Raw genomic sequence first — 55,610 nt, 5'->3', positions numbered from 1 at the left:
TTCTCAGTTGCCGAGACCAGAGCAGATGTAATCCAGGTAAACGCCCATTTCCTTGCCAGCATCTGCACCGACGAGTGTGGCAACAACTTCCTTCATGGCCTGGATGGCCTGAACGGTTGCGCCGATGGGAACACCCAGGGAGTTGTAAGTCTCCTTCAGACCGTTGAGAACACGCTCATCAAGGATGGAGGTGTCACCGGCCAGCATGGCGTAGGTGGAGTAGCGCAGGTAGTAATCCAGATCGCGGATGCACGCTGCGTAGCGGCGGGTGGTGTACATGTTGCCGCCTGGACGGGTGATGTCCGAGTACAGCAGTGCCTTGGCGACGGCATCACGGATGATGCCGGAAGCGTTAGAGCTGATGGTGGCTGCGGCACGAACGCGTAGCTCACCACTGGAGAAATAGGACTCAAGGCTGGTCATCGAAGCCGTGTCCAGGTAGAGGCCCTGGACGTCGGACTTATTGATGACGTTGGTGATGGCGTCTTGCATGGATCCGTAGGAAGAGCGTTGTCAGTAGGAGGGACAGGGGATCAGGCGAGGGCGCCCACCACGTAGTCGAAGTAGAAACCGGCTTCCTCTGCGTCTGCGCCGGTCAGCAGGCCCATGGCGACGGTCTTCATTTCACGCACGGAATCTGCGAGGGCTTCGAGGGGGGTGCCTAGGGATCGATAGAGCTCCTTGGCGCCAATCACGCCAATCTCTTCGATTGGGGTGATGTCACCAGCGACGATGCCGTATGTCACCAAGCGGAGGTAGTAATCCATGTCCCGCAGGCAGGTCGCGGTCATTTCCTGACCGTAAGCATTGCCGCCAGGGGAGATGACATCTGGGCGCTTCTGGAAAAGCTGACCACCAGCCTGCTTGACGATGCGCTCTCGGCTCTCACAGAGAACCTGGGCAACACGCAGGCGTCGTTCGCCGCCGTTAACGAAAGCCTTGATCTGGTCGAGTTCGCCAGGGCTCAGATAGCGGGCTTCGGCGTCCGCGTTGATGATCGAGTTGGAGACGATGCTCATGCAGTTCTGCCTCGAAACAAGCGACCGCCCGTAGGAGGCCGAGATCCGGTGAAAGGTTTACGCGATCATTTTGGCTGACCGCCCAATCATTGTGCGGCTAGCGGCTTGCACTTATTAGGACTCGTTAACAGTTCTTCATGGGCGGTGCGGGCCCAAATCGGTTGCAGCGCAGCGTTTCTGCTGTTTCGCGTTTGTTATTTTCTGCTATTGAAAGGTCCGCCTCTTTTTGTCACATTGTGTTTAACAGCCAAAGAAAACAAGCCCGCGTATTGCGGGCTAATGTTTTTAGAGGTCTTTGTTTTGGAGACTGTTGTTAATCTAGATCGCTGAATCTTTTGGGGGATTGAGTGCTGAATTGCCTCGATACAGTGATGCTGTGCGAATCACTGTTGATTGCGATTGGCCTGGAGTTGTCTCCATCCCTTGGACGCGAGGGACTTCATTTGTGGAGAGGGACTCTGCAGCCATCAGAAGCGAGCGGACCGCTTCTGGTTGTCCAGACCCAGCGCGAATCTTTAAGAACTCGGCGACTTCCGCAGGGGTGGCTGCTCGTCCTAGCAGGGCTAGTGCGGCTGCTGATGCGGCGCGAAGGGGCGCCATGCTCGAGAGGCGTTGTTGGAAGAGATCGCTCATGGCGACTGCTTCAACAAAGCCTGAAATGTCCAGATCTTGATTGCGAAGCAGTGATTCAGCGCTCGTCAATCGCTCGTTATCTAATGGGATGCGGTTGATGAGTTGGCGATAGGTCGCATCAATGGCAACGCTTAATTCATCCTCGCTAAAGGGAGGACTGAGAAGGATCGGTGTTGGGATCCCTGCTTTGCGTTGGAATCCTGTGGTGTCTTTGCTCTCAAGTGCTCTGGCTAAGGGAGGCAGAGGTGCTGCAGTCGCTTGAATGGCCTGGGTCTTGACCGCATTGAAGCGGGCGGTTGTTTTGGCTTCACCATCTTCCTCGAAGATGGGCGGTGTCACCGGAGCAATCGGTCTTGGCAGGCTGTCTTGCCTGGTGGTTTGCAGCTCTCTGAAGCTTTGCCGCCCATCCGTGGAAGGAAGTTTGATTTGGAGGAGGCGGTTGGCATCATCGGCCTCGCGCCGTTCGAAGACCTTGCGAATGGCTGCGGGTTGGCCATTGGCTGCTCTGGTCTGAACGAATTCAGCCGCTTCTCCAGGAGTTGAAGCGCGACCAAGAATGGCGAGGCTGACTGCAGCAGCGGCTCTTAATGGAGCCATTGCGCTCAGACGATTCTGGAACGTGTCACTCAGGGCAACAGCTTCAATAAAACCAACAAGGGGGATTGTCTGGTTTCTGAGTTGAGACTCTGCTTCAACTAAGCGTTCGTCATCGAATGGGATGCGATTGAGGAGTTGTCTATAGGTTTCATCGATGACGGAGGAAAGAGCTTCCTCCGTAAATGGTGGCTTTAATTCAATCGAAGTTTGCAGACCAACGCGTGCTGCAAAGCCATTGATGTCATTACGCCTTAGGGCCTGAAGAATTTTTTCTCCAGGAATCTCGGGATTAACGATTCCTCTGAACTCAACCTTGGCTTGCCAGGATGGAGTTTTTGCTTTAGTCGTTTTGTTGAATTGCTTGGTGAGAGCAAACGACGTTAGTTGCTCGTTATTCCGATTGTTAATGGATGAGGATTGTTCCCATTTGATCGGACCTCCGGCCCCCTGGATGTTTCGCTGTGTGAGATCGCCGCTGGTCTTGAGCCTCTCGACGATTTGGGCCTCAGGCCTCTCTGACTTTGTACCAGAAGCAAGAGCTTCGAGATTGATGGCTTGCTTCCATGTTGGAACCCGCCGCGTATTGAGATCGGCTGGGGTGATGAAGCGTTCATAGGGAGCGGTGTCTTCCCCGAAGCAATCGCAGTATTCCTTGCTGTTGATAAAGGCATCAATCAGACCGTAGAAGCCTTGGCGAGCCGCGACATCAAACAGAGCATCGATCTCCCAACGACCAAATGTTGGTCGGCCCAGGAGGCGACGATGCATGACCTCGATGGCCTTGGCGATGTAGAGGCCGCTCCAGTAGCGACGCCGGAAGGCATCAGAACGGGCAACACTCCGCACAAAGTCGCGCAGGGAAATGTCGCCGTTCTCTAGACGTGCTTCGTCTGATGAGACCCGTTCACCCGCATAGCCGGCATTGCCGAGAACCTGCACATAGACAGCGTTGATCACCGATTGCGTACTGGCTTCCGTATTTCGAACGCTGGGCAAACCACCCCGCCGAGGACGCGCTGCTCCGCCGGTAGCGATCTGCTGAAGTCGGACCACACGGGGACCGACTTTGCGGGGACGGCTGCTTCGGAACTGAGCGCTGTCCATCTGGCCTGGAGAGGCCAGCCCGTTGCTGACTAGCAGCCGTCGGCTGTCGTAGCCATAGGGCGCTGGGCGTGTGGCTACGGAAGCAGTGCCACTCGGGAAAATCGCACCGTACTGATTGCCAATCGGATCATTCCCACCTCCGTAGACGTGTTGATCAGCGAAAGGCTGTCGATAAGAGGCGTAAAGGGTGACGTATTGGGGAGCTCCCTCGAAAGGTGCGCTGAAGCGGAAAAGCTTCCGGTTCGAGCCCCACCCAGCACTTTCTTGGGCCTCTTCGCCAAGGTCACGCAGGAATGGAACTGTCTCTTCTCCAAAGGTCTGTGCGTACTCACGGGAGTTCACAAGCACATCAATCAGACCATTGAGGCCTTGGTCGCTGAGGATGGCAAATGAGGTTTTGAATTCCTCGAGGGAGCTAACCCCTCGGCCCAGGAAGTGACGATAAGCGAGTTCAACAACTCGGCTGTTCACAAACCTGTCGTGGAATTGCTGACGGTATTCCTTGCATCGCCCAAGGGCGCGAATGAATTCGCGCATAGAGATTTTGCCCTGGACTAACTGAGAGGCTTCTTGGCCACAAGGTGCCTGGGAATAACCCTTGGCGATATCGCGTTCAAAAACCTGGCGGTAAGCGGCACGTACGATTTCCTGACGCTCAGCCCCACTCATCCCCAGCTTGATGCTGTAACGAGGGGATTTGCCCTGTGAAGCGAGGGCATAGATCGCTGGTAATTGAAGACCTTGACGTTCTGAACTGCCTAGTTTCTGTCGGCTTGAGGGCGTCGCGATGGCGAGCTCTTGGAGCAGCACGTTGAAACACTGAACGGCCATCGCACGTGCTTCTGGCCGATCGCGCAGCAAGCTGGCGGCTGCAGCACGCATCTCCTGGAGCGCCACATTGGTGGCAGCAAGCGAACATCCCCTCTCAAGAACGTCGCGAAGTCCGCGGGTATTGACCGAAAGAATGCTTGGGTCTCCTGCCACGAGGGCATAGCCCACATAACGGAGGAACCAGCCGAGGTCACGCACCGATTTGCGCATGCGTTCGGGGCCATATTTGGCCACGCTGATCGGAGCGAAACCGGTCGGGAGAACGACTCGAACGTCAGCATCTTCGCTACTTCCCCGCAGAAGGCGGGTAAAGGCATTGCCACCGCCTGTTGCCGCACTGGCTCCTGTAAAAGTCTCGATTGACGCTTGGAACGCTGCTTGGTCGGATGCAAGCACCGTGCCGTCTCGGAGCTGTACTTCCCCTCTGCTGAGCGGTGCTTCCAGAAAGGAGAGAGGCGTCCCTCCGGCAAAGATCTTATTGGCTGCCCTGGCCACGATGGCTTCGGCGTTGTCAGCTAGAACCCTTGATGCCTCAATCCGATCCTGACCACTCCGGAAAAAGGTAATCAGGTTGTTGAGCTCGCCACCATCAGGAAAGCGGTCCTGCTGTTCGGCCTGACGCACGCTGGACAGCGGCAGTGTGTCGAAGAGCTGGGGCGTCACCCTTGGGCTGCCGCTGCTGGCGGTCACGGTCATGAACGAAAGCAAGCCAGATCGAGCCAGATTACGGCTCGCTTCATGGCCTTCCCGGCCTGCATGAACAAATGTTTGCAGGGGGTCGGTGCTGGTCGCTTTGGTGGCCATCGCCCGTGAAATGCTCGGCCCGTCGACCCTGCACTTCACCGCCCAGCACCCAAGCCGATGCCTGAGCACTCAACAGACGCCGCCACCCCTGTCGTCAGCGCCTTCTATGACCGTTTCCCCTATCCGGGTGATCCTGTGCAGGATGGTCCTCCGCCCGGATACAACTGGCGCTGGTGCCTACGCAGCGTGCATGCAGCTGTGCATGGTGAACTTCAGCCCGAGCCGACTGGGGGAAGGCCCTGGCACATTCTCGATGCCGGTTGCGGCACCGGAGTCAGCACTGATTACCTCTGCCATCTCAATCCAGGTGCTGATGTGCTTGCTGTGGATATCAGTGCAGGTGCTCTCGAGGTTGCCCGTGAACGCCTCCGTCGTTCTGGTGGGGCAGATCAGGTCACCTCATTAAGGCAGGAACAACGGAGCCTGCTGGATCTTCAGGGCGAAGGGCCTTTTGATTACATCAATTCCGTGGGTGTCCTTCATCATCTCGATGCCCCTGAGGCCGGGTTGACGTCCTTGGCTCAGTTGCTCGCGCCCCAAGGGCTTTTGCATCTGTTCCTTTATGCGGATGCCGGACGTTGGGAAATTCATCGAACCCAGAGAGCACTGAATCTCCTGGAGGTGGGCACAGGAGCTGAGGGCTTGCGTCTGGGACGTGAATTGTTCGAGACGCTTCCTCAGAACAATCGCCTGCGGCGCCACCATGAACAGCGCTGGTCAGTTGATTGTGCTGCTGACGCGAATTTCGCTGATATGTATCTCCATCCTCAGGAGACCAGCTACGACCTCGAGCGACTGATGGGTTTCATCGAAGCCTCCGGGCTTCACTTCGCAGGATTTTCCAATCCTGCTGTCTGGGATCCAGCTCGTTTGCTGGATGGCGAACTGCTTCAGAGGGCTTGCTCCCTCCCATTGCCCCAGCAATGGGCATTGATCGAGCAACTCGATCCAGACATCAGTCATTTCGAATTCTTTGTCAGCGCCCAGCCTGTGCAGGTCGAGACCTGGGGGGATGACCAGGCATTGCTTGATGCCTATGGAGAGCTTCAGCCCTGTCTCTGGGGCTGGCCTTCGGCGAGTCTGCTCGGCACAGATCTCGAGCCGATCAGTCTCGATGAGCCGTCTCTCGCGCTGCTACAAGCCGTCGAGCAGCACCCAGGGATATCGCTGAAATCTCTCGGGATCGGAGCTGAAGTCGTTGAAGTCGCGCGAGACCTTTGCAGGCGGCGCCTGCTGCTGTTGAAGCCTGGTTCAGGCTGAGTTGGGCGTCTCGCGTGATAGATTCCGCGCGCTTTCTCAAGTGTTGTTTGCAGGCTGCGACTTCCACTCATTCGGACGAGGCGAACGCCCCTTCCGATAACGGTATGGAGGACTACGCACGCCTGCAGCGACGCCTGATGCTGGCCACCTTGATGGTGTCTCTTGTTGCGACTCTTGTCGCAGCTTGGCGATTCGATCTCTTGGTGGCCCGCAGCCTGTTGGTCGGAGCCTGCGCAGGAGTTCTCTACTTGCGCCTGCTCTCCCGCAGCGTGGCCCGGCTCGGCGGAGGGTCCCGTCAAGTTGGTCGTTTTCAGTTGGTCGTGCCGATTGTTCTGATCGTCTCTGCCGCTCGATTCCCCCAGCTTGATCTCCTCCCAGCCTTTGTGGGTTTTCTCCTCTACAAGCCCGCCCTGATTCTTCAGACCGTCATTGACGGCTGAGTCCGCGCACCCCCTCCTGCATTCATGGCTTTGCTGCCTTTATCACTGCCGTTCGCCGAACTGGAGGTTGGCCATCATCTGTATTGGCAGATCGGCAACCTCAATCTTCATGGCCAGGTTTTCCTTAGTTCCTGGATCCTGATCGGTGCCTTGCTCGCTCTTGTGGTGGTCGGCACCCGAAAGCTAGATCGTGATCCCCGGGGTGTGCAAAACCTCCTCGAGTTCATGTGGGATTACTTGCGTGATCTTGCACGTGATCAGATTGGTGAGAAGTACTATCGCGATTGGCTTCCGTTCATCGGAACCCTTTTCCTCTTTATCTTCGTCAGCAATTGGGGTGGTGCACTGATCCCTTGGAAGATTATTGAGCTTCCTGAGGGTGAACTCGGGGCTCCAACAGCTGATATCAACACGACTGTGGCGATGGCCTTGCTCGTGTCCCTTGCATATTTCTATGCGGGTCTCAGCCGTAAAGGACTGCGGTTCTTCGAGCTTTACGTGGAGCCGACTCCGATCATGCTCCCGTTCAAAATTATCGAGGAATTCACGAAGCCTCTTTCTCTCTCCTTCCGTCTTTTCGGGAACATCTTGGCCGATGAACTTGCCGTTGGAGTGCTTGTTTATCTCGTTCCGTTGATTGTTCCTCTCCCTGTGATGCTGCTGGGACTCTTTACCAGTGCAATCCAGGCTCTGATTTTTGCAACTCTTGCCGCCTTCTATATCGGAGAAGGTCTGCACGAGTCGCACTAGTCACACATTCGCTATTCGCCTTTTCAAGGCGATCTGCTATACACATCTGCGCGTAGGTCCGGCGCTTATACCCGGGCCCGCTCTCTCTTGAGGGAGTGTCCCTGCGCAGGGGGAACCAATCCCCACGCCTTACTGCTCTGCGCTTCACGGCGCTCCCCCAAACGCACTCAACATGGATTCCATCACTTCCGCAGCTTCTGTCGTTGCCGCTGGTCTTGCTGTCGGCCTGGCTGCCATCGGCCCTGGTATCGGTCAGGGCAGCGCTTCCCAAGGTGCTGTTGAAGGTATTGCCCGTCAGCCCGAAGCTGAAGGCAAGATCCGCGGCACCCTGCTGCTTTCACTGGCATTCATGGAGTCGCTGACGATTTACGGCCTGGTGGTGGCTCTGGTGCTTCTGTTCGCCAACCCCTTCGCCGGTTGATGCAGGTGCGAGGAGCGATGTCTCTTGAAGCATCGCTCCTCCCTCTTTGAAACCTGCTCTGCATTCTTTCGCTTTTTCCTAGCGCTCCTCTTCCATGACCTGGCTTCTGCTCGCTGAAGCGGCGGTTCCGGAGGGAGGTCTTTTCGACCTCGATGCCACCTTGCCTCTTATGGCAGTTCAGGTGGTTCTCCTTACCTTCCTGCTTAATTCCCTCTTCTTCCGTCCGGTCGGCAAGGTCGTTGAAGAACGTGAGGGCTACATTTCCACCAGTCTTGCTGATGCCAAGCAGAAGCTTGCGCAAGTTGAGCGTCTGGAAGCTGATCTCACTGAACAACTGCGTGGTGCTCGCCAGTCTGCTCAAACTGCGATTGTCGAAGCTGAGCAGGAAGTCGATAAGCTTTATCGCGATGCGATAACCACGGCTGAGACCGAGGCGAACCGCACTCGTGAGAAGGCTCGCCGTGAGATTGAAGAGCAACGAGAAGCAGCTCAGTCCAAGCTGATGGCCAAGGTTGATCAGCTCAGCTCTCAGATCATTCAACGTCTGCTGGCCGTTTCATGATGTCTTTCCTCACCGTGCTCGCCACTGAGGGTGGCTTCTCGATCAACCTCAATCCTCTTGAGACGAATCTGATCAACCTCGTGATCGTGATCGGGGTTCTTGTCTATTTCCTCAAGGGATTTCTTGGCGACATGCTTGATCGCCGTCGTCAGTCCATTCTTAAGGAACTGGATGACGCTGAAGCTCGCTTAAAGGCCGCCACTACTGAGCTGAGCAAAGCTCAGGGTGAGCTTGCTTCGGCCCAGCAAAAAGCAGAAAAAATTCGCGCTGATGGTAAAGCCCGAGCTGAGGCCATTCGTTCTGATGGTGAAAAGCGCACCATCGAGGCCATGGCGGCACTCAAACAAGATGCCCTTGCTGATCTCAACGCTGAGGGTGCTCGCCTGACCGAAGAGCTTCGTCGTCAGGCTGCTCTTGCCGCGATTGACAAGGTCTTGGCCGACCTGCCCGGACGGCTCGATGAGAAGACGCAGTCTCAACTGATCGATGCCTCCATCTCGAACCTGGAGGATGCCTGATGCCCTTACTGAATTCACTGGCCACCCCTTACGCGCAAGCTTTGCTTCAGGTCACCGATGCCCGCAAGGAGTCGGATGATGTGGCTGATCAGTGCAAGCAGCTGCTTTCGATCTGGTCAACTTCCTCTGATTTCAGGGAAGCAATGACCTCACCAGTGCTTGAGCCTGATGCAAAGAAGCAGGTGCTCTCCACTCTGCTTTCAGAACAGATCCAGCCTTCTTTGCTGAATCTGCTCAAGGTTCTCGCTGATCGCCAGCGTCTTGTTGCCTTTGACGCGGTTCTCAATCGGTACCTCGATCTCTATCGGCAGTCCCGCCAGATCTCCTTGGCCAAGGTGGCCACGGCCCAAGCGCTTTCCGAAACCCAGCAGGCAGCCCTGACCCAAAAGGTTCAGGCGATGCTCGGCAAAGGATCTGTCGAGATGGATCTGAGCGTTGATCCTTCTTTGATTGGCGGCTTTGTTGTCAACCTGGGTTCCCAGGTCATTGATGCCAGCCTCGCTGGTCAGGTTCGCCGCCTCGGTCTGGCACTTGCCAAGACGAGCTGAGTTCTCCTCCACCCCTTCCTGCTCCTCTACTCACCACCCTTCCTAGGGATTACCCGCCATGGTTTCCATCCGTCCTGACGAGATCAGCGCCATCCTCAAACAGCAGATCGAGGACTATGACAAGTCCGTTTCTGTCAGCAACGTCGGTTCTGTCCTGCAAGTGGGCGACGGTATCGCTCGTGTGTACGGCCTTCAGCAGGCTATGGCCGGCGAACTGCTTGAGTTCGAAGACGGCACTGAGGGCATCGCCCTGAACCTTGAGGACGACAATGTCGGCGCCGTTCTGATGGGCGAGGGCAACGGCATTCAGGAAGGGAGCACCGTTCGTGCGACCGGAAAGATTGCATCCGTCCCTGTTGGTGACGCCATGCTTGGCCGCGTGGTCAACCCACTGGGGCAACCAATGGACGGTAAGGGCGATATCGCGACGACCGAGTCTCGTTTGATTGAGTCCCCCGCTCCGGGCATTATTCAGAGGAAGTCGGTGCATGAACCCATGCAGACCGGCATTACGGCGATTGACGCGATGATTCCGATCGGTCGCGGTCAGCGTGAGCTGATCATTGGTGACCGCCAGACCGGTAAGACCGCCATTGCGATCGACACGATCCTCAACCAGGCCGATCAGGATGTGGTTTGTGTCTATGTGGCCGTTGGCCAGAAGGCTGCATCGGTTGCCCAGGTGACTGAAGTGCTGCGCGAGCGTGGTGCTCTCGATTACACCGTGGTTGTTGCCGCGAACGCCTCCGAGGCCGCGGCTCTGCAGTACCTGGCTCCTTATACCGGTGCCTCGATTGCTGAGTACTTCATGTACAAAGGCAAGGCCACCTTGGTCATCTACGACGACCTCACCAAGCAGGCACAGGCGTATCGCCAGATGTCACTGCTTCTCCGCCGTCCACCCGGACGTGAGGCTTACCCCGGAGATGTCTTCTATTGCCACAGTCGTCTGCTTGAGCGTGCAGCCAAGCTGTCTGATGCCATGGGCAAAGGTTCGATGACTGCTCTGCCAATCATTGAGACCCAGGCTGGTGACGTTTCTGCTTACATTCCGACCAACGTGATTTCGATCACCGATGGTCAGGTCTTCCTTAGCTCTGATCTGTTCAACTCTGGTTTGCGTCCTGCCATTAACGTCGGCATCTCCGTGAGCCGAGTGGGCGGTGCTGCTCAAACCAAGGCGATTAAGAAGATCGCTGGCACCCTCAAGTTGGAGTTGGCTCAGTTTGACGAGTTGGCCGCCTTCTCTCAGTTCGCATCTGATCTTGATGCCGCCACACAGAAGCAGCTCGGCCGCGGTAAGCGTCTGCGTGAACTTCTCAAGCAGCCTCAGTTCAGCCCGTTGATTCTTGCTGAGCAGGTGGCCATCGTTTACGCCGGTGTGAAAGGTTTGATTGATGATGTTCCTGTGGATCAGGTGGTTCAGTTCTCCCGCGAGCTGCGTGAGTATCTGAAGAGCAACAAGCCTGAGTTCATCCAGAAAATTCAGACCGAGAAGGTGCTCAGTCCTGACGCTGAATCCATGCTCAAGGAGGCCATCTCAGAAGTCACGTCCACAATGCTGGCCACGGCCAACTGAGAGGTTTTCACTCATGGCGAATCTCAAGGAGATCAGAGACCGGATCAAATCGGTCAAAAACACACGCAAGATCACTGAGGCCATGCGTCTCGTGGCGGCGGCAAAGGTCCGTCGAGCCCAGGAACAGGTGTTGCGAAGTCGTCCTTTCGCGGATCGACTCGCTCGTCTGCTGGAAAATCTGCAGTCACGAATGCGCTTTGAGGACGCTGACGCTCCTCTGCTGGAGCAGCGAGCTGTCGACACCATCACTCTTGTGGCTGTCACCGGCGATCGTGGTCTCTGCGGTGGCTACAACACCAACATCATCAAGCGCACCGAACAGCGTTTTAATGAACTTAAGGCCAAGGGTTTTAAGGTTGATGTGGTTCTGATTGGCCGCAAGGCGATCACCTATTTCACGAACCGCAACTATCCAACTCAGGCCACATTTACTGGTCTTGAGCAGGTCCCAACCGCTGAAGAAGCCGGCTCAATCGCGAATGAGTTGTTTGCTGAGTTCCTCTCGGGGAGCACCGATCGTGTGGAGATTATCTACACCAAGTTCATCAACCTGGTGAGCTGCAAGCCGGTTGTGCAGACACTCCTTCCGCTTGACCCTCAAGACATTGCCGATCCGGACGATGAGATTTTCCGTCTCACGACGAAAGAGGGGCGCCTCACTGTTGAATCTGGTGCCGCACCAGCCAACACTGAACCGAAGATTCCTTCGGACATTGTGTTTGAGCAAACTCCTGATCAGTTGCTGAATGCCTTGCTGCCCCTTTACCTCCAGAACCAGCTTCTGCGCTCTCTGCAGGAATCGGCAGCGTCTGAATTGGCCAGTCGAATGACGGCGATGAACAACGCCAGTGACAACGCCAAGGCACTCGCCAAGGAACTGACTCTGGATTACAACAAAGCGCGTCAGGCAGCCATTACTCAGGAAATTCTTGAAGTGGTTGGTGGTGCCGCAGCAGCCGGCTAATCGCTGATTGCTTCTCACCTCTTCTTCAGCCGGTTCCTGACGGGACCGGCTTTTTTTGTCGAATTCCAGTTTCGGAGACTGGCGCCTGTCTCGATCATCAATTTGGAGTCTTGTGTTTTGCAGGAGATGGTCTTGCCCCGAGGGGCTTTCAAGGATTGGTCTCCAGCACACTCAGGCGTGATCGCAGCTGAGATCACGGCCTGCGGATCACCACAGTTGGCTGCCCTCTGTGGGGGAGACTCGGCTGAGTCGGCTGACTGTTCTCGTCATCCCAATGCGCATCTCTCACGGCTCTGATGCAAGAGAAGGGGCGAAATCGTCCCTTGCCCTGAGAGGATGAACTTTCTGGTGCGTTCCTGGAAGGATGAGCAACACGACTGGCACGAGCTATGCCATCAGCATTGATCTGGATGGTCAGCAGCATGTTTTCCAGTGTGCTGAAGATCAGACCGTGCTATCAGCGGCAGAGCATGCCGGGGTGATGATTCCCAGCTCTTGCTGTGCTGGTGTCTGCACCACCTGCGCTGCGCGCATCACGCAGGGTGAAGTGCATCAGCCCGATGCCATGGGGGTGAAGGAGGAGCTGCGCAACGACGGTTTTGCCCTCCTCTGTGTTTCGTTCCCTCGCTCAGACCTCAAAATTGTGGCGGGCCAAGAGGACGCTCTCTATGAAGCGCAATTTGGTCAATATCAGAAGTGAAACTCGCCTCTCGGCGATTACTGCTGGCCTGCCCTGCAGACCTTCCACCTTCCGGTTTGCATGCTTGGGTTCTGGGCCAGCTCCACGATGAGGGGGAGCCCTTGCGTTGGGCTATCACCAGTGTTCACCGCACTGCTGGCACGACTGCTGGCACGACTGATGCCAGTGCTGTACTGGCCTTGCAAGTCGAGGCTGTCTTGATCCAATGAGCGGGCCTGACCGATGTGCCGCACCGTTCCCCACACTGCTGCTGGTGCCCACTGGCATCGGCTGTCAGATCGGTGGTTTCGCCGGGGATGCGCTTCCTAGTGCACGGCTGTTGGCCGCTGCTAGTGGTTGCCTGATCACCCATCCCAATGTGATGAACGGCGCGGCGCTGTACTGGAGCGATCCCCGCATCCACTATGTGGAGGGCTATGCGATCGACCGATTCACTGTTGGGGACTGGCGGTTGCGGCCGGTTCGGGGGCAGCGGATTGGCTTGTTGCTGGATGCGGCCATTGAACCTGAGTTGCGGCATCGGCACCTCCAGGTGGCCGATGCTTGTCGCGCCAGTCTTGGTCTGGAGATTGGACCGGTGGTGACGAGTGATGTGTCCCTGGGGGTGCACCTGGAGCTTGGGGACAGCGGCATCAGCTCGGGCACGCCGGAACGTCCCGATGCCTTGCTGCGTGCCGGCGATCAGCTCAAGGCGGCTGGTGCCACGGCTATTGCCGTTGTGACACGTTTCCCTGAGGACCCTGATAGTGAGGCACTGGCGGCCTATCGGCACGGCAGTGGTGTGGATGCTCTTGCCGGTGCGGAGGCGGTGATCAGCCATCTTCTGGTGCGTCACCTTCAGATTCCCTGTGCCCATGCTCCTGCCTTGTCACCACTGCCTCTCGAGCCTGAGCTTGATCCAAGAGCCGCTGCTGAAGAGCTGGGTTACACCTTTTTGGCCTGCGTCTTGGTGGGGCTGAGCCGGGCCCCAACTCTGCTCTCTGCGGAGGCCTCGGCCCACCATTCGGATCTGAGCGTTGAGCATCTGGGTGCTCTTGTGGTGCCTGCAGATGCGCTTGGGGGAGAACCGGTGCTCGCTTGCCTAGAGCAGAACATCCCTTTGATCACGGTGGTCAATCCCTCGTTGTTGACGGTGACGGCGCAAGCTCTCGGCCTGCAGTCTTACGCCCCATTGCTACCTGCAGTTTCCTATGCAGAGGCGGCAGGACTGGTGCTGGCGCTGCGGGAAGGGGTCAGCCCAGCCTCTCTCCAGCGCCCTCTGCCTGGGTTGCAGGAGCTGCTCTAGGTGGGACGAGGATTCTTAGTTGCTGAAGACAGCGCTGTTCCATGCCCCTGTGGCAGTGGTCAGCACTATGCCGTTTGTTGCGCACCCTTGCATCAGGGTTTGGTGATGGCGGATACGGCTGAGCAGTTGATGCGTTCTCGCTACAGCGCCTTTGCGAGAGGGGAGGTGGATTACTTGATCAAGACCCATCTCGACCGCGAGAATTCACCGGTGCGACAGCGGCGAGACCTTCGCTTGAATTGCCGCCAGATACGATGGGTGGAACTTCGCATCCAAGCGGTGCAGGGAGGGGGAAGTGGCGATCTGACCGGTTCGGTTTGCTTTGAAGCGGATTTCAAAGAAGCTGGGCAACGTAGAACCCTCAAGGAAACATCATTGTTTGAGCGCCATGACAGGCTCCCCGAGGGGGCATGGCTCTATGTTCGTCCCCTTTCTTTTGAAGTGTTTTAGGTCTAATTGTTTGTTCTATTGATGGCCAAACCCGAGGGCGCACCGGCGTGTGTCGCATTGGTCGTTTAGGGCTGGAAATCTATTTTTTTGAAGCTAAATTTCTGGAAAGTTACAGGCGACTGATAAAAGCAGTTCGAACTTCGCAGCTGGGAGCTGTTGCCATTCTGGTGAGCGCTGTCGTCATCGCTCCTTTCGGTGCTGGCGCAGCACAGCAGGTCCCGGTTATGCCTGAACGCGTATCTGGAGGTAGTGCTCGTTCACATGAGGCAGTCCTGGTCAGTCCTGATCAGCTTGTCAAGGAGTTGGAGCGTCTTCAGGAGGCCATCCGTGCGAATGGGGTGGCGGTGACGCTTGAACAGGTCATCGCTGAAGGAGTTCGGCTCAATCCACAGTTGGAGATGGCGTTCACGGCGATCCAAGATCAGGAGTGGGCGTTGATCGCTGCCCAACGTCAGTGGTATCCCAAGCTCCAGCTCAATGGTAGCCCTTTCGCGAATTACGAATGGGACACATATGTGAAAAATAGATATGCACGTTCTGTTGATGATGAGGTGTATGAAGATGTTCCAATGGCTGGTGAATTGTCAAGATCTACGTCGAGGAAAATTGCTCTTACAAGTCAGAGGTTTCAGGTTTACCCCGCTGTCTCTGCTAGCTGGAGCTTCATTGATCCTAAGCGACAGCCTGTTATTAATTCTGCTTCAGCATCATTGGACGAGCAAAAATATTTGTTCTCGGTGAGTGCCAGAGGTTTGGTGCTAGACCTTCAGAAGGCCTATTTTGCGATTCAAAGTAGTGAGCAGCTGATGGATAGCTTCCAGCAAATTTATGCTATTAATCGACGTCAGTTGGAGGTTCTCGAAGCTAAAAAAGGGATCGGTATGGTGACGGTATTGGATGTGGAGAAAACTCGCTCGCAGTTATTCTTGCTGTTGAGTGATTTGATCTCCTATACGCGTAACTATATTGATCAAACAGCCAAGTTGGCGGATCTGATGGCTCTGCCCCCCGACACACTTGCGCTTCCTAGTGAGAAGGCGGCTCCTCAAGGGGGCTGGGAGAAACCACTGGATGTCACCATCCGTGATGCCCTGCGTAAGCGCGAAGAAATCCTTGCCAATCTTGCTGCTTCAGAATCAGCCCAATGGAACGGTGTTTCGGAGCTGCGTAGTTATCTTCCTGTATTCCAGTTCGTTGGTTCGGGCTCTTTGCAGGGGCTGAATGGATATTCTGTTCCGACCTCGAAAGATCCTGGCCTCGGTTACGAAACGACGCGTCTCTGGAACGCGGGTGCTGGCATAGGCTTTACTTGGCAGGTTTTTGATGGTGGCATTAAAGCTGCTAACGCACAGTCTTCGTTCTCTCGAAGTCGTGGCTACATGGCCCAAAAGTTCAAAACGGAAAACCAGATCGTGGCTGAAGTCCGTTCGAGTTACGGTCAAATGCAGACTTCAAAAGTAGCCATTGCGAGTGCAAGCCAGGGCTATAAAAGTGCACAAATTTCTCAAGAAGCTTCTCGGGTACGCTTCTCTGTTGGAGTCGGTGATATCACCAGTGTTGTCCAAACGATTTCCCAGCTCTCAACTGCTGCAAAGCAGGTCTCTGCGTCTGTGCTGGCGTATAACAATTCCATTGCTGAGCTGTATCGCTACTCAGCAACATGGCCTAGTGGAGTGGAGGAGCATCTTGATCAACGCGTCGATGCGATTCGCCAGAACCCTTCGCCATGACAAAACTCTTCAGTCAACGAGCTCTTCAGAAGCGACATCACGTCGGTGACCGTGATGGGCCCGTCACACTATTGACCCCTCCATTGCGTGCAACCCTGGCGCTCGGCGCTTTGATTGCGATTTCAGGCAGTCTGTGGGCCACGTTGGCGCGCATCCCTGTGAGTGTGCAGGGAACTGGGGTGTTGCTTCCTGTGAGCACGATTAATTCCAGCCTGAGTGCCACGGATGGAGCCGCTGTCTACATGTTCAACAAGCCACACAGGGCTTGGCATGATAAGGCTCGACGTTTCATGCATTCACCCGATCAGTTCAGCGATCAGGATGTGGCCAGTCTGGCACGTGAGATTTATCAGGCTAGCCAGTCTGGTATGTCAGTTTCAGCTGACGGTGCCCGTATGACTTCATCACGTAGATTTGCCAGGATTCTAGAGCAGAAATTTAAGGGTCTAGCTGTTCCTAAAGGCCGTTTGTTGATCTGGGTGCACTCGTCGGCAGAGTTAGAGCGCTTGAGTAGCGCGATTGATCAGTTGCAGCGGGTGATTAGCAATTCTGAGCAGGAGGAAGCAAATATTTCCTCCAAGCAAGACATCCTGAAGAGGGAGTATGAAAGCCGTTTTTCTTATCTTGAAAACATGAAGGAGTTGGCTTCTCAAGGTTATGTGAATCGGCAAACTATTCTTAATCAGCAATCGCAAGTGGCTAATACTATGTCTCAAATCCATAGTAATGACACTGAATTGATTCGGATCTCGTCTCGGCGAGATCAGGCCTATCAGAAGCTCAAGGGTGAGTTGGCCAATGTGATTAGTCAGCAGTTGATCTATGCCCCAAAGGATGTCTATCTTTCGAGTCTTATCCCTAACGATGGTGAAAGCGTTGTACGTGGAAAAGTGTTGATGGAGCTGAGTGATAATCAGCTGGACCAGCCGGTGATGGTGCCTGTGTTCCTCAGTAGTAAGCAGAGGGCCCAGGTCTTCCCTGGGATGGAAGCACTGGCCACTCCCTCTGGTTACAAACGATCGGAAGTGGGCGGAATTAAAGGTCGTGTGGTGTCGATGGCCAATTTGCCCAGTGGTGTTGATGAGGTCACTGCTCGTATTGGTGTGAAGGCGATGGCCCAAATCATTGTCTCAAGGCATCCCTCCCCCACGCTTGCCATCCTTGCGCTTCAGCGCTCCGGGGCGAGTGATGTGACCAACAGTGGGGGCTACCAGTGGAGTTCGAATTCCGAACTCCCCTTCCCTCCCTCGCCTGGAGATCGCCTCAACGTGGAAATCACAACCCGACGTGTGGCGCCGATTGCTCTGGTTCTACCTGCAATTCGCAGCTTTTTTGGAATCGCTCCACCTGATCAGCCTGATCCAGGCTCCTCTCCAGGAACACCATCCTCTCGGCAGCCGAATGCAGGCAGATCATGACGAGAAAACTTGAGCGTCATCGAGTCAAAGCCCGAACGCGTCTTCAATACGAGGCTGCTGAATGTGGTGCTGCTTCCCTGGCCACCATTCTTGGCTATTTCGGTCGAATGGTTGACCTCAGTGAGCTTCGCTTGGCTTGTGGTGTGAACCGAGATGGTTCCAATGCCAAGCAGCTGTTGATTGCGGCTAGGCGTTATGGCCTCAAGACCAGGGCCTATCGCTGTTCTGGTGAGCAGTTGCGAGACAACGGCCGGTTCCCTTGTGTTGTGTTCTGGGGATTTAATCACTTCCTTGTGGTTGAGGGCTTTAAAGGCCATCACGTCTTCCTGAGTGATCCGGCAGAGGGCCAAGTACGGGTCTTGATGGAGGAGTTTCTCGATAGCTTCACCGGCGTGGTTCTGGAGTTCGAGCCAGGTCCTGATTTTTCCGCTGGAGGTGATGAACGTTCTCCTCTGCTCGGGTTGTTCAGCACGCTTTGGCCCTACCGAGCCTCTTTGGTTCAGTTGTTGATCGTGGCCACTGCTCAGGCTGTGATTGCTCTACTTGTCGCTGGATTAACGTCGACTTTTATTGATAGCTTCCTCCAGAATCAACGCCTTTATTTTGGGGTTCCAATTGTCTGGCTTTTGTTGTTGTCAGTCCTTGGTTGGTTGGCGCTGCTAAGTATCCAGTTTGTGATTCTAAGGCGCATGGAATTGTTGTTGTCGAAGCGGCTTGCTGCTGATCTCTTTCGAAAGCTTTTTCAGGTTACTTATGGTTTCTATCAGGCACGCTTTCAAGGGGAAATTGCAGGAAGAATGCTCCTTGGGATGGAGACCACGCAAGTCGTTGTGTCGCGTCTATTGCGCTTTCTTGTTGAGCTTTGGATTGGGCTCCTAGTGCTGTTGATTGCTTTTGCTGTTTCGGCTTGGCTTGCATTGATGGTGTTGGTGGTCATGCTTTCTAATTTGCTTCTGAACTGGTTCCTTACCGAGCAGCGCTATGATGCAAATCGCAAGCTTGCGATTGAGCAAGGGAAGGCAGAAGGTAAAGGCCTTCAAGGAATTAATAATATTGAAACGCTAAAGGCATCTGGCCTGGAGTTTGATTTTCTGAGCCAGTGGCAGGGGAGCTTTGGCAATGTTGTGATTCAGAATCAGATGCTTGGCATTCAGACGACGCTTTCTTCGATAGCGGCTAGTGGTAGCACCTTCCTGCTGAACGTACTGATTATTGCTGCCGGTGGTTTTTTGATTATTGCAGGCAAAATATCTCTGGGTACTCTTGTGGCATTTCAGTTCCTTCAGGCACAACTGACTGCTCCAATTTCGTCGCTTCCTCAGCTCAATTCTGTGCTTCAGCGTCTGATCGGTAATCTTGGCCGTCTTGAAGATCTGCATAAAAATGAAGATGATCCTCTTGTCAATAGCTTCCAAATTAGTTCTCCAGATTTGGCTTTAGGTGTTGATTCGGCGTCTACCTTGGCTCAGCCCGAGTCTGATCGCTCTCCTTTGCGACTAAGCGGTTTGATCGAGCTGCGTGGCTTGACCTTTGCCTTTGACCGCGTTTCGGAGCCATTTATCCGGGACCTGGATCTAACGGTTCCGGCTGGCACGCAACTGGCCATTGTTGGTGGTAGTGGATCTGGCAAGACCACGTTGATTCGTCTCCTTGCCGGTTTATATCAGCCCTCGGCAGGTGAGCTATTTTTTGATGGCATGCCATGGCTTGACCACGGCAATGGGGTGATGCGGAAAAGTCTTGCTTATGTGCCTCAGCAGGTCTTCGTTTTTAATGCCACTGTTCGTGACAACATCACGCTCTGGCGTCCTGGTTACGCTCTCAACCAGTTGGAAAATGCTGCCAAGGATTCGCAAATTCTCGACACAATTAATAGCCACCCTGAAGCATTTCAGCGTCGACTTCACGACAATGGTAGTGACCTCAGTGGGGGTGAGCGGCAACGTCTTGAAATCTGCCGAGCCTTAGTGCGTCAACCATCAATTCTCTTGTTTGATGAGGCTACCAGTGCCCTCGATAACGTTACTCAGTCCAAGGTGCTCGATGCGATCAAAATGCGTGGAATTACGGTCGTGAATGTTGCCCATCGCCTTGATGCGGCTCTTCGCAGTGATCAAGTTCTTGTGATGAAGAATGGTGCTGTGCTGGAGCATGGTTCACCTGATCAGTTGCTGGCAAAACGCGGTGCTTTTCATGCTCTTGTTGATCAGGAGCGGTTCCAGTCAGAGGCGCTTGACGGTTAGGTATGAATGAATCGCATCAGGCTTTAATCGCCGCCCGTGCTTTAGAGGAGGAGCTTCTATTCAGTTCCCCATCTGAGCAGGATCAATACCCAGAACTGCGCTTGTTGGGATTCTGCATGGCACGGCTGGGCCGTCGAGACCAGCACTTGGAGCCTCTGCCTGGGGGTGGGTTGGTGCAGCTTTTGGACTACAACGATATTCACCACCGTCGTATCACAGCACCACGTGATCTGAGCACCAATCATTGGGATCTTGATGCCACAAACGACAATGAATTTCCTTTGATGATCGTGTTTGGAGCTGATCATCATCAGCCCATGGCTTTGTATAGGAAGGGGGGTGAGAACTGGATTTACAGCGCCCATCAGCAGGCGCATTTTCCTGCTGATCAGGGAGTCATTCTGATGGATGAGGCCTATGAGATTTATCCATCTTTACCCCCGGTTGTGAGCGGACCCTTGTCTGTGCTCGGCTTTGCCTTTTCACCAGACCTGGCTGCTGTTTTAGCGCTGGTGATCACCTCGGGAGTTGTGATGTTGTTTAATCTCTCTATTCCCATGCTTACCAATACCTTGGTGAGCCAGATTCTGCCTCAAAATGATCAGCAGTTGCTCGTCGAGGGTGTCGTAGTTGTGGTGTTGATTGTTATTGGTTCGATTGCTACTTCATTTCTTCAGAACCTGATGATGTTGCGGCTGGAGAGCGTCGCTGATCTTCGCCTCCAGTCTGCTGTCTGGGACAGGCTGATGCGTCTGCCGATGAGTTTTATTAGCCGATACTCAACAGGTGATCTCGCTTCTAGGGTGAATTCAATTAGTCAGCTTCGTCAGTTGCTTGGTAGTGGTGTGCTGGCGACATTGATCTCATCCCTGTTTTCTTCTAGTTATTTTGTGCTGATGTTTGTTTACGATAGAGAGCTTGCGCTATGGGCCTCGTTGTTCACGCTTGTTGCTTTGGCTTGTATTCTGCTGATCACTTTTCGGTCGATTCGTTTGCAATTGCCTTTGCTTGAGGCTGGTGCCGAGATCACTAATTTTTCTCTTCAGTCGGTGATGGGGATGCCTCAGATTCGTAGTGCTGGAGCTGAGCCATTTCTTTTGCTTCGCTGGCTGCGTGAGGTGAGCCGCTACGCCCTTTTGCAGTTGAGAAACAACGTTTATGGAGATGCGATTGAGCAGTATGGCACTCTTGTGGGCCCGATTGCGTCGCTGTTTTTGTTTGCGGTGATTGCTTGTCGAATTCTTTCCTCGCCTGGGGGACTTGATGTAAATCAGACTGTTGTTGATTTTATTTCATTTAACGCAGCTTTTGTGAGTTTTAATGGATCTATCACCAATGCTGTGAATCTTCTCGCTAATACTGCAGGGAGGGCGGCTGTGCTCTGGAAGAGGGCGGAGCCTGTGATGTATGCCGATGTGGAGCAAGGGTTTCAGCCGGATGCCTTGCATCATCAGTTGCGTGGTGAGTTTCGACTTCAGCGCATTGCTTATGAATTCCCGGGTAGTGTTGGTCTTCTATTTGATAATCTCTCGTTTGAGATTCCCTCTGGTCTGCATACTGCGATTACGGGGCCTAGTGGGTGTGGAAAGACAACGCTCGTTCGTATGTTGCTTGGTTTCACTTTGCCTCAGGGCGGTGAGGTTCTTGTTGATGGCATCCCTATAACTCAGCTCGCAATTCGTACCTATCGGCGTCAGCTGGGGGTCGTGATGCAGACCGCGCGCTTGAATGCGGGTTCGATCTATGACGTGGTATCTGGAGGTATTCAATATAGTGAGGAGCGGATATGGGAGGTGCTTGAACGTGCTGCTGTTGCTGATGAGATTCGGGCCATGCCGATGCAGTTGGAAACTCTCTTGAGTGATTCTGGCGGCAATGTCTCTGGAGGTCAGGTGCAGCGTATCGCTATCGCCAGAGCGCTGATCACTAACCCCAAAGTCTTGATTCTTGATGAGGCCACCAGTGCGCTTGATAATCGCTCCCAGCAGCACATTACTGAGGTGGTCAATTCTCTTGGAATCACCCGTATCAGTATTGCCCACAGGCTCTCCACTATTCGAGGTGCCGATCAGATCGTGATCCTCGAAAAGGGAAAGCAGGCTGAGGCGGGTAGCTGGAATGTGCTCAAAGACCACGGCTATCTGAAGCGCATGTTGGCCAGTCACTAATGTTTCAAGCCATGGATGGTTGTTTGAATTATGTCAATTGAGTGGTTGTGTTTATTCTTTTCTGGAATTCGCTCAAAGTTTCCTTCTGAGTTGCGTGAATGCAGTGTGCTTACCAGTGCAGTGTGCTTCTGGGATTGGTCGCCGAGTTTGGATTTTTTGTCTAACTGGAAGTGAAAGATCGAGTTTTAGATTCTCGGCCTCTCAAGTTCATTCTCAGCGCAGGCATGCCATCGGGTGACGTGGCTGCACTCCCAGGGCCTTCGCCACGCTGGGATGACAGACCGCCCCCTGCACAGTATTCAGGCCTGACAGAAGCTCAGGTCGTTCCGTCACAGCTTCTTCAAGGCCGCGTCCGGCGATTCCAATGATGTAAGGCAGAGTGACGCTCACTAGGGCTTCCGTGGACGTAAACGGCACGGCTCCAGGCATGTTGCCGACGGCATAGTGCTGCACTCCATGGATTTTTACGGTTGGGTTGGTGTGGGTGGTTTCCCTGCTGGTTGCCACGCAGCCGCCCTGGTCGATCGCTACATCAACAATCACCGAATTCGGCTTCATCTGCTTGACCATCTCTTCGTCCACAAGCGTCGGTGCCCGACCACCTGGCGTGAGCACAGCCCCAATGAGGAGATCGGCGCTGGGCACGAGCCGCTCCAACAGGCCGCGACTACTGACCACGCTCATCAGGCGACCGCGCCGATCGGCCTCCAGGCTCCGAAGCCGTTCGGGAGAGCGATCCAGCAGCATCACTTCCGCATCCATGGCGGCCGCCAGCCTCGCCGCGTTCCAGCCCACGGTGCCGGCCCCCAGCACCACAACCCGTGCCGGTCGCGCGCCTGTGCATCCTCCGATCAGCACACCACGGCCACCATGGGGGCGTTCCAGCAAATGGGCTCCCACCTGTGCTGCCAGTCGCCCGGCGATTTCACTCATCGGGGCCAGCAGCGGGAGGCTGCCGTTCTCCAGCTGCACCGTTTCGTAGGCCACACCTGTGGTCCCCGCCTCTAAGAGCGCCTCTCCAACTTTCGGATAGGCGGCAAGGTGGAGATAAGTGAATAGAACCATGTCGTCGCGGAGAAAGTCGAATTCCTCCTCCTGTGGTTCCTTCACCTTCACGATCAAATGGGCTGCCCAGGCTTCCTCCCTGGTCACAACCCTTGCTCCGGCGGCTGCAAAGTCAGCGTCGCTGAGGCCAGCACCCGAGCCAGCACCACTCTGGACCCGCACCTCAAGCCCCTGAGTCACCAGTTCTCGTACTGCATCTGGAGTCAGCGCGACCCGTTGCTCATCGACTTTGATTTCGCTTGGCACGCCGATCGTGGCCATCGGCGCCGTCAGGACGGAGTGGACCATGGTTGCGTGGAAGTGCCCTCAATCTGGCTCAGCTGGCTGCGATCGGCAGCCTCCATCCGGTCCCGAATGCCTGGCTGCTCACCTTTAGCAAAGGCGCTGCCTGGCGGCGTTTGAACTCAGCACGGCGGAACAGTCGTTGCACCCTGTCGACCTCCTCTGCCGAATGGCCTCGCTCCAGCAGTTCTTCCCGGCCGCAGCGCTCCTCGATCAGATCGCGCAGCAGCGGATCGAGCACGGCGTAATCCGGAAGGGAATCACTATCTTTTTGCTCCGGCCTGAGTTCAGCACTCGGTGGTTTTTCGCGGATCACTCGGCCCACCAGTTCCCCTCCTCCCGGCAGATTGAGGTCTTCACGGCATGCCAAGGCTGCGTTGCTGTCCAGCCAGTCGCAGAGTGCAAACACGGTCGATTTGTAGAGGTCACCGATCACGGCCAGTCCACCGTTCATATCGCCGTACAGAGTGCAGTAGCCCACGGCAAGCTCCGATTTATTGCCTGTAGAGAGCAGCAGCTGGCCCTGCTGATTGGCTACGGCCATCAGCAGGGTGCCGCGGATGCGTGATTGCAGATTTTCGGCGGTCACATTCGCGGGTGCCTCTTGCATCACCGGTGTGAGGCTGGCATCGAAGCTGGCCATCAAGGCGGAAATCGGCACGGTGTGAGTGCGGAGTCCCAGGCGCTTTGCAAGGGCTTCCGCATCCTCGATCGACCCCTTTGAGCTCCAGGGAGATGGCATCAGGAGTCCTTCCACCTGGTCGGGACCCAGAGCCGCCGCTGCGATGACTGCCACCAAAGCCGAATCAATGCCTCCACTCAGGCCCAGCAGGGCTTGGTCGAATCCGCATTTTCCGGCGTAGTCGCATACCCCGAGAACAAGGGCGCGGAATAGGCTCTCTTCCACCGGCATCGCCGTTGTTGCCTGTGCTTGGTCGGGGGTGGTGACGGCTTCCCATACGGCTAGCTCTTCGCTGTAGCTGGGTAGCTGCAGGGCCAGCCCAAGCGGTGTGCCGCTGCCTGCAGACGTTTGTGTGTATGGATCAGCTGTGGCGGGAACCATCACGAAGCTGGCGCCATCGAACACCAATTCGTCGTTTCCTCCTACCTGGTTGACATAGACCACTGGGCAATCCAGGCGAGAGGCTGCCTGTTGGGCCAGCTGATGTCGGACTGCCTGCTTGTGTCGCCCGAAAGGGGAAGCGGAGAGATTGAGCAGGAGATCGATCTCTTGCTCGGCAAGGGCTCCGATTGGATCGGGCCCGCATAGTCGCTCCCTATGCAGGCCTGGATCGACCCAGAGGTCTTCACAGAGGCTCAGTCCAAGCTGCCAATCACGGTTGTCAACTTTGAAGTTAAAACTGGACGGGGCGCTGGCCGGGCGGAAATAGCGGCTTTCATCAAAGACGTCGTAGCTGGGCAGCAATTGCTTTCGCCCCACCACCTTCCATTGCCCGCCGCGGATCAGAGCGACGGCATTGAACAGTCGTGGTTGCTGGCCATCCTCGGCAGGATCTACCAGTCCAACCAGGACACCTAGGGCCGGTGAGAGTGCATCGAGATCAAGGCTGAGTCGCTCCATCACCGACTGCTGCTGGGCGACGCGAGAACGGTTGAGCAGCAGATCTCGTGGCGGATATCCCCACAAGCCCAGCTCTGGCGTGACAACCAGGTCCGCCTGAAGTCTGCTGGCTTGACGGCAGGACTGAAGGATCTTGTTGGCATTGCCGGCCAGGTCACCGACGAGGGGGTTGAGCTGGGCCAGGGCGATGCGCATGGACCTTTAGAGAGCGGCTGAACCGGAGTCTGCGTTGAAACCGTAGAACTTGTTCTGCATCAGCAGTGGCCTTAGTACTGCTGGGATTTGAGAGGGATCAGTGTCGCGTCGGACGTTGGAACTGGCCGTTCCCGGTATGTGCAGTGGGAGCACATCCAGCTGGGCACCATGGCTTCGGAGCATGGCGATGGCGGTGTGGTTCACGGGCCAGCCTTCCCTAGGCACGATGATCAGCCGACAGCGGGCCAGAAGTGCGTCGGCCTCTTTCCAACGCAAGACCTGATCCATGAGGTCGCTGCCAATGACGAAGCAAAGCACCTGGCCAGGCCAGAGGGTCTCAGCTCGTTCAAGCGTGGTGATGGCCCAGGGACTGCTGAGCTCTTGCACCAGTGTCAGGCGCGGATCACCGACGGACTGCACCAGTGCTTGCAGCAGTGCGCCTCGCTGTGCAAGCGGTAGGGCATGTTGCTTGCCTGGGTTGTCACTGGCCCAGGTAACAACGCGAGTGAAATGGGCCAGCAATTGCTCAAGCAGGGCCTGATGGCCACAGGTGGGTGGATCAGCGCTGGTGCCAAGCAGAGCGATGGCACTCATGGCAGCACATCCGCGATGCTTTTCCGCTGGCTGTGATGGGGCCAGTCGTTCAACAAGAGGCGCAAGTTTGGATCGCTGCCTGCCAGGTGACGCAGGAGGGAGGCTGGCACCGGTTGACTGCGGCGTCCGCGTCCCTGTTGTTCCAACAGCCAGCGGGCCGTGAGTCGGCCCGTCCGGCGGGTGGTATGAACTGCCAGGGCTGCCTGGGCGATGGCCACGGGGGCTGCCGGGGCGAGACTCAGGCCTGCTGTGAACGGCACCGCTGCCAAGAGCAGCTGGCGGATGCCGGCCAGTGCGGCCTGAATGCCCAGTTGTGCGCCACCGATCAGGGCGTTGTGGCCTGAGAGTCGTTGGAGCAGGCGCCGGGCCGCTGGGCCTCCCATCGGCAGCTCATAGAGCTGGCAAAGCTGCATCACCAAGGCGGTGTCGCAGGCCAGTCCACCGGCTAGATCGACAATCACTAGTGGGTTGGCTGCCACTCCTGTGGCCTTGAGTGCGGCAAAGCGACCAATCAGACTTTGGGCATCACGGCGTCTGCGTTGCAAACGCCCTTGTTCGATCTGTCGTTGCAGTCTGTCGGCTTGCCGTAGGGCATTGAGGGCAAGAAGCGGTGCCCCTTGCGCGCTGAGAAGCTGGACCAGAACCTGATGCAGTGCATCGACGCGTGCCGGTTGCCGATGGCCTCTGACCCGACCGTCTTGGAGAAGAATGGCCTGTCGTGGTGCAGCGGCCACCGCCACTGGTGAGCGCAGACTCAGGCCAGCAGTGGAACCGCAGTGGTCACTGATGCGCCGCCGAATGCTGGCCAGCAGGCTGAGGCGTTCCGGTTCAGACCAGCAATCGCTCCGATTCAGAACTGGCAGCACCGGTTTGCCGCTTGCCACAAGGCTGTCGAGGGCGTCGAGTTCGACTCGACTGATGTCGGCATCGAGCACCAGCAGCACCAGATCCGATTGCAGAGCAACACGCGCGGCTAAGCGGGCTCGCGCTTCAGCAGAGACTTCGTCGATTCCAGGGGTGTCCACCAGTTCCACCCCCTGCAGACCTGGGATTGTCTGTGGCCAGGCCACTGCTTTCTGGAGGCGCGTGCAGCCATGGGCAACGTCGGTGGCGAGCAGCGCCTCCCCAGCGAGAGCATTGACCAGACTTGACTTGCCTACCCCCACTCTGCCGAAAACGGCCACGCGAAGACGGCGATCGCGCAGCCTTTGCATCTGCCGGTCAAGGTGGGTCATGCTTCCGGCCAGCGTGCTGCGTTCTCTGCCGCTGAGGCTGAGTTCACTGCGCCAGCGATGCAGCAGCTCCAGGGCATGCTCCAGCGTGGGTGGCGACACGTCCCTCACGGTGTCGCTCCGGTGGTTGCTGAGGATTTGCGCCACCAGCCGGCCAGCACAGCCAGGACGGAATCGGCTCCGATCACCCCTACAAAGCCACCGAATTCATCCACAACCACCCGCACCCCGCTGTTGTCGCGTCGAAAGCTTGTGAGCAAACGGTCAACCCGGATCATTTCGGGAACAAATTCGACTGGTTCTGCCAGGTCGAAGGCGCTGAGATGACCTTTGTGTTCCAGCAGAGCGGTGAGCAGATTCTCACGGCTAGCGACGCCCAACACGTTGTCGACTTCCTTGCCCAGGACTACCCACCATGGAGAGGAATTATCGACCAACTGTTGGCGTAGTTGATGCAGGCTCGCGCTGCCGGCCAGGGTTGGGGCCGCCACCCGCGGGGTCATCAGCTCACGGGCAGTGAGGTCATTGAGCTGAAACACCTTGGCGATCATCGCCGCTTCATCGGCTTCGATCTGCCCCTTCTGGGATCCCAGGCGTGCAAGGAGCCGGATCTCGTTCTCGTCGGTGCTGATCTCGTTCTCTTCTGTGATTGCAGGAAGTAGCCGTTCGAGCAGCAGCACCAGTGGCCGCATCAGCACCCCAAGGGCTTGCAGCACTGGTGCACTGCTGAGGGCTACCGGCAGGGCTAAGCGTGTGCCGAGGGCCTTGGGCAGGATCTCGCCAAGGAGAATCACCAGCACTGTGAGTGCTACAGAAAACAGCGGTAAAGCGACCTCGCTGAAGTCGTGCTGCTGGAACACCCAGGCGGCATACCCGCCCAACATCATGCTGCCAAAGATGTTGAAGGCGTTGTTGGCGATCACCAGCACCGACAGGGTGCGCCCCAGGCGTTGCCGTAGGCGGGCCAGGGTGCGAGCACCTGCAAGGGGCTTGGTGCGACTGGCCAGTTCGTGCAGGCGCACGGGGTTGACGGAGAGCAGAGCGGCTTCGACACCCGAGCAGAGGGCGGACCCGGCGAGAACTACCACCACCATCAACACCAGGATCAGTAGATCGGAGCTCATGCCGGGACGCTTTGCCTGCCATCCTGACGGTTCCCTGTCGCTCTGTCTCCGCCGTGATCGATCAGCACTGCCACGCCGAGCGGCGCCAGCGCTTCCTCGAGCTGCTCGGTGGAGCCGCGGCCGTCATCCCTGCTGCACCGCTGGTCACCCACCATGCCGACTGTGAATGGCCGTTCCGTCAGAACAGTGACTTCTGGTACCTGACCGGTTTCGATGAGCCCGATGCCGTGGCGCTGCTGCTGCCCCATCGCCCAGAGGGCGAGCGCTACGTCTTGTTCGTTCAGCCGCGTGAACCCGGCGCCGAAGTTTGGACCGGGAGACGCTGGGGAACCGAGGGCGTTGTTCACCATTTCGGGGTGGATATTGCCCATCCCCTGGCGGATTTATCCACCTTGCTGCCGGACTATCTCCAGGGCGCGGAGGGCATTGCCTTTCGCGTCGGTCACCATCCGAGAGTGGAGCCATTGGTGCTCAAGGCCTGGGCTGGCCAGCTGGATCGCCAGCCTCGCGTCGGATCGGCTGCCCTGGCCCTGGTGGCCCCCTGCCCGCTGCTGCATCGTCTTCGTCTGCAGAAGACCCCTGAGGAGCTCGAACGCCTGCGGAAGGCCTGTGGGATCTCAGCCGAGGCCCATGAACTGGCGCGCCAGGCGGCGGCACCCGGTGGAAGTGAACGGCAGATCCAAGCTGTGATCGAGCAGCACTTCCTCGCCTCTGGTGCGCGGGGGCCTGCTTACGGATCGATCGTGGCCGGTGGAGATAACGCCTGCGTGCTCCATTACATCGCCAACAGTGCCGTGTTGCGAGATGGCGACTTGCTATTGATCGATGCAGGCTGCTCGATCAGTGACTACTACAACGGAGACATCACGCGCACCTTCCCGATCAATGGGCGCTTCAGTGGTGAGCAACGGGCTCTTTATCAGCTGGTTCTGGACGCTCAGAACGCTGCGATTGCCGCGGTGAAGCCTGGCGGCAGCGCCGAAGAGGTGCATGCCACGGCTCTGCGCGTGCTTGTCGAGGGCCTGCTGGATTTGGGGCTGCTTGCTGGGAATGCCGATGGCGTGATTGAGCAGGGCGCCTACCGCCATCTCTACATGCATCGAACAGGTCACTGGCTGGGCCTTGATGTGCACGATGTGGGTGCCTACCGCTTGGGTGAGCATCCGGTGAGTCTCAGCCCGGGCATGGTGCTGACAGTGGAGCCTGGGCTGTATGTGAGCGACCGTTTGCCTGTTCCTGAAGGCCAGCCCGCCATCGAGGAGCGTTGGAAGGGCATCGGTATCCGTATTGAGGACGATGTGGCGGTGCGTGATTGTTCCGAGGTGGCCTGCGGCCATGAGGTGCTCACGGCCGCGGCGCTCAAGGAGACTGTCGATATTGAGGGGTGAATCTCCCTTACCCCACGAGCTGTAAGGCGATCCATACCACTCCCACGGTGAGCAGCATGAGCCCATCCAGCTCATTCACTCGCCCGCTCATTGGGCGCACCAGCACAAGGGTTAGTACCAGCAGCACCGATTCGAGTGGCTCAAGGCCGAGAATCACTTCCGTTCCAGTCCATTCACCTATCAGCAGGACCGCTGGCACGGTGAGACAGAGGGTGGAAAGTGAGGACCCATAGAGCGTATTCAGTGAGCGTTGCAGCTCGCCACGGCCGGCGGCCTGGAAGGCATTCAGTGCTTCAGGCGCCACCACCAGCAGTCCAACCAAAAGTCCCCCCAGGGAGCTGGGTAAGCCCAGGTCTGTAATGCCGGTTTCGATCAGGCTGCCCATGGACTCCGCGAGCAGAACCAACACCAAAAGACCGCTGGCCATCAAGACGCCATGACGGCGCACGCTTTCCTGGACTTCGCCTGATGGCTGATGCTCTTCGGCGTTTGCTTCCCGTCCCTGGCTGAGCGCCAGTTGTTCAGGTGTGTCTAGAAACAAATTGCGATAACTGCCCACCTGCAAGCGCAGAAAGATTCCATAGAGCCCAATCGACACCAGCGCGAGCAGCCAGTTAATCGGGAGGGAGTAGTTCGCATCGAGACTGTCCTGGCTGAAATTGGGCAAGACCAGAACCAGCACGCTCATTGTGGTGATCAGGTTGATGTAAGCGGAGGCGCCGCTCTGGTTGATCGCTGCCAGGTCTTCAGGCTGCATGGGTGTGTCACGGCCTTGCTTTTGGAAGCGCGACGCCAGGATCAGGGTGATTCCCTTCACGCCGGTGAGCACGATCATCAGCACCGAGAACATCGAATCCCTGGCAAGGGTTGGGTTGCTCTCGCCTGTGAGCATCGTGCTGGAGACGAGCGCCAGTTCGATCACGATCACCGAAGCGGTGAGAACAAGCGTGCCCAGCGGTTCTCCAAGGGCTTCAGCGAGATGATCCGCTTGGCTCGCGATCCGACGTGCCAGCGCGAGCACAAGCAGACTCAGCAGGCTGAGCCCCCCCAGTACCAGACTCGCGGATTGATCAAGCAGCCACGTCAGCAGCTCACTGGCCTCAATCACAACCAGGGTGAGGAGTCCGAGCAGCAGTGCCCATTCCTTCCTAAGCGTGGCAATCACGACAGGTCCTTCACCCAGTTCAACGCTTCAGTGGTCTGGCTGAGGATCACATCCGCACCGGCCTCTTGGAGGGCCTGTTCGTAACGAGCACGCGCCTCAGCTTGGTTGACTGTCTGCAGATGGGGAGGAACCACCGCCAAACTGACAAAGCGTTGTTGAGGCCACTGTTCCCGAGCTCGCATCACGGTGTGGACGTCTGCCACGGTGTCGCCTAGGTAGCCCACAGGAGGTGCCGTCGCGGAGAAGGGCTGGCCAAGTAATTCGGCTGCCAGGCGCAGAAATCCGCTGGGGTCAGGTTTGTCTGGCGCATCCCCCATGGCGATCAAGGCTGGGTTGATCAGCCCCAGTCGTTTGGAGAGAAGAAAGCGTGCGGAAGGAGGTTCGGCCCCACTGACGAATCCCCAGCGCACATTGCGGTTCGTCAGGGTGCAAAAGAATCCTGGGTCCACCAATAACGGTTCATCACAGATGTAGCCGTCCCAGGCCTCTGGCTCGCCGTCTGGATTGGCGCCGAAATAAAAGCGGCTGAAGACCGTGATCAGTGCATCACGGTCGGGCAGCGTCGCCTTGTCGATTGGATGGCTGATCCAGTGCCGTCGCAACAGTTCCAGGCTTGCGTCCCAGTCGTTGTTCCAGACGCCTTCTCCCTTGAGAGCGTCGATGCAGCTCGGTTCAGGGCACCAGCCGCAGTAATGCTCCACCGTGGATTGCAGGGCACGGCGGTAACTACCCGCCACATCGCGGATGACTCCATCGATGTCAAACAGCAGGAGGCAGCTGGGCGGTGCAATGGATCGGTCCAGAGATCATCCAAGGTTGGGGCGGCTGGTAGGTTAGTTCTTTGTCCTGAATTCTTGAGCGCTGACACCATGACGGTTTCCGAAGGCGCTGCTGCCGACCAGGAGGTCGCAACCGCAGCACCAGCAGCCGATTCCGCCCCCCAGGAAGCGCCGGAAACCGGCAGCACTGAACAGGAGCAGGAACCCAAGGAAGGCCGTCCGGTCATGCGTGGCGGCAGTGCTGCACTTGCCTCGGCCACCATCGATGCTGATGGTGTGCCCTCCGGCTATACCCCCAAAGCCGATGAAGGCCGTTTCTTACTGAAGATCCTGTGGCTGCCCGACAACGTGGCTCTGGCTGTCGATCAGATCGTTGGTGGCGGTCCCAGCCCCCTCACTGCTTATTTCTTCTGGCCCCGTGAGGATGCCTGGGAAACCCTCAAGAGCGAACTCGAGGGCAAGAGTTGGATTACCGACAACGAGCGGGTTGAGGTGCTTAACAAGGCCACTGAGGTCATTAACTATTGGCAAGAGGAGGGCAAGGGCAAGAGCCTCGACGAGGCCAAACTCAAGTTCCCCGACGTCACTTTTTGCGGAACCGCTTGATTTGGCTTTCAGCCTTGGATTTTCGACGACCTGCTGAGCCGGGTCGTTTTTTTTGCCTCATGGTCCTCGCCGGTGGCCGGTTGCTTCCCTATGGCAGCGTTTGGAGCCTTGCCGCTGGTAGGGATTGTTCGGGCTGTTGCTTGATCTTGGCTGGTACCAAGCAGTGGTTGGGCCTGATCAGGCCAGCTGTGAGGATGGAGAGGTGGCGACGAACGCGATCTGTTCTCCAGGCACAAAAAAACCGGAGAGTTTGATCTCTCCGGCCTTCTGTGTTGCGGGGTTGGACCCTGCAGTCTTGATTACTTGCTGGCTTGCATGCGTGCACGAGCACGATCAAGCGATTGCTGAGCTTTGACTTTTTCCGGTGTGGAGGGCTGGCCTTCCAGGCGGGTGACATTGGCCCGCGCTGATTCCAGTTCAGTCGCGGCTTTATTGGTGTCGATGCTGCTTCCTAGCTCGGCAGCGTTGACCAGAACTGTGACATCGTCAGCTTCAACTTCTGCAAAACCGCCCATCAGAGCGATGGACTGCCAGTCGTTGTTAGTACGTACGCGTAGTACACCAACATCAAGAGCGGCCAAGAGAGAAACGTGGCCGGGGAGGATGCCAAGTTGGCCTGTGGTGCTGGGGAGGATGACCTCATCAGCGGAACCATCAAACACGCTCTGGTCGGGCGCCAGCACGCGAAGGGTGAGGGACATGGGAAGTCAGAACGTGGGAGCGAAAAAAGCCATAAAAGAAGAAGATAGGGACATCAAAATGATGTCCCTATTCACGAATCAACCCTTGGCTTCGGAGGCGATCTTCTCAGCCTTGGCCTTGACTTCATCGATGTTGCCAACAAGGTAGAAGGCCTGCTCCGGCAGTTGATCCAATTCACCGGCGAGGATCTGGTTGAAGCCGCTGATGGTTTCTTCCAGCTTGACGTACTTGCCAGGCATGCCTGTGAAGATCTCAGCCACAAAGAAGGGCTGGGAGAGGAACTTCTCGATCTTGCGAGCGCGGTCAACAGTTTGACGATCGTCTTCTGAGAGTTCGTCAAGACCAAGAATGGCAATGATGTCCTGGAGCTCCTTGTAGCGCTGCAGGGTGGACTGCACGGCGCGAGCGGTGCGGTAGTGCTCGTCACCCACAACGGCTGGCTGCAGCATGGTGCTGGTGGAATCCAGAGGGTCCACAGCGGGGTAAATGCCTTTGGAGGCCAGGGCACGGTTCAGCACCGTGGTGGCATCGAGGTGAGCAAAGGTGGTCGCAGGAGCGGGGTCGGTGAGGTCGTCAGCAGGGACGTAAACCGCCTGAATCGAGGTGATGGATCCTTCAACGGTTGAAGCAACACGCTCTTGGAGAGCACCCACGTCGGTGCCGAGGGTGGGCTGGTAGCCCACAGCGGAAGGCATGCGGCCGAGAAGTGCGGACACTTCGGAACCGGCCTGCACGAAGCGGAAGATGTTGTCGACGAACAGCAGAACGTCCTGCTTGTTCACGTCGCGGAAGTGCTCCGCCATGGTCAGAGCGGAGAGACCCACGCGCATCCGGGCGCCGGGGGGCTCGTTCATCTGGCCGTAGCAAAGGGCCACCTTCGACTTGGAAAGGTCCTCGGAGTTGATCACCCCGGATTCCTTGAATTCCTCGTAGAGGTCGTTGCCCTCACGGGTGCGCTCACCCACACCACCGAACACGGAGACACCACCGTGCTCCTTGGCAATGTTGTTGATCAGCTCTTGAATAAGAACGGTTTTGCCGACTCCGGCACCCCCGAACAAGCCAACCTTGCCGCCCTGACGGTAGGGGGCCAGAAGGTCGATCACTTTGATGCCCGTTTCAAACACCTTGGGCTTGGTCTCAAGCTCGGTGAGCTTGGGAGCGTCACGGTGAATCGGGGCTGTGGTGGTGGTGTTAACAGGGCCTTGCTCATCAACAGGCTCACCGAGCACGTTGAAGATGCGCCCCAGGGTGGCCTCGCCAACAGGCACGGAAATGGCAGCACCGGTGTCAATGGCATCCATGCCACGCACCAGACCATCAGTACCGCTCATGGCCACGGCGCGGACGCGGTGGTCACCAAGCAGTTGCTGAACTTCTGCGGTGAGAGCAACCTGTTCACCTGCCGTGTTCTTGCCTTCAATCCGAATCGCATTCAGGATTTTGGGCAGCTTGCCGGCGGGGAACTCCACGTCCAAAACCGGACCGATGACCTGACGGACAACACCCTTGGTACCGGCGGTAGCAGCAGCAGCCATAAGAAAGGAAGAGTTCGAGGGAACGGAGCAAAACAATGCTCTGAAGGCATTCCCTTCCTGAGCGGCGCAACCATACCACCGCAACCGTTGGCTGAGCATGGTTCGGTCAACCGCACGCTCAGGTGGTAGTCGGACCCTGCTGCTGAGGCATAGGTTGGCAGTCATCGACCTTGAGTGCCAGTCGCCTCTGAGTCGATGCGCGGCGCTCGACGCCCTCTTTTCTGCTTCCGCAATCAACCATGGCTGCTGTTTCCCTCAGCGTCTCCACCGTTAAGCCACTCGGAGACCGCATCTTCATCAAGGTGTCTGCTTCCGAAGAAACCACTGCTGGTGGCATCCTTCTTCCTGACACTGCCAAGGAAAAGCCCCAGGTGGGTGAAGTCGTTCAGGTTGGCCCCGGCAAATGCAACGACAACGGCAGCCGTCAGGCTCCTGAGGTTGGGGTCGGCGACAAAGTCTTGTACAGCAAGTATGCCGGCACTGACATCAAGCTCGGTAGCGATGAGTACGTGCTTCTTTCCGAGAAAGACATTCTCGCAGTTGTGAACTGATCAAGTCCATCGCGTCGTTTCGACCCGGCTGACGCACTTGGTCCTCCGGATCATCCCGGACCTATCAGGTTTTTCTTTTTCTCTCATTCCCTTCGCCCGCTATGGCAAAGCGCATCATTTACAACGAGAACGCCCGTCGCGCTCTCGAAAAAGGCATCGACATTCTCGCCGAATCCGTTGCCGTCACCCTGGGCCCCAAGGGGCGCAACGTTGTCCTTGAAAAGAAGTTCGGCGCCCCTCAGATCATTAACGATGGCGTCACCATCGCCAAGGAGATCGAGCTCGAGGACCACATCGAGAACACGGGTGTGGCTCTGATTCGTCAGGCTGCGTCCAAGACGAATGACGCAGCTGGTGATGGCACCACCACCGCGACAGTTCTGGCTCACGCCATGGTGAAGGCGGGCCTGCGCAACGTGGCTGCTGGAGCCAACGCCATCACCCTCAAGAAGGGGATCGACAAGGCATCTGACTTCCTGGTTGCCAAGATTGAGGAGCATGCCAAGCCGATCGCTGACAGCAATGCGATCGCTCAGGTGGGCACCATTTCTGCCGGTAACGACGAAGAAGTCGGCAAGATGATTGCCGACGCCATGGACAAGGTTGGTAAGGAAGGTGTGATTTCCCTCGAAGAGGGCAAGTCCATGGAGACCGAGCTCGAGGTCACCGAGGGCATGCGCTTTGACAAGGGCTATATCTCCCCTTATTTCGCTACCGACACCGAGCGGATGGAGGCCGTCCTCGAAGACCCCTACATCCTCCTCACCGACAAGAAGATCGGCCTGGTGCAGGACCTGGTTCCTGTGCTCGAACAGATCGCCCGCACCGGCAAGCCTCTGCTGATCATTGCTGAGGACATCGAGAAGGAAGCTCTCGCCACTTTGGTGGTGAACCGTCTGCGTGGTGTTCTCAACGTGGCCGCTGTGAAGGCCCCTGGCTTTGGCGATCGCCGTAAGGCCATGCTCGAGGACATGGCTGTTCTCACAAATGGTGAGTTGATCACTGAGGACCGCGGCCTCAAGCTCGACAACGCCACCTTGGAAATGATGGGCACCGCTCGTCGCGTCACCATCAACAAGGACACCACCACCATCGTTGCCGAAGGCAACGAGTCTGATGTCAGCGCTCGTTGCGAGCAGATCAAGAAGCAGATGGAGGAAACTGACTCCACCTACGACAAGGAAAAGCTTCAGGAGCGCCTGGCCAAGCTTTCCGGCGGCGTGGCCGTGGTGAAGGTTGGTGCAGCCACTGAAACCGAGATGAAGGACAAGAAGCTTCGTCTCGAAGACGCCATCAATGCGACTAAAGCGGCTGTCGAAGAGGGCATTGTTCCCGGAGGCGGCACCACCCTGGCTCACCTGGCTCCCGCTCTGGAGCAGTGGGCTGCTGACACTCTCAGCGGCGAAGAGCTGATCGGTGCCAACATCGTGGCTGCGGCTCTAACCGCTCCCCTGATGCGCATTGCTGAGAACGCAGGTGTCAATGGTGCGGTTGTGGCTGAAAACGTGAAGGCCAAGTCCTTCAACGAGGGTTACAACGCTGCCAATGGCGACTATGTCGACATGCTCGCTGCAGGCATCGTTGATCCTGCCAAGGTGACTCGCTCTGGCTTGCAGAATGCCGCGTCGATCGCCGGCATGGTTCTGACCACCGAGTGCATCGTTGCTGACATGCCTGAGAAGAAGGATGCTGCTCCCGCCGCTGGCGGCATGGGCGGCGGCGACTTCGACTACTGATGAGTTTCTGGGAGGGTTCATGTCCTCCCGAACGCTTCAGTGACGTCACAGACACGCTTTTGGGGGCACTTTGGTGCCCCTTTTTGATTGCCTGCCCGTTTCGGGTTGCGTGGAACATGTTCCTTGTTGAGTCCCTATCAGCACTGCTGGATGTTTTGTGTGGAGCATTGTGCGGCATCAGTCGCATAGGTGGATATAGGTGCAGCAATGCAGATTGCGTCAGGTAGATGGATGGATTGGTGGGGTCCAGTGGTTGGCTGGGTTGCGTCTGCAATGCCAAGATTGGACAGTTTGTATAGGTATGTCTATGCATGCCTGTACAAGGGCTGGTGCCTGTTTGCTGGATGGTTTGCAGGATCTGCCTCTGCTTGTCTTGTTGTGCGCCGAACGAGCCTTCGGTGGCCGTTCCAATGGAGCGATTCATTGTTCTTTTGAAGTCTCAACCCAGGGGAAACGCGCCCCATGGATTAGGGGTCTCCACAAAAAGGAGGACATTGACCTGTTCCTTCAGTGACTTCCGGAAGCAATCGTCGTCAAGTGGCTGGCGCGGCTGGAGTCCGGAGGGGGCAAATTGGCCCCCCTAGCTTCTACAACACCGATATAGTTGTATCAATACCTTTGCCCTTCTATGTCAAGGCCAGGTGCCTTTGCTGCCAACTTTTCTCCGGACACTCTGAACCGGTTTAGGGGTCTCTGTAAGCAACAGGGAAAGCAATACACAAAGGTGCTGGAGAGGTTGGCAGAGGTTTATCTGGAAACGGGTGGTGCAGTGCTGGATGCTGCTGTCTCGTCTGTTCCAGTGCCTGATGCCAAAAAGAGGCAGGTTCAGGTCGAATCCCTCCAGAACAAGTTGCTTGAAGATCTCCTCAAGAGGGTGGAGGTGTTGGAGAAGCAGAAGGTTAAGACGGACTATGAAATCGAGAGGGTGCAGAAGTCCGTTGCATTTATCCGGTCAGGATTGCAGGAGCCCAATCAATCCAAATAGGATTACTCCTTGAAAACGGTTGGATGCATTTTTACCGGTAAGGCTGCCTTCGCTTTCTCCAATTTTGGTAGTCGCTAATAATAGAACTGGATGATTCAAAGAAGATCCCAGCTGCTAGCAGGCATTGCCCAATGCTGAAGGATTGGAGCCAGTCTCCGGCCTTGAAAGAGCAGGATTCCTCTGCATAGGGCAAGAATGATCTGCCTTCCCAGCTCCTGGAACATGATGAATTAAGTTTCCCCTATTGCAGTGGGCCCAGTGTCTGCTCTCCTTTGCAGGTTGAGAAAGAGTTGGGGTGCTGCAAGTAATCATGCAAATATTCCCTGTGGGAATAAGGCCATGCCTACGATGCTTGCCTAGTTCAGTGACGTATTGACTATTTTTGATTTAGAGCCTTGAATGTATCAATGAATTGAGCATTAGCTGAGCCAGCCCGCGCTGAGGATCACGGCCAGAGTTAGAAAAATTGCAAGGAAGGTCCATGTGATGCGGTTGAGCGTGGATTCTGCGCTACTTGCACTCGTAAACATTGAGCTGCCGCTAGCGGCAAGACCACCCATGCCATCGCCCTTGGGACTGTGCAGTAACACCAGAAGGATGAGAATGAGTCCACTGCCTATCCAGACCCAGGAGAGAATGGAAGTGAGCATATCTACAGAAATAGGGGTGATGAATTAGACCGGTTGGGGAAGTCTGGCACTGAAGGCAGACCCGGCTTCGACCGCTTCGATCAGGCTGGATCCTGACATGGCTTCCGGCTTCGGAAGCTCTAGCAGCTGGAGCAGGGTTGGCGCGATATCGGCCAGGCCGCCGTCGTCGCGGAGATTGATCGAATTGCCCATCCCTGCGACCTTGCGCTTCTCGCCTTCCACCAGAATCACGGGCACAGGGTTCGTGGTGTGTGCGGTCCAGGCCTGACCGTCAGGGCCCTGCATGAGCTCTGCATTGCCGTGATCCGCAGTGATCAGCAGGGTGCCTCCCATGCGACCCACCGCATCAAGCAGGCGGCCGATGCAGTGATCAACGGTTTGTATGGCTTCTGTGGCTGCTGTCATCACGCCCGTGTGGCCGACCATGTCCGGATTGGCGTAGTTGATCACCACCAACGAGTATTCACCCTTCTCGATCGCTGCAATGCAGCTGTTGGTAAGGATGTCAGCCGACATGGCAGGGGCTTCGTCGTAGGTGGCCACTCGTGGTGACGGCACCAAATGGCGTTCTTCTCCCTCTAGAGGCTGTTCGATGCCGCCGTTCAGGAAATAGGTCACATGGGGATATTTCTCCGTTTCTGCCGTCCGGTATTGCTTGAGACCATGTTCAGCAACCACTTGTCCAAGGAGATGGTCAAGGGATTCAGGGGGGAAGGCCACGGCAACAGGGAGCCCGGCTTCGTACTGGGTGAATGTCACCACCTCCAATTTGGGTTGATTGGCTCGTTCGAACCCTTCGAAGGATGGGACTGTGAGGGCCTGGACCAGCTGGCGAGCACGGTCGGGACGGAAGTTGAACATCACCAGCCCATCGCCATCCCGCAGGAAGGTGTCGCTTAGCCGAACAGGTTCGAGGAATTCATCGGTAATGCCTTCTGCATAGCTGGCGGCCAGGGCCGCCTCCACATCGCTGTCGCTGATGTCGACCGCCGGGTCGGTGAACAAGGTGTAGGCCTTGGCGGTCCGTTCCCAACGGTGGTCGCGATCCATGGCCCAATAGCGTCCACACAGGCTGGCGATCTCGCCAATGCCGCTGCTTTTGATCGCTTTGCGCACCTGCTGGATGTAACGGGGGGCGCTTTCGGTGGGTGTGTCGCGGCCATCGGTGATCGCATGAATGGCGACCCGGCTGATGCCCGCGTCCGCTGCCCATTGCAAGAGGCCACAGAGGTGATCCACATGGCTGTGGACCCCGCCGTCGGAGCACAGCCCCAGCAGATGGAGCGTGCCACCGCTGCTGCGCAGCGACTCAGCCAGCTGGGCCAGGGCAGGGGTCTGGCTCAGCTCACCATTGCGGACCGTTTCCGTGATGCGAACCAACTCTTGGCGGATGATCCGGCCTGCCCCGATCGTGAGATGCCCCACCTCGGAATTGCCCATCTGGTTGGCAGGAAGGCCCACGTGAGCACCGCTGGCTTGAATCAGACTGTGGGGATACGCATGCCAGAGGGCATCCATCACAGGCGTTGCAGCGCTACGGATGGCGTTATGGGTCTCTGTCTCCCGATGTCCCCAGCCGTCGAGGATGGCCAGAACCACCGGCGCGACTGGGATGCTGCGATTGATGGCTTTATCACTGCTAATCGTCACGCTCACTCCGCGGCTATTCGTTCTTAAGAGCTTCTCCATATTCAAGTTACCTCCAGAGGCCCCGATCGCGATGGCTGCTCTGGGGTCGGTCAGGTTTTGCTCACGCCAACGCTCATAAACTGAGTGGCCTCGGCGACAGAGTCATGACTGCTCCTGCAGGATCCGAGCGGATTGAACTCCTCTCTGCCCAGGATCTGACGCGGACGCTGCAGCGTCTGTCCAGCCAAGTGCTGGAAACCGTTGAGGACGGCGAAGCGTTGTTACTGCTGGGCATCCCCACCCGAGGGGTGCAGCTTGCCCGCGTGCTGGCCAAGCAGCTTGAGACGATGGGCGGGTATCCGCTGGCCCAGGGAACGCTTGATCCCACCTTCCACCGGGATGATCTGCAGCGTGTTGGCACACGCATGGTTCAGGCCACTGATCTGCCGATCAGCGTGGAAGGGCGGGATGTGCTGCTGGTCGACGACGTGATTTTCACGGGTCGCACCATCCGTGCTGCTCTGGAGGCGCTTCAGGCGTGGGGGCGCCCCCGCCGGGTCATGCTGTTGGTGATGGTGGACCGTGGTCACCGCGAGCTACCAATTCAGCCTGATTTTTGTGGCCGTCACGTGCCTACACGACGGAGCGAAACCATCGAGCTGCGCCTTCAGGATCTGGATGGTGAAGAGGGTGTGTATTTGCGTCGGGAGCAATGAAATGCATTGATGACAAAAAGGCATGCACCATCCAACCGCTCACTTTGTCAGCGCAGATCTGTCGCTCTTTGATGACCTCAGTCAGCGACGCTGAGCTCATCGCTGCGGAAATGGGCCTTGTAGCGACCGAAGGCGACGATCACAGGCAAGGTCGGGCTGATCGGTCGGCCTTTCCATTCATTCAGAACGCTCACCACTTCACCGCTAGTGCCTTGCATGTCGAAGGCCTCCCCCCTGTGCTGAGGGTGGTTGAAGACCACAACGTTGGCTGACACGACAACTTTGTCTCCGGGTTGCATGAGCCATTGCGTTCCTGGCGGCATTTTGTCATGCGTGCCACGCCCTTAGGGGCTGTTCCTCTTGCAAAGACTTTCTGGGCCTTCTTCTTCAACATGACCGCCCACATCACCGCAGCCAGCCTGGAATGCCTGCCAGGGCTCGAGTCCTTCCGCGATTCTTGCTTTCACGGCACGGTCCAGATCCGCTTGGGACACGCTGTGGGCAGGAAGGTCGCCATGGTTGTGGTGCTCCTCATGGTCTTTGAGCGCATCGATCGCTGCTTCGACCTTTGCTCGTAAGGGTTCTGATCGGCTCTGCCACCAGGGGTGATCCAGTCTGTTGAGAACTGCGAGAGCTTCCCACCAGCGTTGTTTCTCCACCAGATCAGCAAGGCGTTGGTGGTCGAGTTGATTGCGGTTCCAGGTCTCGCGGATGCTGTCGCTGAGTCGGTCGCCTCTGGAGCGGATGCTGGTTTCCATCGGTGCCAGCAGCTCAAGGGCCGCCTCGATGTCACCATCCCGGAATGCCTCCAGTGCTGTGCGTTGCAGGTGCTTGCGCCAGCGCGTTAGGCGCTGACGATCGGTGCGTTGGTTCTCACTGGAGCCGACAGCGGAATTGACCAGCTGTTCTTGGAGCTGGAGAGCTTCGGCCTGGCGCCCTGTGTCCCAAGCTTCTTGAGCGGCACGTCTTCGGCATAGGGCTTGCTCCTCAGGTACTTTCTGACCCAGCCAGCGCAGGGCTGCAAGCTGTTCGCTGTAACGCAAGCAGGCCATGTTGTCGCCCTCAAGGAGCGCATTGGACAGGCGTGCGGGGAGCTGACGTTCCCACCAGTACGCCAGGCCGCAGAGCATGGCCACTCCGCCCAGGGTGAGCCCAAGCCAGTAGCGCGGGAGCCAGTGGCGTCGGAGCGCCAAGGAGGTGGAGGCAAAAGATCACTTCTTTCTATGGAGATGACCACCGCTTCTCACGTTGCGGTGGACGGACGGTCCACCGCCCTGATCCCCAGGTCAGAGATGTTCAGCGCACGCGTCCCAGCTTTCTCGGTTCAATCGCTGCCCCGGTGCGGAGGTCTTCTCCGTCCATCAGCAGATCGGCAGCATCATCGAGACGGAAGTGCAGTTTCAAGCAGTCTTGACCGGGAGATCCAGGCTCATCCAGCGCAATGCTGCTGACGGGCTGATCCCAGGCTTTGATTTCGGGCGTGCCCTGGTGCTCCTGAACAGTGGGCAATCCGTTCCGGAACACCACGTCATGGCGTGCCTTGTTGTCGGGCTCTCCGAGCACCAGCTCGATGCTGCTCTGATCCTCCCGACCGGCAGCAAGCACAAGCGTGAGGGGAGATTCCGATGGCCAGGTCTGTCCGGCGACAAATAGTGGGTGCCAGTGATGGGTCCCGCTGCGCCGGTCCCAGCAGCGCAGAGACACCCCCCGGTGCAGCACATCGCGCACGCGAACCCCAGGCGTCAGGCTGAGGGCGCCTTTGGCAACAGCCTCCACAGGGGGCGCACTCAGCAGAGGCACCGGTCGGGTGCGCTTGCTGAGCCAATCCCGAAGCAGAGGTAGCTGGGCACCGCCACCGACGGGTAGGACGCCCTGCAGATCTTCGAGTTGGCACGAATGCTGTCGGGCTCCGGCGAGCGTTTGCTCCAGCAGATCATCGAGGACCTCGAGAACGCCTCGTTCCACAAGCAAGGTCTCTAGCTGATGGCGGCTGAGGCGCAACTCGTGCTGTGAGCCGTCGTCGGCTGCCGCGAATTCCGTGAGTACGGTTCTGTCTGCCAGTGTCGGGTCACTCAGGCGGCATTTCAGCCGTTCAGCTGCGTTCAGAACCGCTGGGGTGGGCTTGCTGATGCTGGTTGGATCCGCAGATGGGTGGAGATATTCCACGATCCAGTGGTCGAGATCTCGCCCCCCAAGCTGAAGACCTGCTTTCCCCAGTACCCGAGCGCAGCGAAGGGTCTGGCGACTGTTGTCGAGACTCTGGCCTCCAAAACGAAGCAACTGGGCGAGAGGGGCTGCCCGCCCTTCTCCTCCCTCCAGAGCCACGATGGAAAGGTCGATGGTGCTTCCACCCATGTCCACCACGAGCAGCCGGCTGCCTGGTGCGAGGCCGGCCCCAAGAGCTGCTGCGGTGGGTTCGTCCACCAGGGCCACCTCGTCGATGGGCAGGGCTTGACTGGCCTGGAGAAGCCATTGGCGATAGCCCCGGTAGTGCTCCACTGGCGCCGTCAGCACGAGACGCTTGATGTGCAGATCAGTCGGTAGCCGTTTCCAGATTTGCAGTAACAGTGATTCCGCCGCTGCCTCTGCGCTCAGGCTGGTCTGGTTGGAATCGAGAGGTGCTGGTGCCCCAATCGCCCGTTTGAAATCACGCAGCAGTTGAGGGGCATCACTGTCTCCAAGGCCGGCATCCAGGACCTGACGTCCGACTAGGGGATTCGGGTCTTCCTGGCTTTGCGCCCAGATCAGGCTCGGCACCTGGCCTGGGGAACGGGTGATCGACTCAAGCTCCAATAGTTTTGGGTCAGGAGTCTGAGGACCTTGGAACGCGACCACCGTGGTGGTGCTCCCAAGGTCGATGGCAAGGGTGCCTGCGTTTTCGGAAACCTGAAGGTTTTGTTCGTCCGTAGGGGCCTGGTCCACCGCCATTGGCAGGTTGGTGAGAGGACGAGGTTACGGGGAATCTGAATGGATCGCTTGCAGCGGCTCGTGTGGTCCTTTTATCGGGAGGAACCTCAACTGGAGGCTCAGTTGGAACCCTTGCGTGACTGCAAGTTGTCCCGTAGCTGGGGGAGTATCCGGGTGGAGTGCGTGGATGCCCGCCATTTGGAGGAGGTCAGCGCTCTACTGGCTCTGCTGCGCCGTCCACTAGCGGCCATGGGGCTGGGACGTCAGATCGTTTTGAAGGTGCCAGGCAGCCTGCAGCGCACCTACCCAATGCATGTGCCGTTTCATAGTGACCTCCTCACCTAAGATGGGAAAACCTTGCGTGGACAAACGTGATCAGTGCCGGTGTGGATTCCCAGGATCTGGCCAAGCGCGGTGAAAGCCTGATTCGTCAGTCCAGCAACCGTTATCTCACGACCGTCCGGATTGCATTCCGTGCCAAGCAGCGTCGTTTTGATGATTTCGATGGACTGCTTGAGGAATCCAGTGTCAAGCCCGTGCAGAGAGCCATTGTTGAGCTCAGCGATGAGCAAGATCAGCCTGACTTGCTGCCTGGATGATTCAGCAGGAGGGCCCAGGCTGGCGCTTGGCCCGGGATCTATCCCGTGCTGATTTCCCTGCCTTGATTGGTGGAGAGGGATGGGCCTTTGAGCTCACGCAGAAGGAGAGTCAGGTGCTGATAGCACTGCTGTGTGAACTCACCGATCAGCATCAAGCACTTCAAACCCAGTTGATGTCTGAAGAGTCCATCGAGCTGGAGATGGAGCTTGAGCCCTGGTGGGGATGTCTTGAAGGAAGCAGGGAGAACTGGAGTTTGCATGTCGTGCTTCAAGGGGCATGGACCGGCCGTGGCGTTGAGGGGCATTGGCCTGCGCCGGCTGCCCAGGCCTTTGTGGCTGCGATGAGAACGGCCTGGGACACATCCGGGAATAAGCAGGGCTGATCAATAGCGCTTTGTGTGATTTTTCCCAGAATTCACGACGTCCTTTCACAGGTTTTCCACACGCTTGCGGTCTGGATCGTTCTCCTGGGGGGGGTTCTGTGGAAAAGCGCTGGTCGTCGGGTCTAGGCCTTGACGGCGTCCTGGTCGGTTCAGGATTTCATGCAGGTTTTGCATCGCTTGCTCTGAAAGGGGTTCAGGCCTTGTGTCTTATTCGGAGATTGGATGCGACTCCCTTGTTCGCGCGTCCTTGACGTTGGCTGACGAATGTGGAGAACTGGTTAGCGTTCGAGGGCTTCAGGATGCAGCACGTGCAGTCAGTGGATCAGGAACAGGCCATTCTTCCTTGCATGGAAACTCGGGTCTCCGCCGCTTTGGTGGATGAGGTCACTGAAGCAATGGTGAGCTTCCATGCTGAGCTGCCGGAGCCTCTGCAGCAGGCCATGACCAGCTTCATCGAGCGCTACCCCAATTGGGACCAGTACCGATTGATTCAGGCAGCTCTCGCTGGCTTTCTGGTCCAGAACGGAGTGGAATCTCGCGAGATCACCCGTCTCTACGTGGGCAATATGTTTCGTCGCCAGTCCTTGCTCCAGGGCGCTTGAGTTCGGCAACTGGCCATCAGAATGAGGGCACTGAACGGGAGGCTGAGAATCAGGCCCAGGCAGGCCCCCATCAGTCCAACCAGGTTGATACCCAAGATCAGGCCGACGAGAGCCAAAACCTTCAGCCGGTTCTGCTGCACAAGTTTGCGGCTGTGTTCCATTGCAGCCAGGGGTCGATAGCCGTGATGAATCAGGAGGGGCAGGGCCAAGCACTGTGCGAAGGTCCAGGCGATTAGAGCAACGCTGCCAATCAGCGCACTCAATGCTGCGAGCACGCCGCTGTGAGCGATCAGGGTGCTAAAGACACTTCGAATCGCCGTGATGCCGCCAAACAGGATCAAGGCTTCAATCAGCACGAGTGCCAAGGATTGACGCAGCAGCCAGGGGATGCGCTCCCTGGTCTGCGGACTGTCGTGTTCGTCTGGGCCTGCACTGGGTAGCAGCGTGTCGGCAAGCTGCAGAAGCGCGAGAAGCGGCACAAGCGGAGCTAACATGGAGAGCACCCAGAACAGGTCTCCGAGGTGCCGAACCCAGGCATGTCCACTGGTGTGAAGCTCCTGGGCCAGGCTTCCTAGGCCAAAGGCGCTGATCAGAGCCAAAGCCGCCAGGCCGACACAGGGCCAGGGTGCGCTGCAGAAGCCAATCCAGGCGCGCGGCAGAACTGTGCTGAGTGGAAGACGTTCCGGGGGCATGACGGCCTATCTCTTATTGGAGAGGACCGAGACGCTTGAGTAGATCGATCGCAATTGCAGAACTCACTGGCAGGATCGACAACCTGTTGCCGCGTCTGACAACGGTCAGTTCTTCAGGGCTGTAGGTCTGCTTGAGGGCATCCAGGCTGAGCATCGTCTTGAATTCTCCGAGATAGCGGAGCCGCACGCAGTCCCAGCGGGGAGAGTCTTGTTTGGATGCAGAATCGTGATACTTCGAATTGCTGTCGAATTGGGTGGGGTCAACGATGCCCAGTTCGCAGACCTCCATCAGGCCGACAATGCCTGGAGGTTTGCAATTGGAATGATAGAAAAAGACGTGATCACCGATCGCCATGGTGCGCATGAAGTTGCGAGCCTGGTAATTGCGAATTCCATCCCAAAGGGTGGTTTGTTCGCGTTTTAGGTCGTGGATCCCATAAACGTCCGGCTCGCTTTTCATCAGCCAGTATGAAATATCAGTCATGGCAATTGATCTTGGCTGTTTAGACTATTGCAATACCGTGGCATGGTTGGGTGGTTTCTCCGCTGAAAACAATGGGTGAGTGCCCAAGCTGCGCTTGGATTCATGCTCGCGTAGATTGTCTGCTGAAAGCGATTACATCCTCGGCCAGGCAACGCACCATTGCTGATGTTGTATAGCAGCGATACATAGTGATTTGGTCTTGTCAGGTAATCGGTGGGATTGGTTCTCATGCCAGCTCCCTTCAGTGGTGCAAGGGCTGTTGTTGGCCTTTTTCGGCAGGGTGTAAGGCTTTTAGAGGTAGAGGCGTTCAGCGTCGTGCGCCAGCCTCCCATTGCTCAGCAGATCCGGATGGAGCTGGCTTGCGTGAAGTCTATGTCTGCTTCCATGCCTGCTGATTTCAGGAATGCTTGCTGAGACGCTGGCAAACTGTCGGTGCCTCCAACGGCGCACGTTGTCTATGTGGTTACTGCTGTTGATGGTCATGTTTTTTCTGTTCTTGCTCCTTTTTGGTCACCACAGCTGAGGCACAGGCTCATTCCCGTTGTGATCTGATCGCGTTGAACCACTCTCGGTGTAGCCATCGGCTGAAGAACTGGTCTTGATTGATTGAGCGGTTGAAGTGCCGATAGCCCCCCCTGTCTGGCGTCGCACCCCAGAGCTGCGAAAGGCATAGCCCTTTGGCATGTGATGGGATTAAGCCAGCGATGCTTTGCTGCCCCTCTTTTAAGCAAGCCGAAGGAAAAGAAAGGCATCCGTTCTTCAGCGATCTCTCATGAGTACCAAATCCGGTGTCTATTTCGAGTGGTTTTCTCTAGCCGACACCAGCGGTGCAGGTTGATTTCGAGGCGCTGCACGTGAGCACGGTGTGAGCTTGAACGCTTAAGAAGTCCTTGGCTGTTTGATCGCCATCGACTGAAACTCGCTTTGAATCCTTGTTTGGAGTGAATGTCTGGCTATTGGATTGGTTGATGATGTGACGCCAAGTCGTTCGTTTGTGGAATGCAGGATCTTGTCATTTCGCTCTGGCTTTCATCTTTTCGTGGCGCAATTTCGTCAGTACCCCAAAGGCCTTTGGCAATGGCGATGTTGTTGAATTGTTGTCGGATTCTTCAGTGGCTGCTAAGCTTGAAAGACAATTGTTTTAATGTCATGGCTAGTCAAAATTTTAATGCCTTTTTGGAGGCCGTTAAATCGGATTCCGGGCTTCAGTCAAAGGTTGACCAGACGACTGGCCCTGATCAGCTCGTCGCGATTGCAAATGAGGCAGGCTTTGCGATTTCTGTTGATGACGTGAATCGTGCTCAGTCTGAGCTGTCCCAAGACGATCTGAAGCATGTTGCAGGGGGTCGGGCCTATGGCAACGGTGTGGGCAATTCCGGCCTTTAGGTTGAGCTGCCCTTAGTTTGAGCCCCAACTGCAGGCTTTGAGTGATGCGTCCAACGCTTTGAGGCCGTGTCTCCTTAGCCTATTTGGGGCGTTAATCAGGCAATATCCCTGTTCTCGTCAATGTTTGTTTGGCGCTAATCATTTTGCGTGCATCAGGATTGGCGCTCAAAGACTGCTCATTGTTTGAGACAGCCTGAACGCAATCATCAGGCTATCTGCGCTGCTTTGACTAGGCGGCGGAAGTCTTCGCCTCGGGCTTCAAAGTCTTTGTACTGATCAAAGCTGGCGCAGGCTGGCGAGAGCAGAAGCGAGTGAGCAGAGTTCGCTGCGCCGCAAGCGATTGCTCTAGGCAGGGCGGCCTCAAGATCGTTCTCCATCCACACGCCGCCAGCGAATCCACAGGCGTGGATCAGCCTTTTCAATTCCTCGGCGCCATTGCCGAAAAGAACCACATCACAGGCCCGTTGCTTCAGCAGGGTGAGCCATTCGGAAGCATCACCTTGTTTTGTCTGTCCGCCAGCAAGCACCACCGTGGGACTGGCTACAGCACGAAGGCCGACGGCGGCTGCGTCGTAATTGGTGGCTTTGCTGTCATTGAAGACCTCCATGCCTTTCAGGAGCCCTAGTGGTTCAAGGCGATGGGGTACTCCAGAAAAACTGCGCAGACCCGCTTCGATCGCCGCCGCGGTTAGGCCGGTCTTGAGTGCCGCGGCTGTGACCAGCAGCATATTTTGGCGATTGTGAGCGCCTGGTAATGACAGGGCTTCAGCAGGGAACAGGCGGTCGGCGGTGTTACGTACCCAGTGCTCCGAATCGATCCACAGCGAGCACGGCATGGTTGGACATGGTTTGGTGCTGACCCAGGTGGCGTCCGTCCATGCGTGCTGATGCTTGCGCAGATCAGGGTCGTCTCCATTCAGGACTGCATGTTCGGAGCGGACTAGCAAGCCACGTTTGATGGAGCGATAGGCCTCAAGTGTTCCGTGTCGCTCGAGATGGTCAGGGGTGAGGGTGGTCCAGATGCCAATCCTGGGTGCTACCTGCTCAGCGGCCTCGATTTGATAGCTGCTCATCTCCATCACCACCCAGTCGGGTTGAGACTGCTTGGTGTTCATGCACTGCAGTGCAAGTTCGGTCGCGGAATGCCCCACATTCCCTGCCATTGGAGCCTTGAGGCCTGCGTTATTCAGCACATGCTGCAGCAGATGGGTCACGGTGGTTTTGCCGTTAGTGCCGGTGATGCCAATCCAGGGGATGTGGCGAAGAGCATCCCAGGCAACGGCCATTTCGCCACACACGTTGATGCCCTTCCGGCGCAATTGGATCATGGCTGGGTGGTCCCAGGCGATCCCAGGACTGATCACGACCTGGTCCAGCGCATCGGCCAAGGGCTCGAATGGATCAGGGTGAAGAGGGCAGCCAAGGTGCACTTCAATGCCAAGTTGACGTAGCGCCTTGGCCGACGCCTTCTGGGTCTTGTCGTTCTTGCTATCCAGCACTGTCACGCTGTGTCCCTGGGCCTGGAGCAGACGCGCCGCTCCCATCCCGGATCGTCCAATCCCGACGACCAGACTGGCTGCCATGGAGAACTCCTGTCCCTGCAAGAGAAATGGGCGATACTGGATTTGAACCAGTGACTCCTACAATGTCAATGTAGTGCTCTACCCCTGAGCTAATCGCCCGCACATTTCACGGTGATGTGAAAGCGGCCTGCACGTTCTGGTGCGCTGAAGAATGTAGCAGCCGGCCAAGATCTGCAGGGCTTACTTGGTGCGTTCAGCTTCTCTCCATTGTGACCCGCCAGCGGTCTCTTTTGGTGAGTTCCAAAGACAGCACTTCCAGGCTGCCACGATCCTGAAGCTGCAGACGGTCGCCGCTGTTGAGAGTTTTGCTGGCCAGCCGCACCGCTTGCCAATTCAGACGCAGGCGTCCGTTGCGGATCTGCTGCAACACCCTGGCGCGGGAGAGGCCGAATCCGGCGGAAGCGATCGCGTCCATTCGGCAAGAGGCCTCAACGCTGGTGAACCGTTTGGCGGTACGGATCGAAGGGAGCTGCAGCATCTCAACCCCTCGCTGTTCCAGCTGAATCTCCACGTCCCTGACGTGACTTGTCGTTCCGTTCAGTGCGGCTGCAGCTTCGGGTGTGCAGAGGGCCTGGGCGCCACGATCGCCACGAACCCAAATGTCGCCGATCTCCCCGTCAGAAACCCCCAGGGAGGAGAGAACGGCACGCATGTCTTCCGGTTCCAGCCGATCAAACAAGAAGTTGCCTTCCACCTCCAACCCCATCACAGGAAGGGGGTGGCGTTCCAGCACGTCATTACCCTCACAGTGCCGACTGATCAGAAGACACTGTCGTTCAGCACCTTGGCGTCCGCCATCGCTGTGCACCTGGAGTTCTGCGAGGTCGAGAAGACGTTCCACTGCCTCCTCCCTCAAGGGGGCTGAAAGAAAGGGAGACCACAGAGGTTGCCAGGTGCGAAGGACAGTTTCTGACAGCTCCAGCAGCGTCTTGATGCCCTGGGGATCCCTGCAGCCTTCAAGCAGCTCTTGTTTGGGCAGCATCACAGATCGTTGAGGCGCACCACCTGGAGTGGTCGGGAGCTCTGTAGCAGCTGCCAGGGCGGCTCGATCCCAGTGGGGGTCTCAAGCAACAACAACCACCGGTTCTCCTCATGTCGGTTGCGCAGGATGCGAACTCCGTCCTCATTTTCGGAGGGCACGCTGGCCGCGGCTGAGTAGCTGCCCATCAGGCCTGCACCCATCCCCAGCAGTCCACCAATCACGGGTTGTCCCCAGGGACCAAGACTGGAAAAGGTTTCGAGGTTCGTGATCTGGGTGAAGGTGAGGCCTGCCATGAAGCCGAACGGCAGTAGCCATCGGGCCATGGACCGTTGGCGTCGCTGTCGGGCAAGGCGAGGAGTGAGCAGATCAACGGAATCGATTGGCGTCCCTTGTTCATTGCGATCCGCAGGCGGAACCAACAAGCAGCGCTGCAGGGGGACTCCGTTGGCCCTCAGCTTCTCCTGCAGGGATGCCGCAGCCACCTGTTCCTTCAGCACCAGCACGCAGACGGGCATGGGCGATTTCCTGAGAGCGTTTAATTCTGGCCTGCGGGCCTGTCTTTAAAGTGGTTTGAGGCAGTCTTTCGCCGGTTGATGACAAAAGTTCTGGTTTCCGATCCCATTGATCAGGCCGGCATCGACATCCTGAGCCAGGTGGCTCAGGTTGATCAACGCACTGGTCTCAGCCCAGAAGAGCTGAAGGGAATCATTGGCGAGTACGACGCTCTGATGATTCGCTCGGGCACGCAGGTCACCGCCGATGTGATTGCAGCGGCCGATCGCCTGCGCATCGTTGGTCGCGCCGGAGTGGGCGTTGACAACGTTGATGTGCCGGCCGCAACCCAGCGTGGGGTGCTCGTGGTCAATTCCCCTGAGGGGAACACGATCGCTGCAGCAGAGCATGCCCTGGCGTTACTGCTCTCGCTGTCCCGCCATGTGCCCCAGGCTCACGCATCGATGCGTCAAGGTGCCTGGGATCGGAAAAAGTACGTCGGAAACGAGCTCTATAAAAAAGTGCTCGGCGTTGTGGGCCTCGGCAAGATCGGCTCCCATGTGGCGAAGGTGGCCAAGTCGATGGGCATGGATGTGATCGCTTACGACCCCTTCGTGTCCAGTGAGCGTGCTCAGCAGATGCAGGTGCGTCTGACGCAGTTGGCTGATCTGTTCAGCAGCGCTGATTACGTGACGCTGCATATCCCGCGAACCCCAGACACCGAAAACCTGGTGAATGCGGAGCTTCTGCGCAGCATGAAATCCACCGCTCGCTTGGTGAACTGTGCCCGTGGCGGAATCATTGATGAAAGTGCCTTGGCCGAGGCGATCGAGAACGGTGTGATCGCAGGGGCCGGGGTGGATGTGTTTGCGACGGAACCACTCGCGGCTGATTCACCGCTGCGCAGTGTTGAGCGTGGTCTGGTGCTGACACCCCACCTTGGTGCGTCCACTGAGGAAGCCCAGGAAAACGTCGCCACCGACGTGGCCGAGCAGATCCGCGATGTGCTCCTCGGTCTGCCGGCACGCAGTGCGGTGAACATCCCCGGTCTCAGTGCCGAGATCATGGAGCGTCTCAAGCCCCATCTGCAGCTGGCCGAAACACTGGGCCTCCTTGTCAGCCAGTTGTCCGGGGGGCAGGTGGAGGAACTGGAGGTCAGGCTCCAGGGTGACTTCTCCGAGTATCCCTCCCAGCCCTTGGTTGTGGCTGCTCTCAAAGGTCTGCTCTCCAGTGCCCTTGGCGAGCGCATCAACTACGTCAATGCTCTGCTTGAGGCCAAGGCCCGCGGTATCCACGTGCTGGAGGTGAAAGACGAGTCCAGTCGTGACTTCGCAGGGGGCTCGCTCCAGCTCACCACCCGCGGCTCCCAGGGGGGGCACAGTGTCACTGGTGCGGTGTTTGCCGATGGTGAGCTGCGTGTCACCACCATCGATGAATTTCCGGTGAATGTGCCGCCCAGTCGGCACATGTTGTTCACCCGGCATCGCGACATGCCCGGGATTATTGGCCAGCTCGGATCCGTGCTGGGTGAGCACAACGTCAATATCGCTTCGATGCAGGTGGGACGTCGCATCGTCCGAGGTGACGCGGTGATGGTTCTCAGCATTGATGACCCAATCCCTCCGAGCCTGCTGGCCACCATCAGTGCCATCAACGGCATCCAGGAAGCACACCCCGTCACCCTCTGACGGCTTGTTGTTCAACCTCCTCTGCCATGACATCGACCTCCCTTCGTTGGTGGCGTCTTTCCTTGCCACTTCAACCCGAACTGGAGGAGTCGCTTCTCTGGAAGATGGAGAGTCTTGGGCTGCATCGCTTGGCGGTGCAGCATGCACCGGAAACGCCAAACCAGTGCACCCTTTTCGCTTGGTTGCCGGAGCCAGAATGGCCTGAAGATCAGCGCACAGAGCTGATCGATAGTCTTCGGCCGTTGGCGACCACGTTCGGCCTGAGCTTGCCCAGCGTGGAATGGAAGCAACTGGATGATGAGGATTGGAGCCTCACCTGGAAACAGCATTGGCAGGCCGATCCCGTTGGAGATCGATTGTTGATCCTGCCTGCCTGGCTTGAGCTGCCTCCGGAACATGCCGATCGTCTGGTGTTGCGGATGGATCCAGGCAGCGCTTTTGGTACTGGCAGTCATCCCACCACTCGGCTTTGCCTCCAGGCCTTGGAAGCCTCTCCCCCTCAGGGCTTGCAGGTGGCCGATCTCGGATGCGGTAGCGGTGTCCTTGGGCTGGCGGCCTTGGCCCTAGGCGCCGAACGGGTGTTAGCGGCAGACACTGATTCTCTCGCCGAACGCTCTACAAGGGATAACGCCAGCCTGAATGGGCTCGACGAAGACCGTCTGATGGTGCGCCAAGGCTCGGTCGAGACATTGGCTGTGATGCATGCAGGTGTTCAATCCCAGCTGTTGCTCTGCAACATCCTGGCGCCTGTGATCGAAGCCCTGGCGCCTCATTTCACCTCGGTGTTGGCCCCGGGAGGGCGCGGCCTTCTCAGTGGTTTGCTTGTAGAACAGGCTCCGCGGCTCACCAGCGTGCTGGAAGAACTGGGATGGACTGTTGTGGCGCTTCGTTCCCAGGGAAGCTGGGGATTGATGGAGATCAGCAGAGTCGAATCTGCATAAGCCTGCCTTATCAGTGCATGGGCTTTGATTGGCCTTGCCTGGAAAGCTCGTCCGAAAAGACTGAGATTGCCCCAGTCCGATGTAGAAGGGTTTGGTCCTGCATGCCTGTTTTTCAGGTCAGTGCGCACTCCATCCATCCATGGCTTCCTACAAGGTCACTCTGGTCGCTGAGAGCGAAGGTCTGAACAAGACCATCGAAGTGCCCGACGATCAGTACATCCTCGACGCCGCTGAAGAGCAGGGCATCGATCTGCCCTATTCCTGCCGTGCAGGCGCCTGCTCCACCTGCGCTGGCAAGATCACCTCTGGCACTGTCGACCAGTCCGACCAGAGCTTCCTCGACGACGACCAGATTGAAGCTGGCTTCGTTCTGACCTGTGTGGCGTATCCCACGTCAGATTGCACCATCAAGACCCACGCTGAAGAAGAGCTCTATTGAGTTCGACCTCAGGGTCCTGAATCTCGTATGCAGTCCTCCGTCGCTTTGATGGACTGTCCATCCGCCACCCCCAGGGGTGGCTTTTTGATGGCATCGTGAACGCACGATCAGGATCTTCCATGCCTGCAGCGTCAGCCGCTGCTTCTGCCTCCTCCAGGCCTGAAGTCGATGCACTGATGGAACACGGCAGTGTTCACACCAGTCCTGGTGGGCAATACAGCTTTCGGGTCATTGGACCCTGCTGCCGCCTTTTCGATCGGGAGGAGCTGCCTTGGCCCTGTTGCCGTCTCGTCTGGCGAAGCAAGGAGCCCAGTTGGAGAAGGGTCGGACGTCGCTTTGTTCCTGATCTGGCGGCGCGCCGATGCCCCTCCTATGCCGTCGAGTTGTTGCAACCTGGCTCAAGACCCACGGCCACGGTGCTGACGCTGTTCTCCATCCGTTTCAGCTCTTCGCTGCAGGAATGGTGGTATAGCCGCCATCCCCGTTCGTTTGAACCGGCGAATACAGCACCGGGTCCCCAGTCATAAAAAAGCCGCCCTTTGGGGCGGCTTTTGAATTGAGAGCTGGTTGAGAGATCAGAAGTAGATCTTTCCGCCGCCCCATTCTTTGCCAAGCACCTTTGGTGCCACAAGGATGTAGCCAGCCATCAGGCGGAGGTCTTCATCGGTGAGATCACGCATTGCTGGATAGAGGTCGCGGCTGCGCATGCTGGGGTGGACGTCAGCAATGCTGTATTCGCCGTCGTAGGAGGTTGGATCGTTGATGTAATCCACCAGGCCTTCAATGCTGTCGCGCGCTGGAGTTGCCAGCGCAAGGGTCTCAGGGTCGAGTCCCACGTTGTGGTTGGTCTTGGTAATACCACCGGCATGGCAGGTGCCACAGCTGGTGTTGAACACCTTGCGGCCCGTTTTGATCTCTTGCTCGGAGAAGGTCACCTCAGCGCCGCTGGTGTCAGCGGGAACGGTGAGGGTCTGGGCATCCCACTGGGCAGCAAGAGCGGGGGAGCTGAAGGCGAGAGCGACCAACGCAGGCAGCACGAGCAGCAGTCGGCTCAGGGACCGTCGCAGGGAATGGAAGGGAGAGACCATGAAGGACACCAGAATCTGACGGATACACCGCACCAAGTTCTTGTATCACGCGGTGATGGTCCCTTGGTGATGTTCCTTGAGCGTGCTCATGAACTGTTGCAGCCGGGAGGATGGGTTGTGGTTCCGCTCACTCAGCCGGTTGGATGTCCAGGGTGAGGAAGTCCTTGGCGAGGAGGGTATTGGGGAAGATTGCCTGTGCCTCATGCAGCAGGTCGTCAGGGGTGACGGCATTGCCCGGCGCATACCGGGGGCTGAGGTGGGTGAGAGCCAGTTGCTTGACCCCAGCTTCCGCTGCGGTTTGAGCCGCCATGGTGCTGGTGGAGTGTTGGCGCTGGAAGGCCATCTCCGCTTCGGCATGGGAGAAGGTGGCTTCATGGATCAGCAGATCGGCGCCGCGGGCTAGCTCCACAGCCGCCTCGCAAAACACAGTGTCTGTGCAGTACACAACGCTGACCCCAGGCCGTTCCGGTCCGCAAAGTTCCCGACCGTCGATGCGGCGGCCATCCTCCAGAGTGATTGTCCTTCCCTGCTTGAGTTGGGCATAGACAGGGCCAGGCGGAATCTTTAGGGCACGGGCTTTGTCGATGTCGAATCGCCCTCTGCGTGGTTTTTGGTCGATCCGGTACGCGTAGGCGGGAACCCGATGGGTGAGGGGAGTGGCGCGCACAATGATGTCGTCGTCTTCAAGCACCAGCTGCCCTTGCTGGGCGGCCTCTTTCACCCGATGCACAGTGATCGGATAGCCGATTCGGGTGGAGCTTGTCCGCAGCACTCCCTGCAGATAGTCCTCCAGGGCCTCAG

At 57.3% G+C, this 55,610-nt stretch carries 55 protein-coding genes, 1 tRNA gene and 2 pseudogenes (1 of these 58 only partly in view); 32 read left to right on the top strand and 26 right to left on the bottom strand.

What is annotated here, in order from left to right:
• Positions 1–3: 3 nt before the first annotated feature.
• From apcB to DXY10_RS11895, 4 genes and pseudogenes are all read right to left on the bottom strand, one after another.
• Complete coding sequence (gene apcB, locus DXY10_RS11905) at positions 4–492, bottom strand: allophycocyanin subunit beta (RefSeq protein WP_115019550.1); 489 nt, start codon at positions 490–492, stop codon at positions 4–6.
• 41 nt (positions 493–533) lie between these two features.
• Entirely contained in the window at positions 534–1,019 is a 486-nt protein-coding gene (locus DXY10_RS11900; protein ID WP_115019548.1) for an allophycocyanin, read from the bottom strand.
• A 318-nt stretch (positions 1,020–1,337) separates the two neighbouring features.
• A pseudogene (locus DXY10_RS14930) lies at positions 1,338–1,787 on the bottom strand (phycobilisome rod-core linker polypeptide); the annotation flags it as partial.
• A 192-nt stretch (positions 1,788–1,979) separates the two neighbouring features.
• Positions 1,980–4,880: pseudogene (locus DXY10_RS11895) on the bottom strand (phycobilisome rod-core linker polypeptide); the annotation flags it as partial.
• A 165-nt stretch (positions 4,881–5,045) separates the two neighbouring features.
• On the opposite strand from DXY10_RS11895, the gene DXY10_RS11890 reads away from it, so the two are divergent.
• From DXY10_RS11890 to DXY10_RS11810, 17 genes are all read left to right on the top strand, one after another.
• On the top strand, positions 5,046–6,248 hold the full coding sequence (locus DXY10_RS11890; RefSeq protein ID WP_115019546.1) for a trans-aconitate 2-methyltransferase: 1,203 nt from the start codon (positions 5,046–5,048) through the stop codon (positions 6,246–6,248).
• A 104-nt stretch (positions 6,249–6,352) separates the two neighbouring features.
• Positions 6,353–6,688 (top strand): hypothetical protein, encoded by a 336-nt coding sequence (locus DXY10_RS11885; RefSeq protein WP_115019545.1) that lies wholly within the window; start codon positions 6,353–6,355, stop codon positions 6,686–6,688.
• Between the two features lie 24 nt (positions 6,689–6,712).
• Positions 6,713–7,438: a F0F1 ATP synthase subunit A gene (gene atpB, locus DXY10_RS11880; protein WP_115019543.1), complete on the top strand. Its 726-nt coding sequence runs from the start codon at positions 6,713–6,715 to the stop codon at positions 7,436–7,438.
• A 172-nt stretch (positions 7,439–7,610) separates the two neighbouring features.
• Positions 7,611–7,859, top strand: coding sequence for an ATP synthase F0 subunit C (gene atpE, locus DXY10_RS11875; protein WP_007098848.1), 249 nt, complete (start codon positions 7,611–7,613; stop codon positions 7,857–7,859).
• Positions 7,860–7,953: 94 nt separating this feature from the next.
• Positions 7,954–8,421 (top strand): F0F1 ATP synthase subunit B', encoded by a 468-nt coding sequence (locus DXY10_RS11870; protein ID WP_115019541.1) that lies wholly within the window; start codon positions 7,954–7,956, stop codon positions 8,419–8,421.
• Positions 8,418–8,939: a F0F1 ATP synthase subunit B gene (locus DXY10_RS11865; protein WP_115019539.1), complete on the top strand. Its 522-nt coding sequence runs from the start codon at positions 8,418–8,420 to the stop codon at positions 8,937–8,939. The genes DXY10_RS11870 and DXY10_RS11865 overlap by 4 nt, the downstream gene beginning before the upstream one ends.
• Complete coding sequence (atpH, locus tag DXY10_RS11860) at positions 8,939–9,487, top strand: ATP synthase F1 subunit delta (RefSeq protein ID WP_115019538.1); 549 nt, start codon at positions 8,939–8,941, stop codon at positions 9,485–9,487. Before DXY10_RS11865 ends, atpH begins: the two co-directional genes overlap by 1 nt.
• A gap of 58 nt (positions 9,488–9,545) precedes the next feature.
• Positions 9,546–11,066, top strand: coding sequence for a F0F1 ATP synthase subunit alpha (gene atpA, locus DXY10_RS11855; RefSeq protein WP_115019536.1), 1,521 nt, complete (start codon positions 9,546–9,548; stop codon positions 11,064–11,066).
• A 13-nt stretch (positions 11,067–11,079) separates the two neighbouring features.
• The gene (locus DXY10_RS11850; RefSeq protein ID WP_115019534.1) at positions 11,080–12,030 is read left to right on the top strand and encodes a F0F1 ATP synthase subunit gamma; all 951 of its coding nucleotides are present in this window, start codon (positions 11,080–11,082) and stop codon (positions 12,028–12,030) included.
• Positions 12,031–12,394: 364 nt separating this feature from the next.
• The gene (locus DXY10_RS11845) at positions 12,395–12,730 is read left to right on the top strand and encodes a 2Fe-2S iron-sulfur cluster-binding protein (protein ID WP_115019532.1); all 336 of its coding nucleotides are present in this window, start codon (positions 12,395–12,397) and stop codon (positions 12,728–12,730) included.
• A complete protein-coding gene (locus DXY10_RS11840; protein WP_115019531.1) occupies positions 12,727–12,939 on the top strand; it encodes a hypothetical protein in 213 nt (70 codons plus the stop codon). Before DXY10_RS11845 ends, DXY10_RS11840 begins: the two co-directional genes overlap by 4 nt.
• Entirely contained in the window at positions 12,936–14,015 is a 1,080-nt protein-coding gene (locus DXY10_RS11835) for a DUF3326 domain-containing protein (protein ID WP_115019529.1), read from the top strand. The genes DXY10_RS11840 and DXY10_RS11835 overlap by 4 nt, the downstream gene beginning before the upstream one ends.
• Positions 14,016–14,465 carry a YchJ family protein gene (locus tag DXY10_RS11830; RefSeq protein ID WP_115019527.1) on the top strand — a complete coding sequence of 150 codons (450 nt, stop codon included), beginning with the start codon at positions 14,016–14,018 and terminating at the stop codon, positions 14,463–14,465.
• A gap of 47 nt (positions 14,466–14,512) precedes the next feature.
• Positions 14,513–16,195 (top strand): TolC family protein, encoded by a 1,683-nt coding sequence (locus tag DXY10_RS11825; protein WP_115019526.1) that lies wholly within the window; start codon positions 14,513–14,515, stop codon positions 16,193–16,195.
• Between the two features lie 707 nt (positions 16,196–16,902).
• Positions 16,903–17,613, top strand: coding sequence for a hypothetical protein (locus DXY10_RS14925; RefSeq protein ID WP_244282289.1), 711 nt, complete (start codon positions 16,903–16,905; stop codon positions 17,611–17,613).
• Positions 17,610–19,856 carry an ATP-binding cassette domain-containing protein gene (locus DXY10_RS11815; RefSeq protein WP_115019524.1) on the top strand — a complete coding sequence of 749 codons (2,247 nt, stop codon included), beginning with the start codon at positions 17,610–17,612 and terminating at the stop codon, positions 19,854–19,856. Before DXY10_RS14925 ends, DXY10_RS11815 begins: the two co-directional genes overlap by 4 nt.
• 146 nt (positions 19,857–20,002) lie before the next feature.
• Positions 20,003–22,024, top strand: a complete 2,022-nt coding sequence (locus tag DXY10_RS11810) for an ATP-binding cassette domain-containing protein (RefSeq protein WP_244282288.1) — start codon at positions 20,003–20,005, stop codon at positions 22,022–22,024.
• A 213-nt stretch (positions 22,025–22,237) separates the two neighbouring features.
• On the opposite strand, the gene ald is transcribed toward DXY10_RS11810, so the two are convergent.
• Genes ald through DXY10_RS11785 form a run of 5 tightly spaced genes read right to left on the bottom strand, consistent with a single transcriptional unit; the run spans position 22,238 to position 28,098 of the window.
• On the bottom strand, positions 22,238–23,377 hold the full coding sequence (gene ald, locus DXY10_RS11805; RefSeq protein WP_115019521.1) for an alanine dehydrogenase: 1,140 nt from the start codon (positions 23,375–23,377) through the stop codon (positions 22,238–22,240).
• Positions 23,378–23,405: 28 nt separating this feature from the next.
• Positions 23,406–25,148, bottom strand: a complete 1,743-nt coding sequence (locus DXY10_RS11800; RefSeq protein WP_115019519.1) for an NAD+ synthase — start codon at positions 25,146–25,148, stop codon at positions 23,406–23,408.
• A gap of 6 nt (positions 25,149–25,154) precedes the next feature.
• On the bottom strand, positions 25,155–25,742 hold the full coding sequence (locus DXY10_RS11795; protein ID WP_115019518.1) for a nicotinate-nucleotide adenylyltransferase: 588 nt from the start codon (positions 25,740–25,742) through the stop codon (positions 25,155–25,157).
• Positions 25,739–27,085 (bottom strand): GTP-binding protein, encoded by a 1,347-nt coding sequence (locus tag DXY10_RS11790; RefSeq protein ID WP_371411152.1) that lies wholly within the window; start codon positions 27,083–27,085, stop codon positions 25,739–25,741. The genes DXY10_RS11795 and DXY10_RS11790 overlap by 4 nt, the downstream gene beginning before the upstream one ends.
• Positions 27,082–28,098, bottom strand: coding sequence for a CNNM domain-containing protein (locus DXY10_RS11785; RefSeq protein ID WP_115019516.1), 1,017 nt, complete (start codon positions 28,096–28,098; stop codon positions 27,082–27,084). The genes DXY10_RS11790 and DXY10_RS11785 overlap by 4 nt, the downstream gene beginning before the upstream one ends.
• A gap of 11 nt (positions 28,099–28,109) precedes the next feature.
• On the opposite strand from DXY10_RS11785, the gene DXY10_RS11780 reads away from it, so the two are divergent.
• Entirely contained in the window at positions 28,110–29,486 is a 1,377-nt protein-coding gene (locus DXY10_RS11780; RefSeq protein ID WP_115019514.1) for an aminopeptidase P N-terminal domain-containing protein, read from the top strand.
• 7 nt (positions 29,487–29,493) lie between these two features.
• On the opposite strand, the gene DXY10_RS11775 is transcribed toward DXY10_RS11780, so the two are convergent.
• Both DXY10_RS11775 and DXY10_RS11770 read right to left on the bottom strand, forming a co-directional pair.
• Complete coding sequence (locus DXY10_RS11775; RefSeq protein ID WP_244282286.1) at positions 29,494–30,651, bottom strand: calcium:proton antiporter; 1,158 nt, start codon at positions 30,649–30,651, stop codon at positions 29,494–29,496.
• Positions 30,648–31,442: a TIGR01548 family HAD-type hydrolase gene (locus tag DXY10_RS11770; protein WP_115019512.1), complete on the bottom strand. Its 795-nt coding sequence runs from the start codon at positions 31,440–31,442 to the stop codon at positions 30,648–30,650. Before DXY10_RS11770 ends, DXY10_RS11775 begins: the two co-directional genes overlap by 4 nt.
• Before the next feature lie 78 nt (positions 31,443–31,520).
• Here DXY10_RS11770 and DXY10_RS11765 point away from each other — a divergent pair, with 78 nt between their 5' ends.
• A complete protein-coding gene (locus tag DXY10_RS11765) occupies positions 31,521–32,036 on the top strand; it encodes a 30S ribosomal protein PSRP-3 (protein WP_115019511.1) in 516 nt (171 codons plus the stop codon).
• 299 nt (positions 32,037–32,335) lie between these two features.
• On the opposite strand, the gene atpC is transcribed toward DXY10_RS11765, so the two are convergent.
• Positions 32,336–32,737: an ATP synthase F1 subunit epsilon gene (gene atpC / locus DXY10_RS11760; protein ID WP_115019509.1), complete on the bottom strand. Its 402-nt coding sequence runs from the start codon at positions 32,735–32,737 to the stop codon at positions 32,336–32,338.
• Positions 32,738–32,815: 78 nt separating this feature from the next.
• Positions 32,816–34,276 carry a F0F1 ATP synthase subunit beta gene (atpD, locus tag DXY10_RS11755; protein WP_115019508.1) on the bottom strand — a complete coding sequence of 487 codons (1,461 nt, stop codon included), beginning with the start codon at positions 34,274–34,276 and terminating at the stop codon, positions 32,816–32,818.
• Positions 34,277–34,515: 239 nt separating this feature from the next.
• Between atpD and groES the strand changes: the two genes are divergently transcribed.
• The 3 genes from groES to DXY10_RS11735 all read left to right on the top strand — a co-directional run bounded on the left by groES (position 34,516) and on the right by DXY10_RS11735 (position 37,548).
• Positions 34,516–34,827, top strand: coding sequence for a co-chaperone GroES (gene groES, locus DXY10_RS11750; protein ID WP_115019506.1), 312 nt, complete (start codon positions 34,516–34,518; stop codon positions 34,825–34,827).
• Between the two features lie 101 nt (positions 34,828–34,928).
• Positions 34,929–36,563: a chaperonin GroEL gene (gene groL / locus DXY10_RS11745; protein ID WP_115019504.1), complete on the top strand. Its 1,635-nt coding sequence runs from the start codon at positions 34,929–34,931 to the stop codon at positions 36,561–36,563.
• 628 nt (positions 36,564–37,191) lie between these two features.
• On the top strand, positions 37,192–37,548 hold the full coding sequence (locus DXY10_RS11735; protein WP_115019501.1) for a hypothetical protein: 357 nt from the start codon (positions 37,192–37,194) through the stop codon (positions 37,546–37,548).
• A 419-nt stretch (positions 37,549–37,967) separates the two neighbouring features.
• Here DXY10_RS11735 and secG read toward each other — a convergent pair whose 3' ends face one another.
• Positions 37,968–38,198, bottom strand: coding sequence for a preprotein translocase subunit SecG (secG, locus tag DXY10_RS11730; protein ID WP_115019499.1), 231 nt, complete (start codon positions 38,196–38,198; stop codon positions 37,968–37,970).
• 24 nt (positions 38,199–38,222) lie between these two features.
• Complete coding sequence (gene gpmI / locus DXY10_RS11725; protein WP_244282284.1) at positions 38,223–39,854, bottom strand: 2,3-bisphosphoglycerate-independent phosphoglycerate mutase; 1,632 nt, start codon at positions 39,852–39,854, stop codon at positions 38,223–38,225.
• 137 nt (positions 39,855–39,991) lie between these two features.
• Here gpmI and pyrR point away from each other — a divergent pair, with 137 nt between their 5' ends.
• Positions 39,992–40,543 carry a bifunctional pyr operon transcriptional regulator/uracil phosphoribosyltransferase PyrR gene (gene pyrR, locus DXY10_RS11720; RefSeq protein ID WP_115019496.1) on the top strand — a complete coding sequence of 184 codons (552 nt, stop codon included), beginning with the start codon at positions 39,992–39,994 and terminating at the stop codon, positions 40,541–40,543.
• 77 nt (positions 40,544–40,620) lie between these two features.
• Here the strand turns inward: pyrR and DXY10_RS11715 are convergent, their stop codons facing one another.
• The 3 genes from DXY10_RS11715 to DXY10_RS11705 all read right to left on the bottom strand — a co-directional run bounded on the left by DXY10_RS11715 (position 40,621) and on the right by DXY10_RS11705 (position 43,471).
• Entirely contained in the window at positions 40,621–40,842 is a 222-nt protein-coding gene (locus DXY10_RS11715) for a ferredoxin-thioredoxin reductase variable chain (RefSeq protein ID WP_115019663.1), read from the bottom strand.
• 45 nt (positions 40,843–40,887) lie between these two features.
• Positions 40,888–41,736 carry a hypothetical protein gene (locus tag DXY10_RS11710; protein WP_115019494.1) on the bottom strand — a complete coding sequence of 283 codons (849 nt, stop codon included), beginning with the start codon at positions 41,734–41,736 and terminating at the stop codon, positions 40,888–40,890.
• Between the two features lie 103 nt (positions 41,737–41,839).
• Entirely contained in the window at positions 41,840–43,471 is a 1,632-nt protein-coding gene (locus tag DXY10_RS11705) for an Hsp70 family protein (protein ID WP_115019493.1), read from the bottom strand.
• A 39-nt stretch (positions 43,472–43,510) separates the two neighbouring features.
• Between DXY10_RS11705 and DXY10_RS11700 the strand changes: the two genes are divergently transcribed.
• The 4 genes from DXY10_RS11700 (at position 43,511) to DXY10_RS11685 (ending at position 45,034) form a co-directional block, all read left to right on the top strand.
• Positions 43,511–43,795 carry a hypothetical protein gene (locus DXY10_RS11700; protein ID WP_115019491.1) on the top strand — a complete coding sequence of 95 codons (285 nt, stop codon included), beginning with the start codon at positions 43,511–43,513 and terminating at the stop codon, positions 43,793–43,795.
• A 26-nt stretch (positions 43,796–43,821) separates the two neighbouring features.
• Positions 43,822–44,049 (top strand): DNA-directed RNA polymerase subunit omega, encoded by a 228-nt coding sequence (locus DXY10_RS11695; protein ID WP_043692626.1) that lies wholly within the window; start codon positions 43,822–43,824, stop codon positions 44,047–44,049.
• Complete coding sequence (locus DXY10_RS11690) at positions 44,046–44,432, top strand: DUF1818 family protein (protein WP_115019490.1); 387 nt, start codon at positions 44,046–44,048, stop codon at positions 44,430–44,432. Before DXY10_RS11695 ends, DXY10_RS11690 begins: the two co-directional genes overlap by 4 nt.
• A gap of 347 nt (positions 44,433–44,779) precedes the next feature.
• A complete protein-coding gene (locus DXY10_RS11685) occupies positions 44,780–45,034 on the top strand; it encodes a DUF2811 domain-containing protein (RefSeq protein WP_115019661.1) in 255 nt (84 codons plus the stop codon).
• Here the strand turns inward: DXY10_RS11685 and DXY10_RS11680 are convergent.
• Complete coding sequence (locus DXY10_RS11680) at positions 44,986–45,726, bottom strand: hypothetical protein (RefSeq protein WP_115019488.1); 741 nt, start codon at positions 45,724–45,726, stop codon at positions 44,986–44,988. The two genes, DXY10_RS11685 and DXY10_RS11680, sit on opposite strands and share 49 nt — an antisense overlap.
• A gap of 13 nt (positions 45,727–45,739) precedes the next feature.
• A complete protein-coding gene (locus DXY10_RS11675) occupies positions 45,740–46,210 on the bottom strand; it encodes an EVE domain-containing protein (protein WP_115019486.1) in 471 nt (156 codons plus the stop codon).
• A 999-nt stretch (positions 46,211–47,209) separates the two neighbouring features.
• Between DXY10_RS11675 and DXY10_RS14920 the strand changes: the two genes are divergently transcribed.
• A complete protein-coding gene (locus DXY10_RS14920; protein WP_244282283.1) occupies positions 47,210–47,596 on the top strand; it encodes a Nif11-like leader peptide family natural product precursor in 387 nt (128 codons plus the stop codon).
• Positions 47,597–47,802: 206 nt separating this feature from the next.
• Here the strand turns inward: DXY10_RS14920 and murD are convergent, their stop codons facing one another.
• From murD to DXY10_RS11650, 4 genes are all read right to left on the bottom strand, one after another.
• Positions 47,803–49,179 (bottom strand): UDP-N-acetylmuramoyl-L-alanine--D-glutamate ligase, encoded by a 1,377-nt coding sequence (murD, locus tag DXY10_RS11665; RefSeq protein ID WP_115019657.1) that lies wholly within the window; start codon positions 49,177–49,179, stop codon positions 47,803–47,805.
• Between the two features lie 27 nt (positions 49,180–49,206).
• Positions 49,207–49,278: transfer RNA gene (locus DXY10_RS11660), tRNA-Val, on the bottom strand.
• A 94-nt stretch (positions 49,279–49,372) separates the two neighbouring features.
• The gene (locus DXY10_RS11655; RefSeq protein ID WP_371411151.1) at positions 49,373–50,164 is read right to left on the bottom strand and encodes a photosystem II S4 domain protein; all 792 of its coding nucleotides are present in this window, start codon (positions 50,162–50,164) and stop codon (positions 49,373–49,375) included.
• Positions 50,161–50,676, bottom strand: coding sequence for a hypothetical protein (locus DXY10_RS11650; protein WP_115019483.1), 516 nt, complete (start codon positions 50,674–50,676; stop codon positions 50,161–50,163). Before DXY10_RS11650 ends, DXY10_RS11655 begins: the two co-directional genes overlap by 4 nt.
• 78 nt (positions 50,677–50,754) lie before the next feature.
• Here DXY10_RS11650 and serA point away from each other — a divergent pair, with 78 nt between their 5' ends.
• The 4 genes from serA (at position 50,755) to DXY10_RS11630 (ending at position 54,248) form a co-directional block, all read left to right on the top strand.
• Positions 50,755–52,341 carry a phosphoglycerate dehydrogenase gene (gene serA / locus DXY10_RS11645; protein ID WP_115019482.1) on the top strand — a complete coding sequence of 529 codons (1,587 nt, stop codon included), beginning with the start codon at positions 50,755–50,757 and terminating at the stop codon, positions 52,339–52,341.
• A gap of 26 nt (positions 52,342–52,367) precedes the next feature.
• Positions 52,368–53,282, top strand: a complete 915-nt coding sequence (prmA, locus tag DXY10_RS11640; protein WP_115019480.1) for a 50S ribosomal protein L11 methyltransferase — start codon at positions 52,368–52,370, stop codon at positions 53,280–53,282.
• A 139-nt stretch (positions 53,283–53,421) separates the two neighbouring features.
• A complete protein-coding gene (locus DXY10_RS11635; protein ID WP_115019479.1) occupies positions 53,422–53,721 on the top strand; it encodes a ferredoxin in 300 nt (99 codons plus the stop codon).
• Between the two features lie 119 nt (positions 53,722–53,840).
• The gene (locus DXY10_RS11630) at positions 53,841–54,248 is read left to right on the top strand and encodes a hypothetical protein (protein ID WP_170955826.1); all 408 of its coding nucleotides are present in this window, start codon (positions 53,841–53,843) and stop codon (positions 54,246–54,248) included.
• Between the two features lie 48 nt (positions 54,249–54,296).
• Here DXY10_RS11630 and psbV read toward each other — a convergent pair whose 3' ends face one another.
• Positions 54,297–54,809: a photosystem II cytochrome c-550 gene (psbV, locus tag DXY10_RS11625; RefSeq protein ID WP_244282282.1), complete on the bottom strand. Its 513-nt coding sequence runs from the start codon at positions 54,807–54,809 to the stop codon at positions 54,297–54,299.
• 127 nt (positions 54,810–54,936) lie between these two features.
• Positions 54,937–55,610: the 3' portion of a ribonuclease Z gene (locus DXY10_RS11620; RefSeq protein ID WP_115019653.1), read on the bottom strand. 274 nt of this gene lie beyond the right edge of the window; only the last 674 of its 948 coding nucleotides appear in the window; the start codon falls outside the window, past its right edge; its stop codon occupies positions 54,937–54,939.

Source organism: Synechococcus sp. UW140 (assembly GCF_900474295.1).
Classification (GTDB): Bacteria; Cyanobacteriota; Cyanobacteriia; order PCC-6307; family Cyanobiaceae; genus Synechococcus_C.
Note: the sequence above shows the minus strand (reverse complement) of the source record. Positions and strands in the feature narration are given on the sequence as shown.

What these genes read in the sequence shown, in the direction of transcription:
- atpB (WP_115019543.1), top strand. Translation starts at nt 6,713, where the DNA reads ATGGCTTTGCTGCCTTTATCACTGCCGTTCGCCGAACTGGAGGTTGGC.
- prmA (WP_115019480.1), top strand. Translation starts at nt 52,368, where the DNA reads ATGACATCGACCTCCCTTCGTTGGTGGCGTCTTTCCTTGCCACTTCAA.
- apcB (WP_115019550.1), bottom strand. Translation starts at nt 492, where the DNA reads ATGCAAGACGCCATCACCAACGTCATCAATAAGTCCGACGTCCAGGGC.
- atpA (WP_115019536.1), top strand. Translation starts at nt 9,546, where the DNA reads ATGGTTTCCATCCGTCCTGACGAGATCAGCGCCATCCTCAAACAGCAG.
- ald (WP_115019521.1), bottom strand. Translation starts at nt 23,377, where the DNA reads ATGGTCCACTCCGTCCTGACGGCGCCGATGGCCACGATCGGCGTGCCA.
- DXY10_RS11845 (WP_115019532.1), top strand. Translation starts at nt 12,395, where the DNA reads ATGAGCAACACGACTGGCACGAGCTATGCCATCAGCATTGATCTGGAT.
- DXY10_RS11795 (WP_115019518.1), bottom strand. Translation starts at nt 25,742, where the DNA reads ATGAGTGCCATCGCTCTGCTTGGCACCAGCGCTGATCCACCCACCTGT.
- atpC (WP_115019509.1), bottom strand. Translation starts at nt 32,737, where the DNA reads ATGTCCCTCACCCTTCGCGTGCTGGCGCCCGACCAGAGCGTGTTTGAT.
- DXY10_RS11700 (WP_115019491.1), top strand. Translation starts at nt 43,511, where the DNA reads ATGGATCGCTTGCAGCGGCTCGTGTGGTCCTTTTATCGGGAGGAACCT.
- DXY10_RS11680 (WP_115019488.1), bottom strand. Translation starts at nt 45,726, where the DNA reads ATGCCCCCGGAACGTCTTCCACTCAGCACAGTTCTGCCGCGCGCCTGG.
- DXY10_RS11635 (WP_115019479.1), top strand. Translation starts at nt 53,422, where the DNA reads ATGGCTTCCTACAAGGTCACTCTGGTCGCTGAGAGCGAAGGTCTGAAC.
- secG (WP_115019499.1), bottom strand. Translation starts at nt 38,198, where the DNA reads ATGCTCACTTCCATTCTCTCCTGGGTCTGGATAGGCAGTGGACTCATT.
- groL (WP_115019504.1), top strand. Translation starts at nt 34,929, where the DNA reads ATGGCAAAGCGCATCATTTACAACGAGAACGCCCGTCGCGCTCTCGAA.
- DXY10_RS11705 (WP_115019493.1), bottom strand. Translation starts at nt 43,471, where the DNA reads ATGGCGGTGGACCAGGCCCCTACGGACGAACAAAACCTTCAGGTTTCC.
- DXY10_RS11785 (WP_115019516.1), bottom strand. Translation starts at nt 28,098, where the DNA reads ATGAGCTCCGATCTACTGATCCTGGTGTTGATGGTGGTGGTAGTTCTC.
- DXY10_RS14925 (WP_244282289.1), top strand. Translation starts at nt 16,903, where the DNA reads ATGTCTCAAATCCATAGTAATGACACTGAATTGATTCGGATCTCGTCT.
- DXY10_RS11890 (WP_115019546.1), top strand. Translation starts at nt 5,046, where the DNA reads ATGCCTGAGCACTCAACAGACGCCGCCACCCCTGTCGTCAGCGCCTTC.
- murD (WP_115019657.1), bottom strand. Translation starts at nt 49,179, where the DNA reads ATGGCAGCCAGTCTGGTCGTCGGGATTGGACGATCCGGGATGGGAGCG.
- DXY10_RS11630 (WP_170955826.1), top strand. Translation starts at nt 53,841, where the DNA reads ATGCCTGCAGCGTCAGCCGCTGCTTCTGCCTCCTCCAGGCCTGAAGTC.
- DXY10_RS11900 (WP_115019548.1), bottom strand. Translation starts at nt 1,019, where the DNA reads ATGAGCATCGTCTCCAACTCGATCATCAACGCGGACGCCGAAGCCCGC.
- DXY10_RS11815 (WP_115019524.1), top strand. Translation starts at nt 17,610, where the DNA reads ATGACGAGAAAACTTGAGCGTCATCGAGTCAAAGCCCGAACGCGTCTT.
- DXY10_RS11835 (WP_115019529.1), top strand. Translation starts at nt 12,936, where the DNA reads ATGAGCGGGCCTGACCGATGTGCCGCACCGTTCCCCACACTGCTGCTG.
- atpD (WP_115019508.1), bottom strand. Translation starts at nt 34,276, where the DNA reads ATGGCTGCTGCTGCTACCGCCGGTACCAAGGGTGTTGTCCGTCAGGTC.
- DXY10_RS11765 (WP_115019511.1), top strand. Translation starts at nt 31,521, where the DNA reads ATGACGGTTTCCGAAGGCGCTGCTGCCGACCAGGAGGTCGCAACCGCA.
- DXY10_RS11690 (WP_115019490.1), top strand. Translation starts at nt 44,046, where the DNA reads ATGATTCAGCAGGAGGGCCCAGGCTGGCGCTTGGCCCGGGATCTATCC.
- DXY10_RS11715 (WP_115019663.1), bottom strand. Translation starts at nt 40,842, where the DNA reads ATGCAACCCGGAGACAAAGTTGTCGTGTCAGCCAACGTTGTGGTCTTC.
- DXY10_RS11885 (WP_115019545.1), top strand. Translation starts at nt 6,353, where the DNA reads ATGGAGGACTACGCACGCCTGCAGCGACGCCTGATGCTGGCCACCTTG.
- DXY10_RS11650 (WP_115019483.1), bottom strand. Translation starts at nt 50,676, where the DNA reads ATGCCCGTCTGCGTGCTGGTGCTGAAGGAACAGGTGGCTGCGGCATCC.
- DXY10_RS11870 (WP_115019541.1), top strand. Translation starts at nt 7,954, where the DNA reads ATGACCTGGCTTCTGCTCGCTGAAGCGGCGGTTCCGGAGGGAGGTCTT.
- DXY10_RS11800 (WP_115019519.1), bottom strand. Translation starts at nt 25,148, where the DNA reads ATGCGCATCGCCCTGGCCCAGCTCAACCCCCTCGTCGGTGACCTGGCC.
- psbV (WP_244282282.1), bottom strand. Translation starts at nt 54,809, where the DNA reads ATGGTCTCTCCCTTCCATTCCCTGCGACGGTCCCTGAGCCGACTGCTG.
- DXY10_RS11685 (WP_115019661.1), top strand. Translation starts at nt 44,780, where the DNA reads ATGGAAACTCGGGTCTCCGCCGCTTTGGTGGATGAGGTCACTGAAGCA.
- DXY10_RS11735 (WP_115019501.1), top strand. Translation starts at nt 37,192, where the DNA reads ATGTCAAGGCCAGGTGCCTTTGCTGCCAACTTTTCTCCGGACACTCTG.
- pyrR (WP_115019496.1), top strand. Translation starts at nt 39,992, where the DNA reads ATGACTGCTCCTGCAGGATCCGAGCGGATTGAACTCCTCTCTGCCCAG.
- DXY10_RS11850 (WP_115019534.1), top strand. Translation starts at nt 11,080, where the DNA reads ATGGCGAATCTCAAGGAGATCAGAGACCGGATCAAATCGGTCAAAAAC.
- atpE (WP_007098848.1), top strand. Translation starts at nt 7,611, where the DNA reads ATGGATTCCATCACTTCCGCAGCTTCTGTCGTTGCCGCTGGTCTTGCT.
- groES (WP_115019506.1), top strand. Translation starts at nt 34,516, where the DNA reads ATGGCTGCTGTTTCCCTCAGCGTCTCCACCGTTAAGCCACTCGGAGAC.
- DXY10_RS14920 (WP_244282283.1), top strand. Translation starts at nt 47,210, where the DNA reads ATGCAGGATCTTGTCATTTCGCTCTGGCTTTCATCTTTTCGTGGCGCA.
- DXY10_RS11865 (WP_115019539.1), top strand. Translation starts at nt 8,418, where the DNA reads ATGATGTCTTTCCTCACCGTGCTCGCCACTGAGGGTGGCTTCTCGATC.
- DXY10_RS11675 (WP_115019486.1), bottom strand. Translation starts at nt 46,210, where the DNA reads ATGACTGATATTTCATACTGGCTGATGAAAAGCGAGCCGGACGTTTAT.
- atpH (WP_115019538.1), top strand. Translation starts at nt 8,939, where the DNA reads ATGCCCTTACTGAATTCACTGGCCACCCCTTACGCGCAAGCTTTGCTT.
- serA (WP_115019482.1), top strand. Translation starts at nt 50,755, where the DNA reads ATGACAAAAGTTCTGGTTTCCGATCCCATTGATCAGGCCGGCATCGAC.